The organism is Candidatus Binatus sp. (genome assembly GCF_030646925.1).
Classification (GTDB): domain Bacteria; phylum Desulfobacterota; class Binatia; order Binatales; family Binataceae; genus Binatus.
In genome coordinates this window covers 1-48,399 of sequence record NZ_JAUSKL010000090.1, presented here as the reverse complement: position 1 = coordinate 48,399, position 48,399 = coordinate 1, and the positions used below count along the sequence as shown (strand labels likewise).

Below are 48,399 nucleotides of genomic sequence, written 5' to 3'. Positions count from 1 at the left end.
GCCTGGAAGAGATCGGTGGTGAGATAGCGCTCGCCGGTATCGCAAAAAATCACGACCACGATTTTGCCTTTGCCGAGGCGCCGCGCGATCTGCAACGCGGCGAAGCAATTCGCGCCGGACGAGATGCCGACCAGGAGACCTTCCTCGCGCGCGAGGCGGCGCGAGTACATCGTCGCGTCTTCGTCGCTCACCGCGATAATTTCGTCGTACACCTTGGTGTCGAGATTGCTCGGCACGAAGCCCGCGCCTATGCCCTGGATCTTGTGGAAGCCCGCCTCGCCGCCGCTCAGGACCGGAGAATTTTTTGGCTCGACGGCGACGACCTGCAGGTGATGATTCAGATGCTCGCGCAGATAGTGGCCCGCGCCGGTGATCGTTCCGCCGGTGCCGACACCCGCGACGAACGCGTCCATCCGTGGGAATTGCTCGAGCAGTTCAGGGCCGGTGCTGCTGTAATGGATGTCGGGATTCGCCGCGTTGCTGAACTGCTGAGGCATGAAGTAGCTGGGGTTCTCGCGGCATAGTTCTTCGGCCTTGGCGATCGCACCGTGCATCCCGCGGGTATCGGGCGTGAGCACGAGTTGCGCGCCATACGCGACCAGCAGCGAGCGGCGCTCCTCGCTCATCGTATCGGGCATCGTGAGGATCAGCTTGTAACCCTTGACGGCGGAGACCAGCGCGAGGCCGATGCCGGTGTTGCCGGAAGTCGGCTCGACGATCGTATCGCCCGGCTTGATGCGGCCGGCCTTTTCGGCCGCGTCGATCATCGCGACGCAGATGCGGTCCTTGACGCTGCCGCCGGGGTTGAAATTTTCGAGTTTGGCCCAGACCTCGGCGTCGTTCGCGCCGGGAAGCCGATTCAGGCGGACGACTGGCGTGTTGCCGATAAGCTCGAGGGCCGAGTGGGCGACGCTGATTGGCATGGCGAGGATTCTATCCGGAAAAGATGGCAGTTGGCGAATGTCGCGGCGCGCGAAATGATACATTTTGGATGTGAGCGGTTGCGATACTGCCGAGCGGCGGATGCTGGTGGTTTTTCCGGGTGCGCTCGGCGATCTGATGCTGGCGATGCCGGCGATAGCGGCGATCGCACGGCAAAATCGGGGAGTCTCGATCGAGCTGATGGCGCGCGGCGAGTTGGCGCGGCTCGCACAGGGGCACAGCGTCGTCGCGCGAGGGCATTCGATCGATCGGCGCGAAGTGACGGCGCTGTTCCACGAATCGGGCAGTGAAGGATCGGCGTCGCGCGAATTTTTCGGCCGGTTCGGCAGAATCTATTCGTTCTTTGCGTTCGATGACGCGCGATTTCGGGCGGCGCTCGCGTCGAGTACCGACGGCACGGTGTCGTTTCATCGATTTCGGCCCGTCGGCGAGGGACATATCGCGGCGGCGTATCTGCGGGACATTGAGGAATCAGACGAATTTCTCGACGCGACCAACCTGCTCGAGCCGAGTCAGGAGGACATCGCCGAGGCGAAAGCGGCGCTCGAATCGGCCGGATGCGACGCATCGAAGACGATCGCGATATTTCCTGGCAGCGGCAGTCAAAAGAAAAATTGGCCGGCGGAAAATTTCGTCCAACTCGCGCGCAAGCTGAGCGGCGAAATCGATGCGCGAGCGGTCGTCGTGTTGGGGCCGGCCGAAGAAAATCTGAGCGAGATCTTTCACGAGGCGGGATTGCCGGCGATCGAGAATGCCGAGTTGGGCACGGTGGCGGCGATCGCAAAGATCGCGGCGTGCTTCGTCGGCAATGATTCGGGCGTATCGCATCTGGCGGCGACAGCGGGCGCTCGCGGAGTCGTGCTGTTCGGCCCGACCGATCCGGCGCGATGGCGGCCGCTCGGATGCGTGGAGATTATCCGAGGCGAGCCGATCGAATCGATCGCGGTGAATGAAGTCGAAGCGGCGGTGATGCGAACGTGCGCGGTCGCGTGACCGAAAGATTTGGAACCGCAGATGATTGCAGGCAGATTACGGGAATTGAAGAGATAAAGAGCGGGGATTCTTCAGCAGCGCATCGCGCGGCCCAAGACGATCCTGCACCCTCACCCGCCGATCCCTCACTGTGTTCGGTTTCGGCGACCTTTCCTGCAACGAAGCGGGCGAGGTATAGGAGGGAGCCTGCGCTCAAGATGACGGAATTGGCGGTCAGCTCAAGATGAAGGAATGGGCGGGCTCTGCAGGTAAGAGATTCGCCCAAGAATCGGGCGGTTTCGGGGGGGGGCGCGTTGACTGTAAAAATCGCGTGGCGTAGCTTCAAAATACGGTCGAGTTTCCGTTCGTCGAGCCGCAAGTAGCCGAAGCGCGAACGATTTACTCGTGCCAGGAAGGTGAAATGTCGAGCCTCTTCAAAACAACTCTGCTGCTCGGCGCGATGACGGGGCTGCTGATGGTAATCGGCGGACTGCTCGGCGGGCGGGGCGGCCTCGAGATCGCGTTCGTGCTCGCGGCCGTGATGAACTTCGTCAGCTACTGGTTTTCCGACAAGATTGTGCTGCGCGCTTACGGGGCGCAGGAACTCGACGCGCAATCGGCGCCGGAGTTGTATTCGGTCGTCAACGAGCTGGCGCATTCGGCGTCGATTCCGATGCCGCGCCTGTACATGATCGATTCGGACACGCCCAACGCATTCGCGACCGGGCGCAATCCGCATCATGCGGCCGTGGCCGTGACGCGGGGCATCATGCGCATCTGCGATCGCGAAGAATTGAAGGGCGTGATTGGGCACGAGCTGTCGCACGTGCTGAATCGCGACATCCTGACCAGTTCGATAGCGGCGACGCTGGCGGGCGCGATCATGATGGTCGGCACGATGATTCGCTGGGGCGCGTTCTTCGGGATGGGGAGCCGCGAGGACGACGAGCGGGGCGGAATCGGCGGCCTGCTGATCGCGGGGATTCTCGCGCCAATTGCGGCGTCGCTGATCCAGATGGCGATTTCGCGGACGCGCGAATACCAGGCCGACGCGAGCGGCGCGAAGCTGACGCACAACCCGCTCTATCTGGCGAGTGCGCTCCGCAAGCTCGAGGCGGCGAACGAGCGGATGCCGCTCGACGCGAGTCCGGCGACGGCGCATCTGTTTATCGTGAATCCGCTGAGCGCGGCGGGAATCGCGCGCCTGTTCTCAACTCATCCACCGATTGACGAGAGAATTCACCGGCTCGAGCAGATGGCGTCGCACGGCGAGGCCTGATCGCGAGCGCGCGATGGTAACGCGATGAAGGAAGAGGACGAAAAGGAGCGCGGTTTCAAGGTCCAGGATCGGCGTCGATTTTCGGCCGAGGGCGAGGCCAAGTCCGAAGCCGAAGATGTGCCGGAAAAACCCGCGGCGGAAAAGCCGGCGACGATAATCGGCGCGGAGGCTGGGTCGCACGCGGGCGAGCACATCGATGCAGGCGCGGGCGCAGCCGCGGCGAATCCGCAACCGAGCCGGAATCAATCGCCGGAGCCGGAGATCACGTTTGCGACGTTTTTGGTGGGGCTCTCGTCGGAGGCGCTCGGGGCGCTCGGCGAGTTGCCCGATCCTGCGAGCGGGCAGCCGCGGCGCGATTTGCAGGCGGCGCAGCAATTGATCGATATAATCGGGATGTTGCGCGACAAGACTCGCGGCAATCTGGATGCGACCGAGCAGAGTTTAATCGACGCGGTTCTATTTGATTTGCGAATGAAATACGTTGAACTGGCGAGACAGTCGGCCCATTAGGCGCACTGCCGCGATCTTTCGAATGCCGTACAAATTTTTTCGATCAGCCGCCATTGCGGGCGTTGTGTCGCTGACCCTGATGGCGGCGGCTCCGACCGTTATAGTTGCGAGCGAAGCACCAGCCGAACGTATCTGGACTGAGCTGGCCGATCCGGGTCGCGTCGCCAAGGTGCAGACGATGCCGGACTTCGTCGAGCTCGCCGCGAAGCTGAGTCCCGCCGTGGTAAATATTTCGACCGAGGAGCCTGAGCGCTCGGCGGAGGGAGAGGAGCCGCTTCCGGGTCCGCGCCGCAAGGGCAAGCCGCTCGAGGATTTCGGCGGCGGCAGCAATCGATCGCGCAGCCTCGGCTCGGGTTTCATCATCAGCAAGGACGGTTACGTGCTGACCAACGAGCACGTGGTCGAGAATCCGGGCAAGGTTACGGTGACGACGCAGGATGGCCGCAATTATACCGCGAAGGTGATCGGGCACGATGCGAAGAGCGACGTGGCGCTGCTGAAGATCGAGGCCAAGCGCGAGCTGCCGGTTGCGCCGCTCGGCAATTCCGACGGGCTCCGGGTGGGCGAATGGGTGATGGCGATCGGCAATCCGTTTGGCTTCGACCATTCGGTGACGGTGGGAATCGTAAGCGCGAAGGGACGGTTCATCCCCGGCAATTTCGACGATTTCATCCAGACCGACGCGTCGATCAATCCGGGCAACTCGGGCGGGCCGCTGATCGATCAGCGCGGGCAGGTGGTCGGCGTCAATTCGGCAATCTACACGGAGACCGGCCGCAGCATGGGGATCGGATTCGCGATTCCGGTCAACATGGTGAAAGAGGAACTGCCGCAGCTCAAGAACTCGGGCAAGGTCACGCGCGGATGGCTCGGCGTGTTGATCCAGCGGATGACGCCGGAGCTGGCGGAATCGCTCGGCTTGGAAGATACGCGCGGCGCGCTGGTGGCGGAGGTGCTGAAAGACGGGCCGGCGAAGCTGGCGGGGGTCAAGCAAGGCGACGTGATCGTGTCGTTCGACAACCAGCCGATTAACGACTCGCGCGAATTGCCGCTGGTGGTCGGGCGCACGCCGCTGGGGCATAGGGGAGTGCTGAAAGTAGTTCGCGACAAGCAGACGATCGAGCTGCCGGTAACGATCACCGAATCGAAAGAGGCGCAAGTGATCGAGGCGGCGAACAAGCCGAAGCCGGATATCGGTGCGCCGTCGCAGTTCGGACTCCGCGTGAAGGACCTGAGTCCGGACCTGGCGCGCGAGCTCGGGATCGAGCAGAAGGCAGGGGTGGTGATTTCGTCGGTGCAGCCGGGGAGCCGCGCCGATCAAGCGGGGTTGCGCGCGCGCGATGTCATCCTGGAGGTGAATCGCGAGACGGTGAAGAGCGTCGATTCATACCAGGGGGCGCTCAAGAGTGGCGGGAAGAGCAAGATCGTTTTGCTGCTGGTCAAACGCGGAGACAATACGCTTTACGTAGCTCTCAAGCCGGAAGTGTGATCAACCTATAGTCAATGGGCGCGGCTATCGCCGCCTTGCTCGCATCACCGGTGATGTCCTTCAAACGATTGTTCAAATTCGTGCTGCTCGGGGTGGCCGCGATCATCCTGTTCGCGGCGCCGCCGAGCCTGTGGCTATTTTCCAGCTACTACAATCAGCTCCAGAACGAAGTCGTCACGCGTTTTTCGGGCAAGCGCTGGAACATCCCGTCGCGAATTTATTCGGACTCGGTGGTGGTTTATCCGGGCCAGAATCTGAACGACCTGGGATTTTTGGAGCGCCTCGCGCGCCTTAACTATCATCCGAGTGAGCCCGGCAAGGTTAATACCCGGGGCGAATTCAGCTACGACAAAACGGGTGGCAAGCTCGAAATTTTCCTGCATAATTTTGCCTATCCGTATCGCAGTTTCTCCGGCGAGCTGATCGATATAACGCTCAAGGGCGATGCGATCGACTCGATCACCGACGTCGCGACTCATCAGCCGGTGTACTCGTTCGAGTTGGAGCCGGAGCTAATCAGCGGGATTTTCGAGGGCTCGTGGGAGCAGCGCCGGCTGGTGCGGCTGGGGCAGATTCCGCCACTGCTGATCGATGCGATCCTGGCCGCGGAGGACCATCGCTTTTACGAGCATCATGGGATCGATCTGATTCGCACCATCAAAGCCGCGTGGATCGATCTGACGACGCATCAGGTGCGGCAGGGCGGATCGACGCTGACGCAGCAGTTGATGAAGAACTTTTTTCTCACGCGCGAGCGCAGCTACAACCGCAAGATAAAAGAAGCGCTGATGGCGTACATCGCGGAGCGCAGCTACTCGAAGGATGAGATCCTCGAAAATTACATCAACGACATTTATCTCGGGCAGCGCGGGCAAGAAGGAATCTACGGCGTGTGGGAGGCCTCGGAGTACTACTTCTCGAAGGATCCGCGCGATTTGACGATCGCGGAGATGGCGACGATTGCGGGCATGATCAGCTCGCCGAACCGGATCAATCCATTGCGGCATCCTGAGGTGGCGCGCGCGCGGCGCGACGGAGTGCTCGGCGCCATGCTGCAGGACGGGTACATCAGCAAGGCGGCCTATGACGTCGCGCTAGCCGAGCCGCTGCACGCGCGCGAAGTTTATTCGGAGAGCAGCGATGCGCCGTATTTCGTCGATTACGTGAAGAAAGAACTCGCCGAGCGGTATCCGCCGCAGGTGCTGAATGGCGAGGGGCTGAGAATTTTCACGTCGCTCGACGTGCACATGGAGAAGCTCGGCGAGAAGGCGATCGTGCAGAATCTGGCCGAGCTGGAGCAAAAGCATCCGAAGCTGCTGCGGCGCGAGGCCACGCAGCGGCTCGAGTCGTGCCTGGTGGCGCTGGAGCCGCAGAGCGGGCGAATCCGCGCGATGGTGGGCGGACGCGATTATCGCGCGAGCCAGTTCAATCGAGTGAGCCAATCGAGGCGGCAGCCCGGGTCGGTGTTCAAGCCGGTCACGTATCTCGCAGCGTTTTCGGAAACGCTCGACGGCGGCGCGGAGAAATTTCTGCCCACGACGTATATCGAGGACGCGCCGTTCACGTGGCAATACGGCGATATGAGCTGGACGCCGAACAATTATCACGACCGCTTCTTCGGCCACGTCACGCTCGAGTTCGCACTCGGCGAATCGCTCAACTCGGCGACCGCGCGCCTCGCCAATGGCGTGGGACTCGATCGCGTGCGCGCGATGGCGTCGAAGCTGGGCTTCGGCGATTTGCCGGAGTATCCGTCGATCGTGCTCGGCGGAATCGAAGTCTCACCGATGCAGATAGCGCGCGCGTACGCGGTGATCGCGAACAACGGGATGGGAATTCAGCCCTACGCGGTCACCGCGGTGGTGGATGAGAGCGGCAAAGTGATCGAGGGCCACGACTTGAAGGCGGAGCAGGTAATCTCGCCGCAGCTCGCATACATGATGCAGTTCATGCTGGAGTTCGTGATCAATCACGGCACCGGCGCGGGCGCGCGCACGATGGGGTTCAAGCGGCCGGCGGCGGGCAAGACCGGCACCACCAACGATGCGAAGGACGCGTGGTTCGCGGGCTTTACGCCGAATCTGCTGACGGTGGTGTGGACTGGATTCGATCAGAAAGAGGACCTGGGACTGACGGGTGCGCAGGCGTCGTTGCCGGCGTGGACCGCGTTCATGAAAGCGGCGACGGCGTCACGGCCAGCGCTCGATTTCACACCGCCGCCGGGAATCGTCGAAGTGAAAGTCGATCCCACGACAGGTTGCAAGGCAACACCGGACTCCCCCGTAACAATGATGGGAGTTTTTCCGGAAGAGATGGCGCCAACGCAGGACTGCCTTTATCATGGGAGCGCGGCGGCGGTCCGGGCGTCCGATCACTCGATTCCCGAGGCGCCTGATCTGGCTGCCGATCCGAACGATTGATGTATCAATTGATACGGCCAGGCGCGCTCGCCTGTGGAGTTTGCCTGTTGGCGATCGGCGGCGTCGCATTTGGCGCGCGCGGCCGAGTCGAATCATCGAATTCAGAAAATTTGGGGCGCGTGATCGTCGCGCTCGAAGAGGAATCGATCGGCAGCCAGGACTTGGCGCCGCCGAGTCCGGCTGCGGTGCAAACGCCTGGCGCGACGGGTGCGGCGGGAGCCGAGGAGAATCCTAATCCACAGGGATGGGCGACGACGAAAGCGTCGGTATCGACGCCGGGCGCGTCGTCCACGCCCGGAGCAGCCGGCAGCATTGGCGCGCCGAGTGCGCCCACAGCCGCATCGACCGAAGGCACGAATGTTCCGGCTGGAACGCCGTCGCCGGGCGCGGGCGATACGGCGGGAGCGGAATCCCAGCCGGCTGCTGAAGCCACCGACGTCCCGCCCGCGATGGATATCGGCTCGCTGATGCCGACGCGCGCGGTGAGCGATTCGTCGCTTAAGCTGATGATCGAAAAAGCGCCGAATCCCGCGCTGGCGGCATCGCTCCGAATCACCGAGAAGGCGCGCGTCGAAATCGGCGAAGGTCACGTCGATGATGCGATTCGCGATCTCGCGTACGCGGTTTCGATCGATCCGAGCAATTCGTACGCATACTTTTACCTGGGGCGCGCGTACGCCGCGAAAAAAGACTACGCGCAGGCGATCACGTTTTTTAAGCGCGCGGAAACCGGCGTCCGCAAAAGTCCGGCGTGGCTCGGCGAGACGTACGCGTTCGAGGGGCTGAGCTACGAGGAATCGGGCAAACAGCTCGAGGCGGCGGCGGCGTATCAAAAGGCGCTCGCGGCGACGCCCGGCAATCTGACGGCTCGAGTCGGCTTCACGCGGCTCTCGGCCTACGTACCGTCTGCGCCCGGTGGGTCGCCGGAAACCGACGTTGCGCAACCGCCGCCGACCGGATCGGAGATTCCGCCACCGCCGAGCTTGCCGCCGCCTCCTGCGGCGCCGCCACCGCTCCCGAGCCCCGGCAATGACTGAACATTTCGGGACGCGCTCCCGCCCGATATGTTGAGGCTCTGCGGGCAACGATCGCACGAGCTGACGAACGATGCTGATACTCGGGATTGAATCATCATGCGACGACGCCGCGGCGGCGGTGATCGAGACGGTCGAAGCGGGCGTCGCGGAAGTTCGCGCGAGCACGGTCGTGAACCAGGACGATATTCATCGAGCGTACGGCGGAATCGTGCCGGAACTCGCGTCGCGCAATCACGTGATCACGATCATGCCGGTGATCGAACGCGCGCTCGCGACTGCGCGATGCTCACTCGGCGACGTCGGTGGAATCGCAGTGACGCGCGGGCCCGGGTTGGTCGGCTCGCTGCTGGTCGGGCTGATGTGCGCGAAGGGGCTGGCGCAAGGCAGTGGAATCCCGCTGGTCGGCGTGAATCATATCGAGGGGCATCTGCTCGCGCCGCTACTCGAGAATCGAATTGCGATGCCGTATCTCGCGCTGGTCGTTTCGGGCGGGCATACGGCGCTGTTCGCGGTCGAAGATTTCGGACGATACCGTCGGCTCGGCCGAACGCGCGACGACGCCGCGGGCGAGGCATTCGACAAGGTCGCGAAGCTGATGGGGCTGGGGTATCCCGGCGGGCGCGCGATAGACGAGATGTCGCGCACGGGCAATCGGAAGCGGGTGCGAATCCCGCGCGCGCACGTCAAAGGCGCGCCGCTCGATTTCAGTTTCAGCGGAGTGAAGACGGCGGTCGCGACACTGCTCGCGACGGAGAATGGCCGCGCGGAGCAAGCCTGTGATCTCGCGGCGAGCTTTCAGGAGGCGGTGGTCGATATGCTGGTGAAGCCGGCGATCGCGGCGGCGCGCGAGCTAGGCGCGGACACGATCGCGCTGACGGGCGGAGTCGCGGCCAACTCGAGACTGCGCGAAAAGCTGGCGGCGGCGGCGTCCGCCGATGGCCGCCGGCTGGTGGCGCCGGCGCTCAAATATTGCACCGACAACGCGGCGATGATCGCGCTCGCGGGGAGCTATCGATTGATGCGCGGCGAGCGCGACGCGCTGACGATCGACGCGGAGGCGAACCTGGCGCTGTGAAAGGGCCTCGATGACGACGGTGAAAAAATCGCGCCTCGAGGCGACGGATGCACCCTCACCCGGCATCGGCTGTTCGCCGCTGCCGACCTCTCCCGCAAAGAAGCGGGCGAGGTATCGGATGGCAGCGAGCGAATCGTCATCGCGTCCAAGGCCGGCGCTGGAAGCCGCAGGCGTGCGCCCGTCGAAATCGCGCGGACAGAATTTTCTGACGAGCGCGGCGGTGGCGGAGCGAATCGTCGCGGCGGCGGAACTCGAAGCAAGCGACGACGTAATCGAAATTGGGCCCGGGCTCGGAATCCTTACGGAGAGGATCGCCGCGAGGCCGCATCGCCAGCTCACATTGATCGAACTCGATGCGCGGCTCGCATCGCGGCTGCGAGACAAGTTTGCCGGCGACGGCAGCGTGCGCGTGATCAACGCTGATTTCCTCGAAGCTGACGCCGCGGAAATTTTCGCAACGCCGATGACCAAGGTGATCGGCAATCTACCGTTCAACGTAGCAGCGGCGATTCTGCGCCGGCTGTCGGAGACTTCGAATCGGATTTCGCGGATGGTGCTGATGTTCCAGCGCGAGGTTGCGGCGCGGATTCGCGCGCGCGCGGGCGACGATCAATATTCGGCGCTCAGCGTGTACACCGCGATGTATTGGGAGATCGACCTTCACTTTGTCGTCGCGGCGGGCAGCTTTCATCCGCGGCCGAAGGTGAACGCCGAAGTGCTGCGCTTCAGGCCTCGTCGAGCTGAATCGAAACTGTTCGCGGCGGATGAGGAGCAGGCGGTGCTGAGCGTGGTGCGCGCGTCCTTTTCGGCGCCGCGCAAAACGATCCGCAATTCACTCGCACACGGGCTTGCACTGGACGCAGAGAAGATCGCGTCTGCGCTTGGAGCCGCGGGAATCAAGCCGGATGCGCGGGCGGAAACGCTCGGTGTCGGCGATTTCGTCAGGCTTGCGAGGGCGCTAGGAAGTGAACTACGCAGTAGGTTCCTGATTCAGGGCGCGTGAGTCTTTCAAAAATCAAAGTCTGAAAAACCGAGATGCCGGAACTACCTGAAGTCGAATCGCTGCGGCAAATATTGGCGCGATCGGCGGTCGGCAGAACGATTGTCAGCGCGCGAATCGGAGAGGCGCGGCTGAGAAGGCGAATCGTCGCGGACTTTGCGGCCGCGGTCGCAGGACGGCAAATCATCAAGCTGTCGCGGCGCGCGAAATATCTGATTATCGAGCTCGACGGCGACCACGTGATGCTGGTGCATCTCGGGATGAGCGGCAGCTTGATCCATCGCGGGGAAGATTTCAGCGATGCGGAGTTCGATCCCAAACACGATCACGTTGAATTTGCGCTCGACGATTCGTCGCGCCTGGTTTACAACGATCCGCGGCGTTTCGGCATGATGCGACTGGTCGCGCGCGCGGCGCTGGAGAATTCGCCGGAGTTGAAGGGACTTGGGCCCGAGCCGTTGTCGCGCGACTTCAACGCCGATTACCTGGCAGGGAAGGCGCGCGGCAAGCAGGTCGCGATCAAGAATCTGATCATGGATCAGAAGATCATCGCCGGGATTGGAAATATCTATGCGTCGGAAATTTTGTATCGCGCGGGAGTGCGGCCGACGCGGCGCGCGGGGCGGGTGACGCGCAAGGAAATCGAAAAGATCGCGGGCGCAGTGCCGGTGATCCTGCGCGCGGCGATCGGCAGCCGCGGCACTACGTTTCGGAGCTATCGCGATTCGCGCGGGCAGCCGGGACGCTTCGCGGAGCAGCTTCGGGTGTACGGCCGCGAGAACGAGCCGTGCTATGCATGCTCGACCCCGATCAAGAATGTAGTAGTTGGGCAGCGCGCGAGTTTCTATTGTCCGAAATGCCAGGTCTGACTATTTCGGCGGAGCGATTTGACTATCCGGCTCGAATCGATGTGAGTATTAGAAATCGAATGCGTAGTTTAGTTAATTTAGTATTGCGTTTTCGATTCGGCGGGATCGTGTTCGCGGCGGCGGCGCTGGCAATTGCGATTTCGACTGCGGGCCAAGCTGAAACGACGGCGCCGATCGATTGGGACAAGCTCAATTCCGAAGCGCTGGGATATTTTCGCGACTTCGCGAAGTTCGATACGACCAATCCGCCGAGCAACACCGCGGTGGCGATCGACTATCTGAAAAAGCTGCTCGACCATGAAGGAATCGCGACGGAGACCTTCGAAAGCAAGCCGGGCATGGTGTCTCTGGTGGCGAAAATTCCGGGGCCGGCGGGCGTAAAACCCATGCTGCTGATGTCGCACGCCGACGTGGTGCCGGCGGTCGGCGCCAACTGGACGCATCCGCCATTCGGCGCGGATCTTAGCGACGGTTACGTCTGGGCGCGGGGCGCGATCGACGACAAGGCGCATGGGATCATGGCGCTGATGACGATGATCGCGCTCAAGCGCGGCAACGTTCCGCTGCGGCGCGGAATCGAGTTGATGGTGAATCCGGACGAGGAAGCGGGCGGCGCGAACGGCGCCGAGTGGATGGTGAAAACCCATTGGGACGCAATCGATCCGGCGTTCGCGTTCAACGAAGGCGGCGGCGGCGCGCCTGATTGGCTCGGGCTCCGGGGCACGTCGTTTCAGATCGCGGTGTCGGAGAAGCGCGTGATGTGGCTGCATCTGACGCTGCGCGGGAAGGGCGGCCACGGCTCGGTGCCGAAGCCCGACAATCCGAACCTGGTCCTGGTCAACGCGTTGCATCGGCTGCTCGAGAATCAGCCGCCGATTCGAATCACGCCGATCATCGCGCAAGCGATGGATACGATCGCGCCGCTCGAGCCGTTCCCGGCGTCGTTCGAACTGTCGCATCTCGAGTTGTCCGAAATGAACAAGCTCGCGATTGCGGGCGTGCTGAGTCCGTATAATATCCAGGCGCTGCTGCGCGATACGATTTCGCTGACGATGCTGAACGCGGGCGTCAAGGTGAATGTCGTGCCGACGGTGGCGGAGGCGAGTCTCGATTGCCGGCTGCTGCCGGGCACCGACGCGGACGCGTTTCTGAAGCGGATGCGCGATTTGCTCGGCGATGAGCGGTTCACGATCGACTATTTGCAGCATCCGGATGAGGCGCCGCCGTCGCCGAGCTCGGGCGAGGCGTGGGACGCGATCAAGCGGGCGGTCGAGAAGAATTTCAAGGGCGCGCTCGTGGTGCCGTGGATGACGACCGGCGGGACGGATTCGCGGTTCCTGCGCGAGCGCGGAGTGCCGTCGTACGGATTCGTGCCGACGATTCTTGCGTCGGGCGAGATAGCGCGCGTGCACGGGGACGATGAACGGCTCTCGGTCGAGAATCTGAATCGCGGAATCAGGACGACCTACGATTTGGCGATCGATCTGTGCGCAGCGAAGGATTAGGCGATCGTGTACGATCGAGGCGGCGCGTAGATGAAAGCGCGGAGGCGGTGAGACGATGGTGCTGGATTTGCCGACCGGAATCGGCGGCGCAATGGCGTTCCTGATTGGCGCGAGCGTCGGCAGTTTCGTCAACGTGGTGGCGTGGCGGATGCCGCGCGATTTGTCGATCGTCGCGCCGCGCTCGTTTTGCGAGAGCTGCGAGCGCACGCTGCCGTTGTGGGCGAACATCCCGATTCTCGCGTATATCGGGCTGCGCGGACGATGCGTGATGTGCGGCGGCGCGATTCCGTTCCGGCATTTTCTGTCAGAAGCGGGGCTCGCGGTCACCGCACTATTCTTATTTCTGTCGTTTCCGCTGCCGAGCGCGATTGCGCGCTTCGCATTCTGCGCGGCGCTGTGGATCGTCGCGGTCATCGATTACGACTGGCGGCTGATTCCGAACCTGATCACGTGGCCGGGAACTATCATCGGATTTCTCGCGGCATCGCTGCTGATGCCCGAAATCGGCTGGAAAAATTCCGTGCTCGGAATCCTCATGGGCGGCGGCGTCCTGTATCTGACCGGCTACTTCTATCAACTGGTGCGCGGGCAAGAGGGCGTCGGCATGGGCGACGTGTGGCTGCTCGCGATGGTGGGCGGATTTATCGGCTGGGTGGGCGTTTTCTTCACGCTGTTTTTCGGCTCGATGCTCGGTGCGATTGGCGGGATCGCGGCGGCGGTTACGGGTGCGGAAACGCCGACGCCGCCCGCGGATCCGGCCAACGAGCCGCAGCAGGCCGACGTTTCGATTCTTCGCACCGAAGTTCCATTCGGTCCATTCCTCGCGCTGGCGGCGGGAATTTTCACGCTGTTCCAGACGCAGCTCACGCATTGGTATCTTCGCGGCTGATGGCGAAGGGACTTTTCATCACGCTCGAAGGGGTCGAGGGATCGGGCAAGACGACGCAGGCCGCAATCCTCGGCGACATGCTGCGGCAAACCGGCCGGCGAGTTACCGTCACGCATGAACCGGGCGGAACCCGAGCGGGTGAAACGATCCGCGCGATCTTTCTCGATCCGGCGGTGTCGCTCGACGTCGCGGCGGAACTGCTGCTGGTGCTGGCGGATCGGGCGCAGCACGTGCGCGAAAAATTGCGCCCCGCGATCGCGCGCGGCGAGATCGTAATCTCGGATCGATACTCGGATTCAACCACGGCGTATCAAGGATACGGGCGCGGCTTCGACCTTAAATTGCTCGGCGAACTGAACCGGCTCGCGAGCGATGGAATGACGCCCGACTTGACGATCGTGCTCGACCTGCAGGTCGAGAAGGGACTCGAACGCACGCGTGCTCGCGCGCGCGGGACGGGCCGCGGCTCGGATCGATTCGAGGGCGAGCGGGCGGAATTTCATCGCAAGGTGCGCGACGGATTTCTCGCGATCGCGAAAGCAGAGCCGGAGCGAGTGATTGTGCTCGACGCCGATCGCCCAATCGAAATTGTCAGCGCGGAAATCCGGCGCGCGGTCGATGACTTGATCAAACGACTATGCCCCTGAACGGACTGCGCGCTCATCGCGGGATCGCGGAGAATCTGCTGGCGGAGCTGCGCAGCCGGCCGTCGCACGCATACCTCTTTTCCGGGCCGCGCGGGGTCGGCAAGGCGCTGGTCGCGACTGGAATTGCGCATAGCGTGATGTGCGAACGATCGCCGGGCGAGAATTTCTGCTGCACGCCCGAGCGATGTCCCGTGCGCGAGTCGCCGCAAACTGAACGTACGCGCACGCGCGCGGCGGACGCGGAAGCGCAACGCTGCGAATGCTGTTCGGCGTGCGTGCAGATGGCGACCGGGGTGCATCCTGATTTCAGCTACGTGACGCGTCCGCCGAATCGGGTGGACGTGCTGATCGAGCAGGTGCGCGAGCTGATCGTCGAGCTGGGTATCCGGCCGTCGCGAGCGGAAAGGCGCATCGCGATTATCGACGACGCCGAAACGCTGAATATCCCGGCGCAGAACGCGTTGCTAAAAACGCTCGAGGAACCGCCCGGGCACGCGATCATTTTTCTCGTCACGTCGAGCGAACGTGCGCTGCTCGATACGGTGCGATCGCGGATGCGGCCGGTGCGCTTTCCGGCGCTCGGGGTGGCGGATATCGAAGCGATACTCGTGGCGCGCGGAATTGCGGACAAGACAAGGGCGGGTGCGCTGGCACGGCTCGCGCGCGGCAGTGCGAAGCGCGCGATCGCGCTGGCGGCGGGCGTCGAGCCGCCGGTCAAGGAACTGCTTGGCGCGCTCAGCAATGCGAAGTCGATCGATTTTGCGAAGGCGAGCGCGATCGCGCAGGGATTTTTCGGCAATCGCGACGAGGCCGCCGACAACTTCGAGCTACTCGCCAGACTGCTAGAAGATATTCTATGCTACAAGCTGCTCAAGTCCGAATTCGCGGCATTTTCCTCCGAATCAGCGAAAAAAATGAAGGAGCTGGCGGACGGTATCGAAGTCGAAGCGGTGGTCAAATGTATCGACGCCGCGGTGCGCGCCGCGCAGGCGGTGGACGAGATGGCGAATTCGCGCTTGCAAGCCGAGAATTGGTGGACGCTCGCCGGAGAGGCGATGCGGGGTGAATAGTGGCGCAAATCGATCCATTTGAAGGCGGGCAAACGCTGCCGAAAATCGTCGCGGTGAGCCTGCAGCAAACCGGGCATCTGTGCAATTTTCTCGCGGGCGAAGAGCGCTTGCAGCGCGGCGATCGCGTGCTGGTGGATACCGAGGCGGGCGTCAGAATCGGCACGATCGAAATCGAGCCGCACGAACCGGCGCAGACGCTCGACCTGTCGTCGATGCGTCCGATTATCCGCGCCGCCACCGACAGCGACTATGGCGCCGAGCAGGAAAATATCGCGCGGGAGGCGCGCGCGCGGCGGCTGTGCGTCGAGCGGATTCGCGAACGGCGGCTGCAGATGAAACTGGTAAATGCCGACTATACATTCGACGGGCGCAAGGCGGTTTTCTATTTCGTCGCGGAAGGACGCGTCGATTTTCGCGACCTGGTGCGCGACCTCGCCAACGCGCTGCGGGTGCGAGTCGAGATGAAACAGATCGGCGCGCGCGATGAAACCAAGGTGACCGGCGGGCTCGGGCCGTGCGGGCGGGAGCTTTGCTGCTCGTCGTGGCTCCGCGATTTCGAAGCGGTCACGGTCAAGATGGCGCGCGACCAGGGGCTCGCGCTGAATCCGTCGCGGCTCGCGGGGATGTGCGGACGCCTCAAATGCTGCCTGCGCTATGAGTATGCGACTTACGTCGAACTGAAACGCGCGCTGCCGAACCTCGGCAAACGCGTGCAATGCGTCAAGGGCGACGGCAAAGTCATCCGGCAGAACATTCTCAAGCAGACGGTGTTGATCCAGCGCGAAGAAGACGGCGGCGTGATCGAGGCGACGCTCGAAGATCTGGTGACGTCGCGTCCGCAGTAGTTCGCCTGAATCGCAACGGCCCGCTATCCTCGTAAATCAGATGGCCGACCGCATCCATATCACCACGGCGATTTTCTACAGCAATGGACCGCCGCATATCGGGCACGCGTGGGAGTTCCTCGCGACGGATACTTTCGCCCGATATCAAAAGCGAAAGCTGGGCCGCGCGAATGTGACGTTCGTCACCGGCACCGACGAGCACGGGCAGAAAAATCGCGACGCGGCGGCGGCGCAGAACCTCAGCCCGAAGGCGTTTGCCGACAAGATCAGTTCGTTGTTTCGCGACGCCGACGCCAAGCTTTCGATCGAGTACGACTATTTCGTGCGGACGACGGATCCGGCGCATGAGACGTTCGTACAGGAGATGCTGCGGCGCACATATGAGCGCGGCGACATCTACTTCAAGGATTACGAAGGGCTCTACTGCGTCGGCTGCGAGCGCTTCTACACCGAGAAGGAACTTATCGACGGGAAGATTTGTCCTGCGCACAATCGGCCAGTCGAACTGGTCAAAGAGGGCAACTATTTTCTCAAGCTCGAAAAGTATCGCGAAGCCATTCGTGCGCACATCGAGCAGAATGCGGACTTCATCCGGCCGGACCGCTATCGCAACGAGGCGCTCAGGATGCTCGACGAGCCGCTGAGCGATCTCAGTATCTCGCGGCCGAAAGCGCGCCTGGACTGGGGAATCGACCTGCCGTTCGATGCCAATTTCGTCACCTACGTCTGGTATGACGCATTCTGGGCGTATCTAAGTCCGCTCTCCCCAACGGGCGATGAGGCATTGCTCAAACAGATTCTTCCGGCGACGGAGCATTTCATCGGCAAGGACATCCTGAAGACGCACGCGGTGTACTGGCCGGCGATGCTGCTCGCGCTGGGGCTGCCGCTCTTTCGGCATCTCAACGTTCATGGATTTTTGAATTATGGCGGCGAGCGGTTCTCGAAAAGTTCCGGCAACATCATTGACCCGGTTGAACTTGCTGAGAAGTACGGCGCGGACGTTCTGCGCTATTTCGTGCTGCGCGAATTCGTGTACGGACTCGACGGCGATTTTTCAGAAGACCGGTTGATCGATCGATTCAACGCGGACCTCGCCAACGATCTCGGCAATTTGACGAGCCGCGTGCTTTCGATGGCGGCGCGCTATTTCAACGGAGATATCACGGCGACGCCGGGTGCGGGTGGCGACGCGCAAGATGCCGCGCTAGCCGGGACGTTCGCGTCGCTCGGCGCGCGCGTCGCGCCGCAAGTCGAAGAGCTGGCGTTCAATCGCGCGCTCGAAACGATCTGGCAGGCGCTTGATGTCGCGAACAAGTATATCGTGGCGACTTCGCCGTTCACGCTGGCGAAGGAATCGTCGAGCCTGCCGCGCGTCGCGCAGATATTGGCGAACCTGGTCGAAGGGTTGCGCGTGATCGCAGATACGCTCGAGCCGTTCATGCCGGCGACGTCGAAGAAAATTCTCGAGCTGCTGAATGTCGATGAGCAGATGGCGCGCGCGCCGTATGGAAAAGGCATCCCGCGCGGGCATCGCGTGAAGGCGACGACGCCGCTATTCCCGCGAATCGACAAGAAAGCGCGCGCTTAGACATCGGCACAATCGAAGAACGCGGATTCAATAATGACGACCGTGATCGATACGCATTGTCATCTTGCGGATGCGAAGTTCTGCGGCGACGTGGAGGCGGCGATCGAGCGGGCTCACGAGGCGGGCGTCGCGCAGATCGTCACGGTCGGTGCGATCGGAGCAATCGAAAACGATCGGCTGACGGTCGAGATCGCGGAGCGGCACGCAAACGTGTATGCGGCAGTGGGAGTGCATCCGCACGACGCGAAGGACTGCACACGTGAGCGAATCGCGGCGCTGCGAGAGCTCGCATCGTCGAAAACAATCGTCGCGATCGGCGAGAGCGGACTCGATTTTCATTACATGCACTCGCCGGCGGAAGCGCAGGAAGCGTCGCTGCGGCGGCATCTGGAATTGGCGGCCGAACTCGAACTGCCGATCGTGATTCATTGCCGCGACGCGGAGGCGCGAATAGTCGAGATCGTGCGCGAGGTCGGGATGCCGCGCCGCGGCGGCGTGATTCATTGCTTCACCGGCGACACGAACGCTGCGCGAGATTTTGTCGCGCTCGGGTTCCACATTTCGTTTTCGGGGATTCTCACGTTCAAAAATGCGCGCGCGATTCGCGCCGCTGCGCCGACGATTCCCGACGATCGCGTGATGGTTGAGACCGACGCACCGTATCTTGCGCCGGAGCCGTATCGCGGCCAGCGCAACGAGCCGGCGTATGTGATGAGAACGCTCGAAGTGCTCGCGCAGCTGAGGAAGGTCGAGGTGGCGGCGATGGGTGCGCAAGTGATCGCGAATGCGTCGTTGCTGTTCGGACTCGGCGCGTTTCCGGAAAATCAGTAAGCGGCGGGATTGCCACCGAAGATAAACGGGTGGAGGAAAACGATCGCGAGTCCGAGTGCCAAGCCAATCGCGATCGCGACCCAGGGTAGATCGCCGCGATTCCAATGTTGGCGGCCGGTGGCGAGCGCGCCGAACGGAATGAACGAAGTCTTCGCCACGAACTGGCGATAGCTGTCGCCGATTTCGCGCAGCTTGCGGCGATCCTGATGGAGTCCGCCGGCGATCGAAATCACCGGAAACATCCCGAAGAAAATCACATCGCCGGCCCATCCGTTCATCGGCAGATGCGCGAGGCCGAACAGGCTAAACGCGACGAAGCCCGGATGACGCGTGATTTTGAGCACGCCGTGCGGCTCGACGTTGGTGGTCGGAGCGCCGAGGCCGCCAGGATTTGGGTTGATCAGGCTCGCGGCAAAAAGAATCAGCGCGATGAACATCAGGATCCACGTGAGCGTGCGCATCGATGCGCTGTCGCGAAAATACCAGAGCATCGGGCCCGCGTGCTTGTGATACGAGAATTCGTAAATGAGCGGCCCCAGCGTGCCGAATGCGATCAGCGAATAAATTCCGCGATACGGCTGCTCGCCGACGGCGGCGACGAGTCGCGGGCGCACGCGGCTCGACGAAATCACTAGATGGCTTAAGACGAACAGTATCGCCCAGAGTGCAATCCACGCGCTGGCGGTCATTGCCTGGAATCCTCCTTCGCGACATAAACGGCGCCGCTGAATTCACGAACTCGACTGCCTGGGGTTATAGATATTGTGATGGGTGCTGTCGAGAAGCTCAATCTTCCGCCGCCATTCGACGACGCGGTGCGATCGATGGAGCGCGAGATTATGCGATTCCTGGTGCGCTCGACCGGCAATCGCGACGACGCGCTGGATCTGTTCCAGGAGACGTGGCTGCGGGCGTATCGGGCGTATCCGACGCTGCAGTCGGAAGACGGATTGCGGCCATGGATTTTTCGAATCGCGTCGAATCTCTGCCGCAATCGCGTGCGCGACAAAACACGGCGCAAGCGCGTGATCGACGACGAACTGGCCGACGCGGATGCGTTCGCGGAGCTGGCGTCGTTCGAGGCGCGCGGCGGACCGGACGGCGTCCTGCACCTGAAGCGAGCGATCGCGAAATTGCCGGGCAATCAGGGCAAAGCGCTGGTGATGCGAAAATTCGCGGGGCTCGCATACGAGGAAATCGGCGCGGCGCTGGATTGCTCGGCGGATAGTGCGCGCGCCAGCGTCTATCTCGCACTGAAAAAACTGAAGACCGACGGGTGACGAGGATGAGTACTAATCAAGCAACCAACAAATCCGCATCGGCGCCGGCGATCGACGCTCGCGCGCTCGACGACATGATCAGCACGGCGCATCGCGGAATCGCGCGCGCGATGAAGGATATCCGGCGGCCCGCGGCGCGCGTCGGCGTGGTGCCGTCGCCGCTCGGCAAGCTGCTGATCGCGGAGAGCGATCGCGGTTTGGCAACTATTCATTACTTGTTCATCAGCGACGCGGATCGTCCGCTCGCGATGCTCCGCAAGCGTTTCGACCTGATCGAAAATCAAGCCAGCACTGAGCGAATTGGCGCCGAGATCAAGCGCTACTTCGACGGCGATGCGAGCGTGATGTCACGCCGCGTGGATTTGAGCGTGGTCGAGAGCGAGTTTCAGCGCCGCGCGCTGACGGCGTTACAAAAGGTGCCGGCCGGTTCGGTGATCACGTACCAGGGCCTGGCCGCGGCGGTGGGCAAGCCCGACAGCCAGCGCGCGATCGGCAACACGATGGCGTCGAATCCGCTTCCGATCGTGGTGCCGTGTCATCGGGTGGTGAAGTCCGACGGATCGATCGGCAACTACGGCGGCGGCGTCGACAATAAAATCAAGTTGCTGCGCGCGGAAGGGTTCAAAGTCGGGCGCGATCTGAGATTGCCGCAGCAGGCTGTGCTGGGGCATTCGCAGACGCACATTTTCTGCCGGCCGGATTGCTCGGCGGCGAAGCGCGCGAATCCGTCGCGGATGCTGATCTTCGCCGATCCGGACTGCGCGTCGCACGCGGGGCTTCGGCCGTGCAAGCTTTGCCGTCCGGCGTGAGCGAAAAGAAAGGAGGCGCCGCGATCGGCGCCTCCCCAATTGTGCCCATCGCCGCGAGCGTCGACTATTCGGTTTCCTGCTGCGACTTCAATTGCCGGATCTGCTGGCGCTGGCGTTCGATCTCGCGCTGCTGCTCGGACACTTGTGTCTGAGTTTGCGCGTTGACGTTCTCCTGGTTCTGCATCGAGTTGCCGACCGCGTAGCCCGTCACGCCGCCGAGCGCACCGCCGATCGCGGCGCCCGCGCCGGGAGAGCCGACCGCCGCACCGATGATCGCGCCAGTGCCCGCGCCGATCGCCGCGCCGCCGAGAGTGCCCTTTTCACGCGTTGAAAGCGGAGTCCCGGAGCATCCGGCGATCATCACGGCGCCCGCCAGCGCCATCGCTGCGATAATCCGATCGAATTTGTGCATAAAAGAATCCCCTCCCAAGGATACGAAATTCCGTTACTCGGTCTCCTGCTGCGACTTTAGCTGCTGAATCTGCTGTCGCTGCTGCTCGAGTTGCTGCTGCTGCTGCTGGACCTGCGACTGCGTCTGCGCGTTGGCGTTCTCGGTATTCTGCATCGAGCTGCCGACTGCGTAGCCCGTCACGCCGCCGAGGCCCGCGCCGATCGCCGCGCCTGCGCCGGGCGATCCGACCGCCGCGCCGACGATTGCGCCCGCGCCTGCGCCGAGAGCCGCGCCGCCGAGCGTGCCTTTTTCACGAGTCGAGAGCGGCTGACCTGAACATCCTGTAATGAAAAGAGCGGCCGCCAGCGCAATGCTCGCGATCATTCCTTTGGTTGTGTACATGCTGCCTCCTGCGTTCTTACTAAAAGTACGAGTCAATGTGTTATTCGGTTTCCTGCTGCGATTTGAGTTGTTGAATCTGCTGTTGCTGCTGCTGGATCTCACGCTGCTGGGAACTGAGCTGAGACTGAGTTTGCGCCTGCTGCTGTTCCCGATTCTGCATCTCGTTGCCGACTGCAAATCCGGTGACGCCGCCGAGGCCCGCGCCGATCGCCGCGCCCGCGCCGGGAGCGCCCACCGCAGCGCCGATGATCGCGCCGGTCGCCGCGCCGAGGCCCGCGCCGCCGAGCGTGCCTTTCTCGCGCGTCGAAAGCGGAGAGCCCGAGCATCCTGCGATCACAAACACGGCGGCAAGCGCGAAGGATGCCGTCACAATTTTGTGTCTCAGCATGATCGTTAACTCCGGGCTATTGGGTCTCCTGCTGCGATTTGAGTTGTTGAATCTGCTGTTGCTGCTGCTGGATCTCACGCTGCTGGGAACTGAGCTGAGACTGAGTTTGCGCCTGCTGCTTTTCCCGATTCTGCATCTCGTTGCCGACAGCGTATCCGCCAAGCGCGCCGACGCCCGCTCCGATTGCTGCGCCCGCGCCCGGAGCGCCGACCGCTGCTCCGATTATAGCGCCAGTTGCAGCGCCAATGCCCGTCCCAAGGAAGGTGCCTTTTTCCCGCGTCGACAGCGGCTCCCCTGAACATCCCACGGCGGTGACAATTGCCGCTGCCACGAAAAGGATCCTGGTTAGCGACGCTGCGCGATTTAGCACAGGCTTCTCCTCCGAATATGAGCAGTTTCCATGCCCGCACAGATGAGCTGAATGTGATCGCATCCAGGCGGACGTTCCTGTTATCGAGTCCGTAGTTTTCTACCTTCTGCGAACACGATCAACCCATTTAGTGTAGACGTTCGGCATCCGCGCGCGATTTTGATCGCAGCCTGATTTTCGCCGCGGCGCATCGTCACGGAAGCACCGCGAAAATGCGGGTCGGACCGCCGGTGCCTTTGCCGATTTTCATCGGGATGCAGAAAATCGTCGCGCCCTTGGGTGGCAATCGATCCGCATTCGCGACGTTTTCGAAGCCTGGCTTGTTGGCGCCGAGCCAAATGCGATGAACCGGGAAATCAGCGGCCGTGCCGGGATCGATACTCGCGGTGTCGATCGCGATCGCCGCAACCTTACGATTCGTTAGTAGATAATTCGCCGCTTCCGGCGAAAAGCCCGGAAAGTGCAAGCCCGCGACATCATCGGGGATGTCGGTACCCATGTAGCGCTTGCGATCGGGCCAGTACTTGCCCCATCCGGAGCGCGCGACGACGATCGCGCCGTCGGGAATCGCGCCGTTCGCGCTCTCGTATGCCTTAATGTCATCGACGCTCAGAGTTGCGTCGGGATTGCTGGCGGCGCGCGCGGAGAAATCGATCACCGCGGCGGGACCAATACAGTCGGCGAGCGGAACCTGATCGAGCGTGATGCCGTGTTCGTTGAAATGAATCGGCGCGTCGGTGTGAGTGCCGCCGTGCTCGGGCGCGACGTACTTTGCGGACGAGTAAAAATAGTGCTCGGCGGTCTCGCCGTATTTTTCGAATTCGTGCACGAAGCCCTTCTCAGTCGGCCAGTAAATCGTTTTGTCGTCGAACGTGTAGGTTAGGTCCACGATTTTCGAGGAATGGATCGACTCCGCCGAATAGCCGAGCCGGGTCGCGCCGAGGGCGATCAAACCGATCGCGAGTGCGGCTAATCTCACGCGTGGATTCCTCCATATTGCCCTCGCCTCCGCGTTCGCTCGGACTCGGGGCTTTCATTCACTTGCGACTCGGCGGTCTCAATTCAAATGCGATTCGGCCCTGCGGCCCGAATCAGCTCCGCGGCGTTCACCAGCCGATCACCTGCGCCGGCATCACGGGTATCGCCTGTCCGCGCGGATCGGCGCCGCCGGACAGCACGCCGGTCGTGCGATCGAACTGCACCGCGAGGACGTGGCCCTCGGACCACGGCGGCCGCACTTCGACACGATGTCCGCGCGCGGCGAGCGACTCGCGCACCTTGGCGTCGATCCGATCTTCGATCCGCACCAAACCCGGAAAATTGTTGTGCGGATAGAACGTGCTGGGGGCGTGCGCGGTGGAAAATTTGGGCGCTTCGATCGCCCGCTGCAAATCCATCCCGAACTCGACGACGTTCAGAAAGAACTGCAGCGTCCATTGATCCTGCTGATCGCCGCCGGGCGTGCCGAATGCGAGATACGGCTCGTCAGCGCGCATCGCAAGCGACGGCGACAGCGTCGTGCGCGGACGCTTGCCGGGCTTGAGCGCGTTGGCGTGGCGCTCGTCGAGGTAGAACGTTTGCATCCGGCTGCCGAGCGGAAAGCCGAGCGCATCGATCACGGGTGAGCTGGGAATCCATCCGCCGCTGGCGGTCACCGCGATCATGTTGCCGTCGCGATCTGCGGCAGTGACGTGAATCGTGCCGCCGCCCCACGGACGCGCGTCCTGCGCGGGCGTATCGCGCAGCGCGCGCATCGCAGCCGGATCGCCGGGCCTTTGCTCGATCGAGGCGCGCTCGCGATCGATCAAGTTGCGGCGGATCGCAGCGTATCGATCGCTCACCAGCGCTGCGATCGGCACGTCGGTGAACTTGGGATCGCCGTAATATGCTTCGCGGTCGGCAAAGGAAAGTTTGGCGGCCTCGACGATTGTATGGACGTAGTCGGCGGAGTTGTGGCCCATCGCGGCGAGGTCGAATCCCTCGAGCAATTTCAGTTGCTGAATGAATACCGGACCCTGCGACCATGGCCCGCACTTGAACATCGTGACACCGCGATAGTTCGCGTGCACCGGCGTTTCGATCGCGGTGGTGAAGCCGGCGAGATCGGTATCGGCGAGCAGACCGCCCTGCGCGTCGGACCATGCAACGATCTCGCGCGCGATATCGCCGCGATAAAATCGATCGCGAGCGGCGTCGAGTCCCGCCTCGCGACCGCTCTTGTTCGCGCCAGCCTCGGCTTCGAGCAACCGAATGTAGAAATTCGCGAGCGCCGGATTTTTGATAACTGCGCCGGGGCGCGGCACTTTTCCGTCGGGCACGTAAACGCGCGCCGTCGAGGGCCAGTTCCTGAGATAGCGCGCGGCGTTTTGTGCGATCGAGGCGCCTGCTCCGCCGACTGGAACGTCGCTTCCGTCCGCGATTTCGCCCGACAGCCCGACGTGCATCGGGAAGCCGTCGCTGGCGAGCGCCAGGGCCGGCTCGAGGACGTCGGCCAACGACTTGGTGCCAAAAGTTTTGAGCGCGGTGAGGAGCGCGTCGAGCGCGGCTGGAACACCGGCGGCCAGCAGGCCCGACGCGGGGATCAGATCGATTCCGAGCGACTTGAAGTGCTCGATCGTGGCGCGCGCCGGCGCCATCATGTTGCCGTTGATGGAGACTACCCGCCCAGCAGATGCCGAATAAATCAGCATCGGCGCCTCGCCGCCGATCGTGTGCATATGCGGATTCACGACGCCTTCGACGAAGGTAGCGGCGACCGCGGCGTCGATAGCGTTGCCGTGATGAGCGAATATCTGGGCGCCGGCGGCGGCCGAGAGGTAGTGCTCGGTCGCGATCATCGCGCGACGCCCCATCAGGAGCGGATAGACCGTGGACATAGGCGAACCTTCCTGAATTGCGTGTTGTTCGCGATCTGCGTACCTCAACCAGCCACTGCAGTGTACTTAATGCGAGACGAGTGACGCTATTCGGTTACCACAGCATGGCATCGCATCGGAAGCGCGGGCGAGCGACGGCGCTGGAAGATTTTGCGATTTCGATGGCGAAACGGACGAAAAAACTTTTTTCCACATCCTCTGGACAAATCTTTTTGATTGTTCCGCAGGGGTCTAAACAAGTGGCCCGATGCTTGCTAATATCCGCAATGGGTTGCTGATGACCGGTTGGCCGGAAATAGAGGGGTTGGAAAATTAGAAGATGATCAGCGAAAACAATGAGGCGGTGGTGGGACGGGTGTGCCGACTGCAAAAACCAGTGCGCGACCACGAAGGCCGCATTCGCTTTAGCGAACAACCGCGCATCCTGCGCGAGATGAATAATCTCGATCGGCGTATGTTCCTGGTTCAGTTCGACGACGGAGCCACCACATTCCTCTTCCCCGACGAAGTCGTCGTCGAGTAGAGGTCGGGTTCCCGCGCCTGCAAACCGTCGTGCCTGACGGTGCGCTGGACGTGTGCGCTGAAGTTGCGCTACGCGAGCACGCCGAGCCTTCGCGCCGATTAAGCCGCTCGTATCTCGCTAAATCCTCGCAGTCTCACTGATTACGATATCCACTGTTGCGTCGGCTGCCTGTTGGCCGCGCAAGGGGAGCGTTTTCTTAAACTGGATTATGGTCTCAAGCAAACGCTACAATCGCTCAATCGTAATCGTTTCGGCGATGAGGATGGTCGGGGAAATTATGATCGGAAATATGAATCGTTCGGGCATAGTCGCGGCAGTGGCTGTAATCGTGCTGTTGTTCGCTTCCAGCGCGTTTGCAAAGCCGCCGAAATCGGGTGGGACGGCGACGGCGCCCTGCGGCGACGGCGTGATCACTTACACTCCGACTACGCTGTGGCCGCCGAATCACAAGATGAAGAGCATCAGCATCAAGTTTGCTGAAAGCGAGGCCACGAGTGATGGGGATACGCTGGGATTGCAGGTCACCGACATCAGTTCGAATCAGCAGAGTGACGACGACGAAGGCGGCCACGGATGCGGCGCGCGGACCAGCAAGCAAGGTCCGGACTTTAGCTTCAGCAAAGCGGTGATCTCGGGGCCTCCTGGAGATGACACGGTGACGCTGACGACCTCGGTGGACGTTCGCGCTGAGCGATGCGCCCGCGACGGCGCCCGCGTGTACACGATCGACGTGACCTGCAGCGACGGCGACGATTCGACGGGCACGGACGACGCTGTGCTGACGGTGACCGTCCCGAAGAGCAGGGGCCGGCGGCACTAATACTTTCGAATAGCCGAAGGGCGCGCTGATACGGCTACAAAGAACCGAGCGGGACGGTCATCGCCCGGCGAGTCAAATCGACACGGCTGACTGGCGACGGAGCAGGAAGCGGCGGACCGCGGGGTCGCGCTCGAGGCCGATCGCGATTTCATACGCGTCGCGCGCCTCGTCGTGAGCGGTCCGGACCAGCAGCTCCGCGCGCGCGGCCCAGTATGGCTGGTATTCGACCAGCCGTGAATCGTCGGCAATTTTCTGCAGAGCTTCGAGCGCGGCGCTGGCACCTTGCGTTTCCGCGATCGCCAAACTGCGATTGATCGCGACCACGGGCGGTCGCGGAGCTCTTCGCGGTCCGGGACGCGAAACGGGATGCGCGCAGTCGTTCCCCTCGTGTCAGTCGAGCAGCCGAGACTGATTCCCCAGATCGTCCAGATGGAAACGACGATCACGCAGGACGTTGGCACCACGCAGTCTGGTCGTCATCGAAGTTACTCTCGCTTTCGGACGCGCGCCCGCGCTATCCAACCTGCATCCCCGCGACGATCCGAACTCAAGCCACATACGATGACTCCATCGAGATTTGGCTAGCCGATTCGTATTTCGAGGCGTTGGTCACGGTCGTTCCATTTCGCGAACGTGTTCAGCTTCGTGCAAAGATCCTGCATCTTGGCCGCGATGCTTCGCGCGCGGACTCCCGCCATTCGCGCCTGCCGGTCCCCGATTATCGTCGGCGAAAGACGAATGCTTCGCGGGAGCACGCGATCGTCGAGGTCGATCGCGTAAATGAACGACTCGTCATTGCGCTCGAATTCGTCGATCGCGTAGTCGTCTATGAAATTTCCCGCGCAGTAGATAATCGGCCGCTCGCGATAGAGTTCGATTCCGCGGAAGACATGACCCGAGTGGCCGAAGATGATGTCGGCTCCTTCATCGATCATACGATGTGCGAAACGGATATGATCTTTTGGGGGCTCGTAACCCCAGTTCGGTCCCCAATGTGCCGAAATGATAACGACTGCGTCCCGCTGTTTGGCGGCTCCGATCATCGCGAAGAGTTCCTGCGCACGTTGGTCTGCGACATCGATCGGAACGTAGGCGAGCCCTGCCCTATCGGCCGTCGCTTCCCATTGCGGCTCATTGTCGGTAAGAGCGATGAGCGCGATTGTCATTCCTCCGACGTTCGAGAGCGCCGGCTCGAAAGCTCTCGAATGATTGAGTCCCGCGCCTGCGTGCTTGATGTGGTTGGCGTCTAGCAGTTCCAGCATCTCGCGCATCGCGTCGTAGCCGAAATCCAGGATGTGGTTGTTTGCCAACGATACCGCATCGATGCCGGCCGCCGTCAGTACGGCGATGTTCCTGGCGTCTGAACGGAAGTGAAACACCTTCGGAGTGGAGCGCCAGGGAACTCCTCGGTCCGATATCACACATTCGAGATTGCACAACCGCCAGTCCGCTTCATGAAAGTGTCGCAAGGTGTCGCCCCATGGATATTCGGGACAGACTTGCCTGAGTGCCTCATTGACACCCCGTCCCAGCATCACATCGCCGACCATCACCAGTTGCACCTGGCTTTATCTCCTGTCGCCGAAACGACACAGCTTCGGCGGTAAGCCGCCGCACAAAACCGCTAAGCCGAACTAGGTGTGCTTGATGATCAATGCACTTCTGCCTCGATCACTACGAACATCCGGTTGATGCCTGCAATTCCGCCACGCGCCCCGCTGATCTTCGTGACCTGATAGGAAACGGTTATCTCCGCACGGAGCTCTGACTGTCTGGCCTTCTCCACAGCATCATCAATGGCTTCCTGGAAGCTGCCGATTTCGGATCTCCCCTCGAATTCAGGCATTTGGTTTCACTCCCGATTTTGATTGTTGCGATGAGGAGGGCCGCCAACTTCAGAGTTTGCTAGCGGCCTCACCCTTCCAGGTCGCGAACAAGCTGCCATCGTCGTCCGACCAATGGTACTTCGCGCGTCCGCCGAAGACCTTCTCAAGCTCCCGGGCTATGCGATGAGCGAGTTTTTGCGAGGTTGTCAGTATCTCGAGCGTCTCCCCATCCCAATCCGCGGATAGTATCCGTCGCTCCGGTTGATTAGCCCTCGCACGACTGTCGACGTTGGCAATGCGGCGGCGAATCTGATCCAGATGGTCGCGTGCGAAGTCGCCGCTTACCAGGATCTTCCCGTAGGCGATGCCACTTTTTGCTTCCGCGCACGCAGGGCATATGACCCAGGCGGCGCCGGAAAGCTTATCGGTGGTAATGCGGCCCGCCCGATGCCAACTTTTGCGCTCATAGACAGCCCCGCACCGCTCGCATACCGAGGGGTCTTTGAAAGGCCCTCGCCGGCGGGCCACAGGAGGGCTCTTGTCGAAGCTCGTACCTTTGCGACTCAGACTGCGAATCAGGCCTTTGCCTTTCGGTCTATCGGTGCCTTTCATTGCACGAAGTCCCCGCTAACTTGCTTTGCCACTAAGCGCGATGAACGCTTTGAGAATATCGGCGCGAGTAATGATTCCCACTAGTTTCTTCCCATCCACGACCGGAATTCCGCCGATCCGCTCCCGGCGCATCAGACGAGCGGCTCGCTCAATAGCGTCCTGCGGCTTCAACTTCATCACCTTGGCCGACATCACCGTTTCGACCGTAATATTTTCCGGAATCACATCTTCTTGAATCAAGTTTGCCCTTGCAGCCATCCCACTCTCGCGCATGCCGTCCGAAGCACTGCGCAAGTCGCGATCGGTGACGATTCCCACCAACCTTCCATTAACCACCACCGGAAGCTGATTTACCCTGTGCTGCTCCAGCGTCCTCCTCGCATCCGCCACGCTATCGTGGGGACGGACAGTGATTACCGGCTTGGCCATCCAGTTCTCGATACGCATACTGCCTTTGGGGCTGCGCTGCGCTGTCGCCTTGGGACGAGCTACGGTAAGCGTACGACGGGCTTTGGGTTTTTCAATCATTTTTGATGTCCTCGACAAGGTAGCCGAGCGCATGACGATCCAGAGTTCACGCGAAGCCCGTTACTTCAGCGTCTTTGCAAGCGCGGCGAAACGATCCCACGGCGTTGCGATCCATGTCTCGGTGGTTGCATGCCCGACGCTGCGGACCAGGAGCGAGACCTTGGTTGCGGTCTCGGCATCATCGGCCTCGAAGACATCGACGTAATCCGCGGGTCCGAGAACCGCGTAGTTGGCTATCCATTTTACGTCGGGGCATTCGCGTTTGATTCGCTCTGCAACTTGCTTGTTGAGTTCAACTACAGATTCCGGCCTTTTGAGCGCCTCTGGTGAGAGTCTCGTAAGCATTATGTACGTCGCCATTGCGATGTCTCCCGTTGGATTTGGCAACAAGTAGAGCATCAGGTGTGCCGAAGCCGGGGCCCGCTATTCCCCATAGAGATCGTCGATAGTCCTGAGCCCCTGATTGGCACATGCGATGCTCAGGTGAGAGCAGGACGTGAGACAGCCACTTCTGCCGCGTGAGTTCAAAATTGCCGGCTCCCGATCGAGCCAACAAACATTTTTGGCTGTCACATTCGGATACAGAAGAGGACAGTGCCGGCCACGCGCCGGATGGTTCTTGAGATTAGAAGCAGAAGGTAGTCTACAATGCCACAGTCATTTCGAATTGTTCTCAGCCCGATCGATTTCGATGAAAACTCGCTGAAGGCTCTGCTAACGGCCGGCGAATTGGCTCGGCTCGCGGGTGCCACGGTGTACGTTCTGCACGTACTCCCGTCCGTAAGTTCGAGCCTGACCCAGGCCGGGGTCGACGCAGCCGTCGCTCAGGAGCAAGTCGCCAAAGAACGACTGATGGGAATTTGCCACGATCATCTCGGCGACCTCCGCTATGAGGTTCTTACCCGAACCGGCGACCCGGCGATTGCCATTGTCCGTGTCGAGGAGGAACTCAACGCCGACCTCGTCGTTATCGCGACTCACGTCAGCCGCAGCAAGCCGAAAGCATTTCCCGGCAGTGTGGCCGAACGGGTTGTCCGCGAATCGATCTGCCCCGTCGTGACCGTAAGGCCGAGCGCGAGCGGCGACCCAGACGCGGTCGGCACGCATATGACAGTGGCGCCGCTGACAACCTCAGCAGATACGACCGTCGCTGGTGTGCGCCAGGTGATGGCTCGGAATCGCGTTCGATGGGTTCCCGTGGTGGACGGTAGCGAAGTCATAGGTATCGTGACCGATCGCGATATCGCCTTCAACGACGCGACGCCTGACACCACGATCGGACTGCTGATGACTCGCGAGGTGATTGCGGCTTCTCCGAGGACCTCTCTTCAGGAAGCTGCACGTCTATTATTAGAATGCGAAGTGGACGGACTACCGGTGGTCGACAATCGAAAACTCGTCGGCGTCATCACGACTTCCGACATCCTCAAGGTTTTTGCCGACGTGGCCAATCGCGGCGCATCGCCTTAGAACGGTCGCGAGCAGATCGCGTACGGACGTCAGAGGTGGCCCGCGATGGATTTTGGCAAATTTACTTTTGGCTCGATTGAAATCGACGGCGAAGCATACGAACATGATGTGGTAATCGACCGTGGAAGGATTCGCAAGCGCAAGAAAAAAGTCTCGCGGAAATTCCGCGAGCAGTTCGGGCATACTCCTCTTTCGCTGGAAGAGGAAATACCCTGGAAATGCCGGCGGCTGATAGTCGGCTCGGGAAAATACGACGCGCTCCCGGTGATGGACGAAGTGAAACTCGAGGCACGCCGGCGCGACGTAGATATTATGATTCTGCCGACGAGCGCGGCGATTAAGGAGCTTGGCAAGAATCCGGCGAACACGAATGCGATCCTCCACGTGACGTGCTGAATGGTCCACGCTTTGTCTCGGGCAGGGTCCGCTGACGCGGTTGGCAACGCCGTTGGCCGGTTGTCGTTGTTTCCAGACGCGCCGCGATTAGTCGTCCGAGGACTTTTCTCGCAATGGCACTGAAGCTGATCTCTCCTGCCTTTAAGAATCAGGGCGAGATACCTGCCGTTCACACCTGCGACGGAAAGGATCTCTCTCCCGCACTGGCCTGGTCGAACGTTCCTGAAGGAACGCGAAGCCTCGCCCTAATCGCGGATGACCCGGACGCCCCCGATCCGGCTGCGCCAAAAATGACCTGGGTGCACTGGGTACTTTACAATCTTCCGCCCACGCTCGATGGCCTGCCGGAGGCGGCCGGTTCCGCCAAATTGCCAGCCGGTACTCTGGCTGGTGTGAATGACTGGAAGCGCACCGGTTATGGCGGGCCATGCCCCCCAATCGGACGTCACCGGTATCTTTTCAAGCTCTATGCGTTGGACAAAATACTGCCTGACCTCAATCGGCCAACGAAGGCAAAACTTGAAACCGCGATGAAAGGTCATATCCTGGCCCAGGCGACGCTGATCGGAACCTATCAGCGCAAGCGTTGAGGTGTCGGCATCAGGCGGGCCAGCGTTCCCTCCGAAAAGTCTCACCAGCAGATCTCGATTTGTAGCAAGCAGAGCTAAACAGCTCATATTGGATTTGCCGACTGTCGGGTTGTGCAAATCGCTGTAAGTCCCTAAGAAACAAGGGCTGGAGGAGGAAGGGGCCCGGTGGCCCCACCGGTCTTCAAAACCGGCTTGGCGGCTAATACTGTCGCCGGAGGGTTCGACTCCCTCCCCCCTCCGCCATCAACTGTGAGACGGGTTCGACGAACTGCCGAACCCGTACGAGCGCCGGCGGCACTATTTCCCGCGTCGGAGGAGACGCGCTACATCACCGGTGCGGAGTCTCGTCGTCGATGGCGGCCTGACGCTGTAACGATCTACCGGTAGTCGAGCGCGTTCAGCGCTTTTCGAATTGCTTGTTGCCATAGAGGATCGAGCGCGCTTCTTCGTCGAGCGGTTCCGGCGGCAAGTCGGCCATCACCGCGAGGCCGCGCTTGACCGCAGGCCGTTCGGAGATCGCGTCGAGCCAGCGCTTGAAGTTGGGCCGAGCTTGCAGTTCCTCGGGCTCGCGACGAGTGCCTACAACCCACGGATAGGTCGCCATATCGGCGATCGAATAATCGCCGGCCAGGTATTCGGCCTCGGCGAGGCGCTTCTCCATCACGTTCAGCAGGCGGCGCGATTCGTTGGTGTAGCGATCGATCGCATACGGAATCTTCTCCGGCGCGGCGCGCAGGAAATGTCCGCGCTGTCCGAACATCGGGCCGATTCCACCCATCTGGAACATCACCCATTGAATCGTCGTGTACTTTGCGTGCGGCTCGGACGACAGGAACTTGCCGGTCTTCTCGCCGAGATAGATCAGGATCGCGCCCGACTCGAACAGCGCGAGCGGCTTTCCGCCGGGACCGTTGTGATCGACAATCGCGGGCATCCGGTTGTTCGGGCTGATCTTCAGAAACTCGGGCGCGAATTGCTCGCCCTTGCGGATATTGACCGGCACGATTTTGTATTCGAGCCCGGTTTCTTCGAGAAAGATCGTAATTTTGTGCCCATTGGGCGTCGGCCAATAGTAGAGATCGATCATTAAAAAAATCCTCCGCTTGCGATTCGTATTTCGCTCCCTTTTGCGCGCGCGAGCAAGCGATCGGAATTCGGATCGTGACGCGCGCAGCCTCCTCGTGTCATCCTGAACGAAGGCTGCCGTAGTGAAGGAACCCGGAAGACGCCCGACGAAGAAACAGATCCGGGATTCTTCGGCTGCGCAGCCTTCGCCTCAGAATGACAACAGTGGTGGTGCTCACGCTACAGCGGCGGCTCAGGGTGACAAAAAGTGGGTCAGCCTCTGAACATCCGATGTGCTCTCCACAGGCTAAAGCCTGTGCCACGGAGAAACGAAACCGTCAGAGTGTCGCAAAAAATGAAAGGGGCGGTCGTGCGGACCGCCCCTTCATTGCCGATTCAGATTGCTCGCGCGATCAGGCGTGGCCGTGACGCAACAGCTTGCCCGGCGTCTCGCCTGTGCATTTACCCTCGTCGAAGGTTTCCACCCCGTTCACGATGATCGAGCGGTACCCCTGCGGGCGCTGCACGCGACGCCATTCGTCGCCCGGCAGGTCATGTACGATCTCGCCGACCCAATCCGGCTCGATCCCCAGACGGTTGAGGTCGTAGACCACGACGTCTGCGGCTGCGCCTTCGCGCAGCACGCCGCGATCACGGAAACCCGCCGCATGCGCTGGCAACGCCGACAAGCGGTAATGAGCCTCTTCCAGCGTGATCTTTTGCTCGTCGCGCACCAGCCAGCGCAGGAAGTCGGTCGTGAAAGCGCCGCCAGTGAAGAACTTGGTGTGCGCGCCGCCGTCCGACACGCCGGGGAAGGTGAACTGCGAGTTGTTGATGATCTCAGCCATGTAATCCGAATTGAAACCACGGTTGGGGCCAAGGAACTCCGCCTTGAGGCCGCTCGCTACGGCGATATCGAGCATCGCTTCGATCGGATGCTTACCCTCTTCCATGCCGATCTGGCCGAGCGATTTGCCGACGTATTTCTCGAGCGGCTCGATATTCTCGACCCACGTCACGATCAAATGCTTGGGGTTGCCGCCGACGCCCGCCTGAATCGCTTTGAAGTTCATGTCGCAATTATCGTTGGCGTGGATTACCGCCGCGCGCAGCGCCGGATCCTTCATCTTGGCGAGCTTCTCTTCCGTGGTACCGGTGGTCAATACGCGCCATTCGGGCAGCGTGTCGTAGAGGTTCCAGTTCTCGAGGCTGAAGGCAAAGCCGCTGCGGACCGTGCCCGCCTGGCCGAAGATCTGACGCCCTTTCGCGCGATTGCGTTCGACGAACCTCAAGCTGCGGCGGTGGATTTCAGGATTGTTGCGGGTCGGAACGATTACCTGCCACAGGATCGGGCGCTGCGATTCATCGGCGAGCGTTTCAACGAATGTCAGGTCGATTCGAGGGTCGCCGGTGCCCTGCGTGATTTCCATGAAGCCTTCGTCGCGCCTACGGAGCACGCGCGCGAGGTTCAGGATGTCCTCGTCGCACATCGTATCCGTAACCATCGGCGAGCCGTCAAAGTCAGCCTGCGCGGAGTTCGGTCCCAGGCGTTGAATCGAAAAGCCACATAGGCCCGCGTCCATGCCTTCATCCAGCAGCCGCGCCATCTCGGCCCGTTCGGACTCGGTCGCGGGTCGCGTTTTGGCCGCTTCGAGACCCATCACGTAGGTCATCAGCGACGCGGTCGGCATGTACTGGATACAATTGACGCCCTTCGGGGCGCGGTCGAGCGAATCCAGGTACTGCGGGATCGTCTCCCAGTCCCAGTTGATACCGGCCTTCATGGAGGCGTACGGGATCGCTTCGGTGCGCGTCATCGTCAGCATCGAGCGGTCGCGGAAGTCCGGTTTGCACGGGGCAAAGCCGAAGCCGCAGTTGCCGAGCACCACCGAAGTTACGCCGTGCCATCCGGAGATCGTGCAATAGGGATCCCAGCGAATCTGCGCATCGTAGTGTGTATGCAGATCGACGAAGCCCGGCGCGACGATCAGGCCGTCCGCGTCGATCACCTTTTTGGCAAAGCCGGGAGCGCGGCCGCCCAGTTGTGCAACTTTCCCGTCCTTGATCCAGACGTCGCCGCGGTAGCGCGGAACCCGCGTACCATCGACGATCGTGCCGCCTTTGATTTGAATGTCGAAATCGGCCATGAGCTTTCCTCCAAGCGCCAAGTTGGAAGCGGCGCGCTCGATGCGCGCGCGGGTATCCTTTTCTCTTACAGCATTGCTAATGCGCACTGCAAACCATTCTGATGACCGCGCATCGCGGCGCGGTCATTGCCAAAGTCACAGCGACGTTTCCTGATCCGAAGTCGAGGCGACCTTGCGCTCGATCAACCTATCGATCGCGGCGTCGCTGTAGCCGAGTTCGCGGAGAGTCTCGCGCGTATTTGCGCCCACGTCCGGCGCAGCTTGCGGCTTGCGCTTTTCGCTCCCGCGAACAAATAGCGGACTGGTAATCGTTTCGAGATTGCCGTGGCCGGGATAATCCATGTCCACGACCGCGCCCGACGCGCGCATCTGCGGATCTTTCACCACGTCGTCGAGGGTCGGGAACGGCGCCCACTTGATGTCGTAATTTTTGAACAGCCCGCGCAACTCGGAAAGGTCGCGCGACTCGAATTGCGATTGCAGGATCGCGTGTAGCGCGGCGGCATTTTCCTTCTTGCCGTCGTTGTCCTTGAACATCGGATCGGTTGCGAGATCGGGATACCCCAGCGCATTCGCGAGCCGCGGAAACTCGACGTCGGGGTCGAGCAGCGCGATCATGAACGGCTTGCCGTCGCGGCTGAGATAGCCGGCGCCGAGCGGATTCGGCGGATGCGCCCCCGGCTCGCTGCGCTGCGGAAATTCGGCGTTGCAAAATTTCGCCTGGAGATCGCATCCGTTGGCCCACGCGCCGCTCGCGAGCAACGAGGTGCCTACCTTCGAGCCGCGGCCGGTGCGTTCGCGATTGTAGAGGCCCAGCATGATCGCGCCGAACATCGACATCGCGGTCGGATGATCGCCGATACCGGGGCGCGGGCCGCCCGGTTTGCCGTCGACGCTGACCACGCCCATCATCAGGCCCGAGCGCGCCCAGTATGCCAGCGCGTCGAACGCGGGCGCATCGACGTCGTCGCCCGCGTCGCCGTAGCCGGTGAGATGCGCATAGATGAGTCGCGGATTTTCGGCGTTCAGATCCTCGTACGCGAGATGAAATTTTTCGAGCAGTTGCGGTTGATAGTTGGTGACGAAGACGTCGGCGCTCTTGACCAATCGAATCAGCACTTCGCGGCCTTCGGCTTTCGAGAGATCGAGCGCGACGCTTTTTTTGTTGCGGCCGGTGAGCACCCAGCCCCAGTTGATTTTCGATTTGGCGGTGCCGGGCAGATGCGGGAACAGGCGCCATAAATCGCCGCCGCCGGGCCGTTCGATTTTGAAAACCTCGGCGCCGAAGTCCGACATGATGGTCGTGGAGGCCGGCCCCGCGATATAAGTGCCGCAATCGATTACGCGCAGACCCGCCAGAATTCCGCCATTTTGCATAGTCATTCTCCCGAGAACGATTCGACACTTTGTCGCTAATACAGCTTTCGATTATCCGCAAGCGGTTGATAGCTGGCGACTCGTGCGAAAAATTGCGCGCGCGAACGCGCTGCAAAAGATTTTGCCAAGCGGCGCGCTGGTCGCGTAGGCTGTCGTCATGGATAAGGCATCGATTCGCAGTCACGTCGAACAGCTCTGGGATAGCTCGATCGTTTCCGAGCTGATTGAGTACATCCGCATCCCGAACAAGTCGGTCGCGTTCGACAAGGAATGGATGGCGCACGGGCACATGGAGCGCGTCGTCGCGCGCTTCGAGAATTGGGTGCGGCGCCAGCCGATCGCGGGGATGAAGGTCGAAGTCGCGCGCCTCGAAGGACGCACGCCGCTGCTGTTCATCGACATCCCCGGTAAATCCGACGACTGCGTTTTGCTCTACGGGCATATGGATAAACAGCCCGAGATGGCGGGATGGCGCGACGGCCTTGGGCCGTGGGAACCGGTGCTCGAGGGCGATCGATTGTACGGGCGCGGCGCGGCCGACGACGGTTACGCGACGTTCGCGTGCATGGCGGCAATCGGCGCGCTGCAAGCGAACAGCATCACGCATGCGCGATGCGTCGTCGTGATCGAGGCGTGCGAAGAAAGCGGCAGCTTCGACCTGCCGCATTACATCGAGCATCTCGCGGCGCGCATCGGCCAGCCGAGCCTGGTGATCGCGCTCGATTCGGGATGCGGCAATTACGAGCAGCTTTGGTGCACCACTTCGCTGCGCGGACTGGTCGGCGGCCGGCTAACGGTCGAGGTGCTGACGGAGGGGATGCATTCCGGCGATGCGGGCGGCGTCGTGCCGGACAGTTTTCGAATCGTCAGGCAACTGCTGAGTCGCGTCGAGGATGAGGCGAGCGGAGAAGTGCTCGCGCGCGAGTTTCACGTCGAGATTCCCGCGGCGCGCCTCAAGCAGGCGTCGGCGACGGCGTCGGTGCTGGGCGACGACATCTACAAGAAATTTCCGTTCGCAGGGGCGACGCAGCCAGTCAGCCGCGATCTCACTGAACTCGTGCTGAATCGCACCTGGCGTCCCGCGCTGTCGATTATCGGCGCCGACGGACTGCCGCCGACCGCCAATTCCGGCAACGTGCTGCGCCCGCAAACCGCGGTGACGCTGTCGCTGCGATTGCCGCCGACCTGCGATCCTAAAATCGCGACGCAGAAGCTCAAATCATTGCTCGAAGAAAATCCGCCGCACGATGCGAGGGTCAGTTTCGCGCCGAACTGGGGCGCCAGCGGATGGAACGCGCCGGAACTTTCGCCGTGGCTCGAGCGCAGCCTCGACGCCGCGTCGAATGACTACTTCGGCAAGCCGACTGCGTACATGGGCGAGGGCGGCACGATTCCGTTCATGGCGATGCTCGGCGAGCGCTTTCCGGAAGCGCAGTTCCTGATCACCGGCGTGCTTGGACCGCACGCGAACGCGCACGGCCCCAACGAATTTCTGCATATCCCGACTGCGAAGAAACTGACCTGCTGCGTCGCCAACGTACTGGCCGATCACTTCAAACGACGCGGCAGCGGTTCGTGATTCGAGCAACTATCGGACTGTTGGATCAATTGAGGGTGCCTTTGTTCGCCAGGATACTTACAATTTCGGCTACCCCTGAAAAATGCAGAAACGCTTCGCTCTCGCTAAATCCAACTCCGGCAGCGTGGAGGACTGTGTTGCTGTCGAATTTAAGCCTGATAGCTTTTTGCTTATCTCGAGTCTGTAGTAGACTTTCCGGAAGTCTGTACACCATTTGAACAAAGGAAGATCCGTCTTCCAAGTCCCCGGAGGCGCGCTTGACAACATCCTCCAGGATTACACGGCTCATTCCCACCGTCCCGACGAAAAGGCCGTTTCGGTAACACTCCCTTACCTGATGAAACGCTGTCGAGAGTGGCTCGGGCAGAAGCTTTGACAATACCAGCATGGGCTCCCGGCTTTTGCGAAGCTCATAGTCCTTTAACTCCTGAAAGAACCCTTCTTGTGACCATCTCATGAGGTCGTCATCGGAGTACCAGGCATCATCGCCTGTCCACATGCCCTTCCGGTATTCGTCGAGTAATTCAGCTGCCAGTTCCCGCAAGCTCTGATCTTCGATCGGAGGGAGGTTGTTATTCGATCGGTTCAATAGTCTCCGAAACCTCCTTTTCGCGGCCTTTAAATTCCATTGTATTTTCTTTGCAGACAAGAGATCGACTGTCTTGCCGGGCCCGAGACGTTGCCTCTCCAAGTCAAGAATGCTCTGCAGGAGAGTGTCGGCAATTTTCCAAGGTCCGCCATAGCGACAGATGACCCGCCCATCCTTTCCGGCTTCCTGCGTAACTTCATAGCCATCCGCCGCTTTTTCGGTGGTCAGGAGCAACCCGTCTTCAGTAACCTCGCCATGACCGTTGGCGCATCTGGCCGACCAGTCGACTTCATCCCCGTCCGCGACCAAACCCCTGTGCGCGTCTGCACCACACTGCGGACATACAAGGCTTTTGTCGTTCATTGTTTACGCCCACTCGGCCAGTTGGGCTTCCAGTTGCGCGACGGATTGACCAGTAGTCACCTCGCCAGAAACGAGGCCGAGAGTTCCTCTCCAGCTAAGGCTACGACTATCGCGCGAGAAAGTGATCGTCACGCTAATCTCCCTTCCCCCGGAAACTTTCGAAAACTCCCATCTCTCCGAGTTATCCGCATAGGTTCCCGCGACATTCATCGCGCACCCATGCCTGCGCAGTACGTCGAAATATCTATCCAGGTCGTCCGGATAGTTAGCCTTTTGGAGTAATTCGCGCACTTCTTTTACGAGCTCTTCATCGTCTTCGCTCTGCCATCCAGCTTCTCGAAGAATCGAATCGAGAGCGTCGTCATTCTCTTCAGGTTGCACTTCCTTCTTCTGCACCATTTCCAACTGGCGTTCGACCAACAGGCGCGCTGGCTCGTCAAGAAGCTTCCACCACTCAATTTGCCTGTTCGTTAAGCCTGGAAAGAGAGGGACAAACAAAGCCGATTCTTTCTCGGCACCAGTCAAGTTTCTAATCGTCTGATTTATCTGCTCCTTCAACCAACGAATCCGCGCCTGCGTGGGGTATTCCTTCATAGCCGCGTACTCCGCAACCGCCTCTACGGCGTCACTCTGATCCATCATAAGAAAGGGAGCTAAGTCCGACATGAGTTCGACCTCCGTCCAGTCCTGACTTAGTGCTCGATACCTCGAAGCAAGAGAGCCGTATAGCGCCACTTCATGGGGCGTAGTTCCCTCCGGGACTGGTATACGGCCTGCTTTAGCCAACCGGAGGTGCTTGGCGTACGAGATTCGCATCGCCTCTCTAACGCCTTCGGCATTGGGCGAAAACGAATTAAGTAAAAGCTTTAGGAAGCCCATCGACCGAGTGTTCCCCTTGTTCCTGCGTGTTGGCGAATCATAGCGGTCGCGGCAGTTCGTGATCGACTGAACTGAACCTACGGTCTAATCCTTGCGCGGCACAAGAGAAAGCGATGATGCCGATAGGGTTGTCGGACGGTGCGGCCTTCGACCAACTGTAGTTTTGTTGTTCGATTCGCTCAACAGTTGCCGAAACCTTCTTTGCGCGGCTTTCGAATTCCAGGGCATCTTCCTTGCTGACGTAATGTCGACCGTGTTGCGAGATATTCGTCGAACCTCCCCGTCAAATTCCGCTAGTAGTATCCCGTTTCCCTGGTCCGATTTTCTCAAGCCGGGCGCTTTGCAAAGAGTGTAGCTCGATCCCTCCTCTGGTTCATCCAGCGCATAGCTATACTTTTTCGGCGTATCTTCAGTGTTGATGAGCAATCCGTCTTCGGTGATCTCGCCAAATCCGTTGGGACACAGGATTGATCGAATAAATGGGAAACCGGTGCCCTCGGTCTCGACCGGTACCGATATGTAGACCTCCAAGGCTGTTTCACCGCAATGCGTACACACTGCTCTCTTCTTTACCATGAAAAGTACCTAGACAGACTGTCCCGTGGCGTTGTTCAAGAGATCAAATAGGGCCGATCTCAAGTGTGACCGACGCAGGCCGAAGATTCAATCTAGAACAGGAAGCGGCGGGCGTTGATGTTGATCAGGATTCCGATCGCCGCCATCATCGCGATCAGCGACGATCTGCCGTCACTCGCCAGCGGCAGCGTGATTCCCACCACCGGCGGCGCCGCGAGCATCGCAGCCAGCGCGAGCATCGCTATCTTGCTCGCCGATCACTTCAATCGCGGCGGCTCGTGATCGAGTGGCTGCCGACTGGACGCATCAATCTATCAGTCAGTCAGGATTATCGGACAGATTCGGACTAAAGCCGGGCGAGTCTTGCGCCACGTGACGCCGCCGATGGCGCCGGATCGTCACGTTGCTGGACCACCGAGATCTTAGCGTTGATGGGGGTCCATTTGGGCGGGGGCGCGGCTAGCGTTCTTGGGCGTCGATCCGTACCGCGACGGGGTTGTTGGCGGCGGCTTCGACCGCGACGCGCGAGCGCTCGCGCACTGGCTTGCCCAGCGGAGACAGATTCAGCTCGGTCGCGCATTCCTCGATTGCCCGATACGCGATGCGCCCTGCTTCGATCATCGCGCCGCCTACGCAGATCGCGCCCGCGATCGTCAGTGCGCCGAGGCCCAGTGCGATTTCCGGCAGTCCCGCGAGCGCCGCGATCGCCGCGCTGAGTGCGCCGGCTGCGAGCGCCAGCTCGGTCAGGCGTGTCGTCCTGATGCGCGCGACTACGATGTTCTTGAGCTTCATCCCGCCGTGCTCTTCGTCAGCAGTCTTGAGCTCGATGCGAGTCCAGGGGCTCGGATGCACTTCGAGGTCGAAGTCGTTCCATCCCGCGTCGACGATCGCGGGATGGCCGGTGCGCGCGAACAGCTTGACGACGCGATCGAGCAGGGTGTCGCGCGTGACGTATTGCTCGTTCCAGTACGCGAGGTTGACCGAGCGGCGCGCCCAATCGATCGACGGCTTCTGCCGAATCGTCTCCGCGGCGCCGAGTCCGGTACTGGCTTTCGCGCGCGTCTTGTAGCGTGTGATGGTTCGAATCATCGGCCCCGTATAAGCGAGATAAGCGATCAGCAGGCGCGCCCGGAAGCTCTCGTGAGATTTTTCGAGCGGCGCGTGCCATCCATAGTAGAGCGCCCAAATGGGTCCCAACGCCAGCATCGCGGCGGCCGGAATCACGCTCCATCCCAAGATGATCGAGATGACCAGCGCGATCGCCGCGAAGACCGTGTATTCGAGCGTCTGCGGTATCACGCCGGCGAGCGTCAGGCTCGGGTCGAACAGCGCCTGCGAGCCGGCGGCCGTATTCCACATCACGCGTTGGCGATTCCCGCCCGGCAGCGTGCGCGCGATTCCGGGGATGGTGCCGCGCCATGCAATTTGGCGCATCACGTTGAAGCGCTCGGGATAGCGCGGATAGAGCATCGCTTCGGCGCGACCGTAGCCGCGTTGCTGGCCGTAGTAGGCCTTGATGGTGTTGCGGCGGAAATGCCAGACGAACGCGGCGGGACAAAAGCCGAGCTTGTAGCCCGCGTCGATTAGCCGCCAGCAGATATCGACGTCGTCGCCAGCCGCGGTGTACTGCGGATCGAAAGCGCCAATCTTGAGCAGCGCCGCCTTGCTGAAAACCATGTTGCATCCGGCGAGATGCTCGGCGCGATCCTGGCCGACGAGCACATGGCATGGAGCGCCGGGCGACGCGGCGCAGCACGCCTCGATCCAGCCGTCTTCATGCGGCGCGTAGTTCGGTCCGCCGCATCCGTCGAAATCGTTTTCGACCATCGAGCGCATCATGAGCGTGAGCCAGTGCGGATCGACGACGCAGTCGGAATCGGTGTAGGCGATTAGCTCGCCGCGCGCGGCGTGCAGGCCGACATTGCGCGCGACGCTGAGTCCCTTATTCGATTGTCGAATCAGGCGGAACTCGGGAAAATCCATCGAGATTTCGGCGGTGCTGTCGCGCGAGCCGTCATCGACGATGACGACTTCGTAGTTTGGATAATCGAGCTTGCGCAGCGATTCGAGGCACCGGCGCATCGTGCGCTCGGCGTTGTAGGCGCAGATGACGACCGACACCATCGGCATCCGCGCGGCGGGCGGCGGGCAGGTGCCGTTGAGCGTAACGAACGGCATCAGGTCGGACGCGCGCATCAGCTTCACGCCGAGCCAATCTTTGGAAACCGGAGCAGGAACCGGCGGCGCCACAACCCCAGCCGCCCCCGTACCAAACGCCACCGCAACCGCTTCGTCCTGCCCCGGCGATGCATCCGCGAATTCGATAATCACCGGACGGGCCTCTGCGAGATTGTGCAGGGCAACGACGAAATCCCGAATTTCGATTGGCTCGAGAGCCGGGATTTCGCCGTAGAGAAAATCTTCTTCGAGCACGGTCAGCGCGCGAGTCTCGGGGCGCAGCTTGATTCCTGCGATCGCGGCGGGCGCGCGGTCCTTGATGATCCTGATGATGCTGCGGAGACGCGCGCGAGCATTCGCGAGGCCGCCGGCGCGCAACTGATCCTGGCGCACGGGACAATCGAGGATGTATCCGATCAGTGCTGGATGCTGGCTGAAGACGTGCGCGGTATGCGCGATCCGCGAAACGATCGACTTCCATCCGCGCGCGCGGAGCAATTCTTCGGGGGCGATCGAAAGTTCGAGCATCGCGGACAGACCGGATTGCGCGGCGAGATCGAGTAGCGGCTGCGCCTGCGATTCGGTGAGCACGAGGCCGGTGGTGTGCGCGGCCTTGAGATCGTCGAGGCGTTTGCGAACTTTGAGTTTCTGTCCGAAATCGAGGGTGGCGCTGACGTCGGGCAGGCGCATCGCCTTGAAAAAGAACTTCTGGCCTCTGCAAGAAAAGAATTTTCCATGGGCTTGGATGTTCTGCGGCGGTTCCTGAGTGGTGGTCATCGGTGTCAGCATCCTCGATGTAGGAGAGCAGAGAGCCAAAGCCATGCCATCGGAAAATCGCAATGATTTGCAGGGTTTTTACCTCATTGGCTCGATGCGACAGACCAATTGGGTTGAGCGCTCGACGATTTGCGCGGGCGGGCCCAGCAGTCGAAAAGATTCGCAGGCTGCAAATTTAGGCATCTGCGAATCAAACCGGCTCGCTAGATTGACTATTTTGCGAATGTTATAGGTCGATCAGGATGAAGGTGATTCAGACGCCATTTGCATGGCTGCTGTCCATTAATTAAGAAGTCAGATGGTTGGCCAAAACCTAATCTCTTCGAGTCGGTTCTAGCCATGAAACTATCGCTTGCCTGCGGATGCTGCCGATCGTCTAAAGCCAAGAAACGCCATAACGCGACTGACACGCCAATCAATGCGACGGCCGAGGAGTTGGCGCTGATCAAGGCGCAGTTGCTCGAGATCGAGGAATCGCTCTCGCGCTTGTGGGGAGCCCCGATCTGGAGCCGCACGCCGGAAGGGCTGGAACTGCGCGCGGAAGCGGCCGACCTGATCGATCGGCACTTCGCGGGTATCGTCGAGCAATGGACCGATACCATCCTGATGATGTTCCCGGCCTGGTATTCGAGCGAGGAACAAGTCGCAAAGCTCAAAATCAACATGTTCAATGCGCTGATCCGCATGGTCGATCATCTGCGCGATCCCGAGGACCTTGGCACCTACGTTCATCTGCGCCGCCATTGTCAGGAGGGAATGATCGCGCGCGCGAAGCCGTCGCAATTCAACACGATCCATATCGCGCTCAAGCAAGTCATCCTGAAGCACGTCAAATCGACGATGACCGGCCGCAGGATGGAACAGGTGCGCGACGCCGTGGTCGCAGCAATCGACGAACGGCGCCTGATGGTCTCGCAGTTCTATATCGAGTGGCGCGAGCGGATGCTGCGCGAGTCGGAAGAAAAGTACCGCAACTCGGTCAATCACGCGCCCGATCCGATGTACGAGATCGAGCCGCACACGTGGGCGGTGCTCGGCGCAAATTCGGCGGCCGAAAAGATGCATCTGATGATGCCGGGCGAGGAGCAGATGCCGCTGGTCGGCCGGCCACTTACCGATTTTGTACCGCAGCACATGCGTCCCGACACGGCGAAGTCGCTCGAGCAGGTGCTGCGCGATGGCACCGCGCAGGCGATCGACCTGCCGCTGGGACCGTATTTTTACGACGTCAATATGGCGTTGATTTCCTACGGCAATAAGCAATTCATCCAGATGATCCTGCGCGACGTGACGCAGCGCCACGAGATGCTCGATTCGCTGCTGAAGGCGGAGCGGCTGGCGGCGGCGGGCACGTTCGCGGCGGGCGTCGCGCACGAGGTGAACAATCCGCTCGCGTCGATTTCATCGCTAGTGCAGTCGCTGCTGAGCGGCGAACAGGACGAGCAGCGACGCACCGTGATGCATACGATCCTGTCGCAGATCACGCGCATCTCGAGCACGCTGAAAGACCTGGTCAATTTCGCGCGTCCGACGACCGCGCAGCGCAAGCACGTCGATGTCAACGCGCTGGTGTCCGAGACTTTGCGGCTGGTTACCTACAATAAGCGCTTCAGCGGGATTCGCGTCGAACCGATCCTCGCGCCCGACCTGCGGCCGGCTTTCGCCGACGACAACGAGATCCAGCAGGTGCTGCTGAACCTGGTCTTCAACGCGGCGGACGCGTCGCCGGCGGAAGGCGGAGTGATCAAGGTGATCACGGAGAATCACAAAGTCGGGCAGGGCTCCGACAGATCGCATCGCATCAAAATCAGAGTGGTCGATAATGGCATCGGCATCCCGAAGGAGCATCTCGAGCGGGTCTTCGATCCGTTTTTCACCACCAAGCCGGCCGGCGCGGGCGTCGGCCTTGGACTGTCGCTCTGCCAGCGCATGATCCTCGCGAATCACGGCACCATCCGCGTCGATAGCGAGGTCGGGCGCGGCACTTCGGTTGCGATCACGCTGCCAGTGCACGAGGAAGCGGTTCAGACGCAAAGCGCCGCCTGACGATGAACACCAACGACGCATCGTGGACCGCGCAGGAGCGCGGACCGTACCGGATCCTGGTCGTCGAAGACGAGCCGTTGATGCGCTCGATTATCGTGCAACTCGCGCGCAGCGAGGGCTACGAAGTGATGGAAGCGCCGGCGGCTGAAGTCGGCTTTCGGATCTTCGAAAAAGAGAAAATCGATCTCGCGATTCTGGATCTGAATCTCACCAGCGGCGGCAGCGGCCTCGATTTGCTGCGCCGGATGCGCGAGCTCGATCCCGAAGTGATGGGTATCATCGTGACGGCCTACGCGAGCGTCGAATCGGCGGTCGAGGCGCTGCATCAAGGCGCGTACGATTACATCACCAAGCCGTTCGCCAACGATCATCTGAAAAAGGTGATGCGCAACGCGCTCGAGGGCAAGGCGCTGTTTCGCGAGAATCGGTTTCTGCGCCAGGAACTGCGCGAGAAATATCGCTTCGAGAGCATCATCGGGAAAAGCGACGCGATCGAAAGCACGTTCCGCGTGATGGAAAAAGTTGCACGCACCGATTCGAGCGTGCTGATCACGGGTGAATCGGGCACCGGCAAGGAGCTGGTCGCGCGCGCGATTCATTTTTCGTCGGAGCGCGCCAACAATCGCTTCCTGCCGATCAATTGCGGCGCGCTGCCTGAGAATCTGCTCGAGAGCGAACTGTTCGGTTACAAGCGCGGCGCCTTCACCGGCGCGGGCCAGGACAAAGTCGGATTGCTCAAAGCCGCCGACAAGGGCACGATCTTCTTCGACGAGATCGGCGAGTTGCCACTCGCGCTGCAAGTCAAACTGCTGCGCACGCTGCAGGAGCGCGAGGCCTATCCGCTCGGCTCGAACGATCCGGTGGCGTTCGACGTGCGAGTGCTGTGCGCGACCAATCGCAATCTCGAGGTCGAGGTCAAGGCCGGGCGCTTCCGCGAGGAACTGCTCTATCGAATCAACGTCATCAACATCAATTTGCCGGCGCTGCGCGAACGCAAGGACGACATCCCGCTGCTGGCGAATCATTTTCTGCGCAAGTATGAGAAATCGCTCGCGCGAACGGGCGGGATGCGATTTTCAAAGGGCGCGATGCGCGTGCTGATCAATTATCCGTGGCCGGGCAACGTCCGCGAACTCGAGAATACGATCGAGCGCGCCGCGATTCTCGCCGAGACTGACGTGATCCATTCGCACGATCTGCCCGACAAGCTGCGCACGACGTCGCCGGTGATGGCGAGTATCGAGAATCCCGGGCTGACGCTCGAGGAACTCGAACGCGAACATATCAAGCGCGTGCTGGATAAGGTCGAAAACGACAAGGTGAAGGCGGCGCAGGTGTTGGGAATCCATCTCTCGACGCTCTATCGCAAGGTGCAGCGGTATCATCTCGACGGCGGCGCGCCAGTTGAAGCGCAGCCCGCCCGTAGCGCCTGAGCGGCGGGAATAAAAGCGCGAAGCCGAATCGGGCCGGCGGGCCGAATCGCAAAGAATACGCGAAGCCGAGTCGGGCCGGAGGGCCGAATCGCAAAAAATAAAGATGGCAATCCCCGAATCCACGAGATAGACTTTTGAGCGCACGGCCGCGCGGCCGCGCCGGAGACAAATATGGACCTCTTTGCGCCAAGCCATCTGTTGATCATTTTGCTGATCATCCTGGTCGTCTTCGGGCCGAGCAAACTCGGCGACGTCGGCGGCGCGTTGGGCAAGGCCATCCGCGACTTCAAGAAGGCCATGAGCGACGACGACACGAAGACGGTCGCCGGAACCGACGAAGCCAAGACTCCCGAAGTCGTCAAGCCCGACAAGATCGCGTAGCTCGCCCGTACAACTCGCCCTCACCCGACGCGACCGCGCATGCGAGTCGCTCGTTCACCGCACCATCTTGGCGAGGCCGCCTTATTTCACTGATACCTCCGTTCCGTCATCCCGAGCGAAGGCCGCCGCAGCCAAGGGATCCGTCCCTGTTCCTCGCCCGCTTTTTTGCGGGAGAGGTAAATAAGGAGTGGGCGAGGCATTGGGAACTGCGGCCGCGGTGCACGGGTGACGGGATAGACCGGCCGGCCTGGCCGCGTCTGACCGCTTAGGGTCGGCGCGTCTTTGTGATAAATCCGTTGGCCGTGAAGCCGCTTCGCGTCCCGCCATTCATTCGAATCGTGCTCTGGATCGGAGTCGGCGTGCTGGGAGCGTCGGCGCTCGGCGTGCTCGCGATCGCGCGCGGCGAGGACCGGCCGAGCGTGCTGTGGTTTATCGTTGCGGCCGTGTGCGTTTACGCGATCGGCTACCGCTTCTACTCGAAATTCATCGCCGACCGCGTGCTTGAACTCGACGACTCGCACGTCACGCCGGCGGTGCGCCTGAACAATGGCCGCGACTACGTGCCGACGCAAAAGTGGATCACGTTCGGCCATCATTTCGCCGCGATCGCCGGCCCCGGTCCGCTGGTCGGAACAGTGCTGGCCGCGCAATTCGGCTACCTGCCCTCGACCATCTGGATCATCCTCGGCGCGGTGCTCGGCGGATGCGTGCAGGACTTCGTGATTCTCGGCTACTCGCTGAAGCGTGACGGACGCTC

The 48,399-nt window shown here is 61.3% G+C and carries 48 protein-coding genes, 1 tRNA gene and 1 pseudogene; 29 read left to right on the top strand and 21 right to left on the bottom strand.

Features of this window, described 5'->3' with window-relative positions; genetic code table 11:
- A partial coding sequence (gene cysK / locus Q7S58_RS16530) for a cysteine synthase A (RefSeq protein ID WP_304828252.1) occupies positions 1-923 on the bottom strand: 923 nt, incomplete at its 3' end.
- 70 nt (positions 924-993) lie between these two features.
- Here cysK and Q7S58_RS16525 point away from each other — a divergent pair.
- The 16 genes from Q7S58_RS16525 (at position 994) to Q7S58_RS16450 (ending at position 18,971) form a co-directional block, all read left to right on the top strand.
- A complete protein-coding gene (locus tag Q7S58_RS16525) occupies positions 994-1,935 on the top strand; it encodes a glycosyltransferase family 9 protein (RefSeq protein WP_304828249.1) in 942 nt (313 codons plus the stop codon).
- 400 nt (positions 1,936-2,335) lie between these two features.
- On the top strand, positions 2,336-3,193 hold the full coding sequence (gene htpX / locus Q7S58_RS16520) for a zinc metalloprotease HtpX (protein WP_304828245.1): 858 nt from the start codon (positions 2,336-2,338) through the stop codon (positions 3,191-3,193).
- Between the two features lie 24 nt (positions 3,194-3,217).
- Complete coding sequence (locus tag Q7S58_RS16515; protein ID WP_304828242.1) at positions 3,218-3,703, top strand: DUF1844 domain-containing protein; 486 nt, start codon at positions 3,218-3,220, stop codon at positions 3,701-3,703.
- A 22-nt stretch (positions 3,704-3,725) separates the two neighbouring features.
- A complete protein-coding gene (locus Q7S58_RS16510) occupies positions 3,726-5,192 on the top strand; it encodes a DegQ family serine endoprotease (RefSeq protein ID WP_304828239.1) in 1,467 nt (488 codons plus the stop codon).
- A gap of 14 nt (positions 5,193-5,206) precedes the next feature.
- The gene (locus tag Q7S58_RS16505) at positions 5,207-7,612 is read left to right on the top strand and encodes a PBP1A family penicillin-binding protein (RefSeq protein ID WP_304828236.1); all 2,406 of its coding nucleotides are present in this window, start codon (positions 5,207-5,209) and stop codon (positions 7,610-7,612) included.
- Between the two features lie 47 nt (positions 7,613-7,659).
- On the top strand, positions 7,660-8,649 hold the full coding sequence (locus Q7S58_RS16500) for a tetratricopeptide repeat protein (protein ID WP_304828233.1): 990 nt from the start codon (positions 7,660-7,662) through the stop codon (positions 8,647-8,649).
- Between the two features lie 70 nt (positions 8,650-8,719).
- Entirely contained in the window at positions 8,720-9,724 is a 1,005-nt protein-coding gene (gene tsaD, locus Q7S58_RS16495; protein ID WP_304828230.1) for a tRNA (adenosine(37)-N6)-threonylcarbamoyltransferase complex transferase subunit TsaD, read from the top strand.
- A 118-nt stretch (positions 9,725-9,842) separates the two neighbouring features.
- Positions 9,843-10,727, top strand: coding sequence for a 16S rRNA (adenine(1518)-N(6)/adenine(1519)-N(6))-dimethyltransferase RsmA (rsmA, locus tag Q7S58_RS16490; RefSeq protein WP_304828227.1), 885 nt, complete (start codon positions 9,843-9,845; stop codon positions 10,725-10,727).
- 32 nt (positions 10,728-10,759) lie between these two features.
- Positions 10,760-11,593, top strand: coding sequence for a bifunctional DNA-formamidopyrimidine glycosylase/DNA-(apurinic or apyrimidinic site) lyase (gene mutM / locus Q7S58_RS16485; protein ID WP_304828224.1), 834 nt, complete (start codon positions 10,760-10,762; stop codon positions 11,591-11,593).
- 59 nt (positions 11,594-11,652) lie between these two features.
- Positions 11,653-13,098, top strand: coding sequence for a M20/M25/M40 family metallo-hydrolase (locus Q7S58_RS16480; protein ID WP_304828221.1), 1,446 nt, complete (start codon positions 11,653-11,655; stop codon positions 13,096-13,098).
- A 55-nt stretch (positions 13,099-13,153) separates the two neighbouring features.
- Positions 13,154-13,987, top strand: a complete 834-nt coding sequence (locus tag Q7S58_RS16475; protein WP_304828219.1) for an A24 family peptidase — start codon at positions 13,154-13,156, stop codon at positions 13,985-13,987.
- Positions 13,987-14,634 (top strand): dTMP kinase, encoded by a 648-nt coding sequence (gene tmk, locus Q7S58_RS16470; RefSeq protein WP_304828216.1) that lies wholly within the window; start codon positions 13,987-13,989, stop codon positions 14,632-14,634. Before Q7S58_RS16475 ends, tmk begins: the two co-directional genes overlap by 1 nt.
- Positions 14,625-15,704, top strand: a complete 1,080-nt coding sequence (locus Q7S58_RS16465) for a DNA polymerase III subunit delta' (protein ID WP_304828213.1) — start codon at positions 14,625-14,627, stop codon at positions 15,702-15,704. Before tmk ends, Q7S58_RS16465 begins: the two co-directional genes overlap by 10 nt.
- A complete protein-coding gene (locus Q7S58_RS16460) occupies positions 15,704-16,549 on the top strand; it encodes a regulatory iron-sulfur-containing complex subunit RicT (protein WP_304828211.1) in 846 nt (281 codons plus the stop codon). The genes Q7S58_RS16465 and Q7S58_RS16460 overlap by 1 nt, the downstream gene beginning before the upstream one ends.
- Before the next feature lie 40 nt (positions 16,550-16,589).
- Positions 16,590-18,140 (top strand): methionine--tRNA ligase, encoded by a 1,551-nt coding sequence (gene metG, locus Q7S58_RS16455; protein WP_304828209.1) that lies wholly within the window; start codon positions 16,590-16,592, stop codon positions 18,138-18,140.
- Positions 18,141-18,173: 33 nt separating this feature from the next.
- A complete protein-coding gene (locus tag Q7S58_RS16450) occupies positions 18,174-18,971 on the top strand; it encodes a TatD family hydrolase (protein ID WP_304828206.1) in 798 nt (265 codons plus the stop codon).
- Here the strand turns inward: Q7S58_RS16450 and Q7S58_RS16445 are convergent.
- On the bottom strand, positions 18,965-19,660 hold the full coding sequence (locus tag Q7S58_RS16445) for an NnrU family protein (protein ID WP_304828203.1): 696 nt from the start codon (positions 19,658-19,660) through the stop codon (positions 18,965-18,967). The genes Q7S58_RS16450 and Q7S58_RS16445 overlap by 7 nt on opposite strands.
- Positions 19,661-19,738: 78 nt before the next feature.
- Between Q7S58_RS16445 and Q7S58_RS16440 the strand changes: the two genes are divergently transcribed.
- Both Q7S58_RS16440 and Q7S58_RS16435 read left to right on the top strand, forming a co-directional pair.
- Complete coding sequence (locus Q7S58_RS16440; RefSeq protein WP_304828200.1) at positions 19,739-20,251, top strand: RNA polymerase sigma factor; 513 nt, start codon at positions 19,739-19,741, stop codon at positions 20,249-20,251.
- A 5-nt stretch (positions 20,252-20,256) separates the two neighbouring features.
- Complete coding sequence (locus Q7S58_RS16435) at positions 20,257-21,060, top strand: methylated-DNA--[protein]-cysteine S-methyltransferase (protein WP_304828197.1); 804 nt, start codon at positions 20,257-20,259, stop codon at positions 21,058-21,060.
- A 64-nt stretch (positions 21,061-21,124) separates the two neighbouring features.
- On the opposite strand, the gene Q7S58_RS16430 is transcribed toward Q7S58_RS16435, so the two are convergent.
- From Q7S58_RS16430 to Q7S58_RS16405, 6 genes are all read right to left on the bottom strand, one after another.
- A complete protein-coding gene (locus Q7S58_RS16430; protein WP_304828194.1) occupies positions 21,125-21,472 on the bottom strand; it encodes a glycine zipper domain-containing protein in 348 nt (115 codons plus the stop codon).
- A gap of 33 nt (positions 21,473-21,505) precedes the next feature.
- The gene (locus Q7S58_RS16425) at positions 21,506-21,853 is read right to left on the bottom strand and encodes a glycine zipper domain-containing protein (protein ID WP_304828191.1); all 348 of its coding nucleotides are present in this window, start codon (positions 21,851-21,853) and stop codon (positions 21,506-21,508) included.
- A gap of 40 nt (positions 21,854-21,893) precedes the next feature.
- Complete coding sequence (locus Q7S58_RS16420) at positions 21,894-22,241, bottom strand: glycine zipper domain-containing protein (RefSeq protein WP_304828188.1); 348 nt, start codon at positions 22,239-22,241, stop codon at positions 21,894-21,896.
- A gap of 16 nt (positions 22,242-22,257) precedes the next feature.
- The gene (locus tag Q7S58_RS16415) at positions 22,258-22,572 is read right to left on the bottom strand and encodes a glycine zipper domain-containing protein (protein ID WP_304828185.1); all 315 of its coding nucleotides are present in this window, start codon (positions 22,570-22,572) and stop codon (positions 22,258-22,260) included.
- A 232-nt stretch (positions 22,573-22,804) separates the two neighbouring features.
- The gene (locus Q7S58_RS16410; protein WP_304828182.1) at positions 22,805-23,590 is read right to left on the bottom strand and encodes a cyclase family protein; all 786 of its coding nucleotides are present in this window, start codon (positions 23,588-23,590) and stop codon (positions 22,805-22,807) included.
- 127 nt (positions 23,591-23,717) lie between these two features.
- Positions 23,718-25,487 carry a gamma-glutamyltransferase family protein gene (locus Q7S58_RS16405; RefSeq protein WP_304828179.1) on the bottom strand — a complete coding sequence of 590 codons (1,770 nt, stop codon included), beginning with the start codon at positions 25,485-25,487 and terminating at the stop codon, positions 23,718-23,720.
- A 319-nt stretch (positions 25,488-25,806) separates the two neighbouring features.
- On the opposite strand from Q7S58_RS16405, the gene Q7S58_RS16400 reads away from it, so the two are divergent.
- Positions 25,807-26,010, top strand: a complete 204-nt coding sequence (locus Q7S58_RS16400; protein WP_304828176.1) for a hypothetical protein — start codon at positions 25,807-25,809, stop codon at positions 26,008-26,010.
- 289 nt (positions 26,011-26,299) lie between these two features.
- Positions 26,300-26,830, top strand: a complete 531-nt coding sequence (locus Q7S58_RS16395; protein ID WP_304828173.1) for a hypothetical protein — start codon at positions 26,300-26,302, stop codon at positions 26,828-26,830.
- Positions 26,831-26,902: 72 nt separating this feature from the next.
- Here the strand turns inward: Q7S58_RS16395 and Q7S58_RS16390 are convergent.
- The 6 genes and pseudogenes from Q7S58_RS16390 to Q7S58_RS16365 all read right to left on the bottom strand — a co-directional run.
- Positions 26,903-27,157, bottom strand: a pseudogene (locus tag Q7S58_RS16390) (RNA polymerase subunit sigma-70); the annotation flags it as partial.
- A gap of 254 nt (positions 27,158-27,411) precedes the next feature.
- Positions 27,412-28,380: a CapA family protein gene (locus Q7S58_RS16385; protein WP_304828258.1), complete on the bottom strand. Its 969-nt coding sequence runs from the start codon at positions 28,378-28,380 to the stop codon at positions 27,412-27,414.
- Positions 28,381-28,481: 101 nt separating this feature from the next.
- Complete coding sequence (locus Q7S58_RS16380; RefSeq protein WP_304828167.1) at positions 28,482-28,676, bottom strand: hypothetical protein; 195 nt, start codon at positions 28,674-28,676, stop codon at positions 28,482-28,484.
- 49 nt (positions 28,677-28,725) lie between these two features.
- Positions 28,726-29,268: a hypothetical protein gene (locus Q7S58_RS16375; protein ID WP_304828164.1), complete on the bottom strand. Its 543-nt coding sequence runs from the start codon at positions 29,266-29,268 to the stop codon at positions 28,726-28,728.
- Between the two features lie 15 nt (positions 29,269-29,283).
- Complete coding sequence (locus Q7S58_RS16370) at positions 29,284-29,796, bottom strand: CBS domain-containing protein (protein ID WP_304828161.1); 513 nt, start codon at positions 29,794-29,796, stop codon at positions 29,284-29,286.
- Between the two features lie 60 nt (positions 29,797-29,856).
- Entirely contained in the window at positions 29,857-30,156 is a 300-nt protein-coding gene (locus Q7S58_RS16365) for a GYD domain-containing protein (RefSeq protein ID WP_304828158.1), read from the bottom strand.
- Between the two features lie 288 nt (positions 30,157-30,444).
- Between Q7S58_RS16365 and Q7S58_RS16360 the strand changes: the two genes are divergently transcribed.
- The 4 genes from Q7S58_RS16360 to Q7S58_RS16345 all read left to right on the top strand — a co-directional run bounded on the left by Q7S58_RS16360 (position 30,445) and on the right by Q7S58_RS16345 (position 32,495).
- Entirely contained in the window at positions 30,445-31,266 is an 822-nt protein-coding gene (locus Q7S58_RS16360; protein WP_304828155.1) for a universal stress protein, read from the top strand.
- Positions 31,267-31,311: 45 nt separating this feature from the next.
- On the top strand, positions 31,312-31,662 hold the full coding sequence (locus Q7S58_RS16355) for a hypothetical protein (protein WP_304828153.1): 351 nt from the start codon (positions 31,312-31,314) through the stop codon (positions 31,660-31,662).
- Positions 31,663-31,775: 113 nt separating this feature from the next.
- Entirely contained in the window at positions 31,776-32,252 is a 477-nt protein-coding gene (locus tag Q7S58_RS16350; protein WP_304828150.1) for a YbhB/YbcL family Raf kinase inhibitor-like protein, read from the top strand.
- A 147-nt stretch (positions 32,253-32,399) separates the two neighbouring features.
- Positions 32,400-32,495, top strand: a tRNA-Sec gene (locus Q7S58_RS16345).
- 154 nt (positions 32,496-32,649) lie between these two features.
- Here Q7S58_RS16345 and Q7S58_RS16340 read toward each other — a convergent pair.
- From Q7S58_RS16340 to Q7S58_RS16330, 3 genes are all read right to left on the bottom strand, one after another.
- Positions 32,650-33,339, bottom strand: coding sequence for a glutathione S-transferase N-terminal domain-containing protein (locus Q7S58_RS16340; RefSeq protein ID WP_304828147.1), 690 nt, complete (start codon positions 33,337-33,339; stop codon positions 32,650-32,652).
- Positions 33,340-33,730: 391 nt separating this feature from the next.
- Positions 33,731-35,464 (bottom strand): amidohydrolase family protein, encoded by a 1,734-nt coding sequence (locus Q7S58_RS16335; RefSeq protein ID WP_304828145.1) that lies wholly within the window; start codon positions 35,462-35,464, stop codon positions 33,731-33,733.
- A 135-nt stretch (positions 35,465-35,599) separates the two neighbouring features.
- Positions 35,600-36,841, bottom strand: a complete 1,242-nt coding sequence (locus tag Q7S58_RS16330) for a CaiB/BaiF CoA-transferase family protein (RefSeq protein WP_304828143.1) — start codon at positions 36,839-36,841, stop codon at positions 35,600-35,602.
- 157 nt (positions 36,842-36,998) lie between these two features.
- Between Q7S58_RS16330 and Q7S58_RS16325 the strand changes: the two genes are divergently transcribed.
- Positions 36,999-38,420, top strand: coding sequence for a M20 family metallopeptidase (locus Q7S58_RS16325; protein WP_304828140.1), 1,422 nt, complete (start codon positions 36,999-37,001; stop codon positions 38,418-38,420).
- Between the two features lie 25 nt (positions 38,421-38,445).
- Here the strand turns inward: Q7S58_RS16325 and Q7S58_RS16320 are convergent, their stop codons facing one another.
- From Q7S58_RS16320 to Q7S58_RS16305, 4 genes are all read right to left on the bottom strand, one after another.
- On the bottom strand, positions 38,446-39,372 hold the full coding sequence (locus Q7S58_RS16320; protein ID WP_304828138.1) for a hypothetical protein: 927 nt from the start codon (positions 39,370-39,372) through the stop codon (positions 38,446-38,448).
- Between the two features lie 3 nt (positions 39,373-39,375).
- Positions 39,376-39,966 carry a hypothetical protein gene (locus Q7S58_RS16315; protein ID WP_304828136.1) on the bottom strand — a complete coding sequence of 197 codons (591 nt, stop codon included), beginning with the start codon at positions 39,964-39,966 and terminating at the stop codon, positions 39,376-39,378.
- Positions 39,967-40,919: 953 nt separating this feature from the next.
- Positions 40,920-41,066, bottom strand: a complete 147-nt coding sequence (locus Q7S58_RS16310; protein WP_304828133.1) for an FtsW/RodA/SpoVE family cell cycle protein — start codon at positions 41,064-41,066, stop codon at positions 40,920-40,922.
- Between the two features lie 220 nt (positions 41,067-41,286).
- Positions 41,287-43,782, bottom strand: a complete 2,496-nt coding sequence (locus Q7S58_RS16305; RefSeq protein ID WP_304828130.1) for a glycosyltransferase family 2 protein — start codon at positions 43,780-43,782, stop codon at positions 41,287-41,289.
- Between the two features lie 339 nt (positions 43,783-44,121).
- Here Q7S58_RS16305 and Q7S58_RS16300 point away from each other — a divergent pair, with 339 nt between their 5' ends.
- From Q7S58_RS16300 to Q7S58_RS16285, 4 genes are all read left to right on the top strand, one after another.
- The gene (locus Q7S58_RS16300) at positions 44,122-45,828 is read left to right on the top strand and encodes a nitrogen regulation protein NR(II) (RefSeq protein ID WP_304828127.1); all 1,707 of its coding nucleotides are present in this window, start codon (positions 44,122-44,124) and stop codon (positions 45,826-45,828) included.
- Between the two features lie 2 nt (positions 45,829-45,830).
- Positions 45,831-47,261 (top strand): sigma-54 dependent transcriptional regulator, encoded by a 1,431-nt coding sequence (locus tag Q7S58_RS16295; protein ID WP_304828125.1) that lies wholly within the window; start codon positions 45,831-45,833, stop codon positions 47,259-47,261.
- A gap of 171 nt (positions 47,262-47,432) precedes the next feature.
- Positions 47,433-47,642, top strand: a complete 210-nt coding sequence (gene tatA, locus Q7S58_RS16290) for a twin-arginine translocase TatA/TatE family subunit (RefSeq protein ID WP_304828122.1) — start codon at positions 47,433-47,435, stop codon at positions 47,640-47,642.
- A 302-nt stretch (positions 47,643-47,944) separates the two neighbouring features.
- The coding region (locus tag Q7S58_RS16285; RefSeq protein WP_304828255.1) for a carbon starvation CstA family protein at positions 47,945-48,399 on the top strand (455 nt) is incomplete at its 3' end.

Bases quoted from the DNA above. Each gene is read 5' to 3' on its own strand.
- htpX (WP_304828245.1), top strand. From the start codon at position 2,336: ATGTCGAGCCTCTTCAAAACAACTCTGCTGCTCGGCGCGATGACGGGG.
- Q7S58_RS16515 (WP_304828242.1), top strand. From the start codon at position 3,218: ATGAAGGAAGAGGACGAAAAGGAGCGCGGTTTCAAGGTCCAGGATCGG.
- Q7S58_RS16510 (WP_304828239.1), top strand. From the start codon at position 3,726: ATGCCGTACAAATTTTTTCGATCAGCCGCCATTGCGGGCGTTGTGTCG.
- Q7S58_RS16505 (WP_304828236.1), top strand. From the start codon at position 5,207: ATGGGCGCGGCTATCGCCGCCTTGCTCGCATCACCGGTGATGTCCTTC.
- tsaD (WP_304828230.1), top strand. From the start codon at position 8,720: ATGCTGATACTCGGGATTGAATCATCATGCGACGACGCCGCGGCGGCG.
- rsmA (WP_304828227.1), top strand. From the start codon at position 9,843: ATGGCAGCGAGCGAATCGTCATCGCGTCCAAGGCCGGCGCTGGAAGCC.
- mutM (WP_304828224.1), top strand. From the start codon at position 10,760: ATGCCGGAACTACCTGAAGTCGAATCGCTGCGGCAAATATTGGCGCGA.
- Q7S58_RS16480 (WP_304828221.1), top strand. From the start codon at position 11,653: ATGCGTAGTTTAGTTAATTTAGTATTGCGTTTTCGATTCGGCGGGATC.
- Q7S58_RS16475 (WP_304828219.1), top strand. From the start codon at position 13,154: ATGGTGCTGGATTTGCCGACCGGAATCGGCGGCGCAATGGCGTTCCTG.
- tmk (WP_304828216.1), top strand. From the start codon at position 13,987: ATGGCGAAGGGACTTTTCATCACGCTCGAAGGGGTCGAGGGATCGGGC.
- Q7S58_RS16465 (WP_304828213.1), top strand. From the start codon at position 14,625: ATGCCCCTGAACGGACTGCGCGCTCATCGCGGGATCGCGGAGAATCTG.
- metG (WP_304828209.1), top strand. From the start codon at position 16,590: ATGGCCGACCGCATCCATATCACCACGGCGATTTTCTACAGCAATGGA.
- Q7S58_RS16450 (WP_304828206.1), top strand. From the start codon at position 18,174: ATGACGACCGTGATCGATACGCATTGTCATCTTGCGGATGCGAAGTTC.
- Q7S58_RS16445 (WP_304828203.1), bottom strand. From the start codon at position 19,660: ATGACCGCCAGCGCGTGGATTGCACTCTGGGCGATACTGTTCGTCTTA.
- Q7S58_RS16440 (WP_304828200.1), top strand. From the start codon at position 19,739: ATGGGTGCTGTCGAGAAGCTCAATCTTCCGCCGCCATTCGACGACGCG.
- Q7S58_RS16435 (WP_304828197.1), top strand. From the start codon at position 20,257: ATGAGTACTAATCAAGCAACCAACAAATCCGCATCGGCGCCGGCGATC.
- Q7S58_RS16430 (WP_304828194.1), bottom strand. From the start codon at position 21,472: ATGCACAAATTCGATCGGATTATCGCAGCGATGGCGCTGGCGGGCGCC.
- Q7S58_RS16425 (WP_304828191.1), bottom strand. From the start codon at position 21,853: ATGTACACAACCAAAGGAATGATCGCGAGCATTGCGCTGGCGGCCGCT.
- Q7S58_RS16420 (WP_304828188.1), bottom strand. From the start codon at position 22,241: ATGCTGAGACACAAAATTGTGACGGCATCCTTCGCGCTTGCCGCCGTG.
- Q7S58_RS16405 (WP_304828179.1), bottom strand. From the start codon at position 25,487: ATGTCCACGGTCTATCCGCTCCTGATGGGGCGTCGCGCGATGATCGCG.
- Q7S58_RS16400 (WP_304828176.1), top strand. From the start codon at position 25,807: ATGATCAGCGAAAACAATGAGGCGGTGGTGGGACGGGTGTGCCGACTG.
- Q7S58_RS16395 (WP_304828173.1), top strand. From the start codon at position 26,300: ATGAATCGTTCGGGCATAGTCGCGGCAGTGGCTGTAATCGTGCTGTTG.
- Q7S58_RS16385 (WP_304828258.1), bottom strand. From the start codon at position 28,380: ATGGTCGGCGATGTGATGCTGGGACGGGGTGTCAATGAGGCACTCAGG.
- Q7S58_RS16380 (WP_304828167.1), bottom strand. From the start codon at position 28,676: ATGCCTGAATTCGAGGGGAGATCCGAAATCGGCAGCTTCCAGGAAGCC.
- Q7S58_RS16375 (WP_304828164.1), bottom strand. From the start codon at position 29,268: ATGAAAGGCACCGATAGACCGAAAGGCAAAGGCCTGATTCGCAGTCTG.
- Q7S58_RS16370 (WP_304828161.1), bottom strand. From the start codon at position 29,796: ATGATTGAAAAACCCAAAGCCCGTCGTACGCTTACCGTAGCTCGTCCC.
- Q7S58_RS16365 (WP_304828158.1), bottom strand. From the start codon at position 30,156: ATGGCGACGTACATAATGCTTACGAGACTCTCACCAGAGGCGCTCAAA.
- Q7S58_RS16360 (WP_304828155.1), top strand. From the start codon at position 30,445: ATGCCACAGTCATTTCGAATTGTTCTCAGCCCGATCGATTTCGATGAA.
- Q7S58_RS16355 (WP_304828153.1), top strand. From the start codon at position 31,312: ATGGATTTTGGCAAATTTACTTTTGGCTCGATTGAAATCGACGGCGAA.
- Q7S58_RS16350 (WP_304828150.1), top strand. From the start codon at position 31,776: ATGGCACTGAAGCTGATCTCTCCTGCCTTTAAGAATCAGGGCGAGATA.
- Q7S58_RS16340 (WP_304828147.1), bottom strand. From the start codon at position 33,339: ATGATCGATCTCTACTATTGGCCGACGCCCAATGGGCACAAAATTACG.
- Q7S58_RS16335 (WP_304828145.1), bottom strand. From the start codon at position 35,464: ATGGCCGATTTCGACATTCAAATCAAAGGCGGCACGATCGTCGATGGT.
- Q7S58_RS16330 (WP_304828143.1), bottom strand. From the start codon at position 36,841: ATGCAAAATGGCGGAATTCTGGCGGGTCTGCGCGTAATCGATTGCGGC.
- Q7S58_RS16325 (WP_304828140.1), top strand. From the start codon at position 36,999: ATGGATAAGGCATCGATTCGCAGTCACGTCGAACAGCTCTGGGATAGC.
- Q7S58_RS16320 (WP_304828138.1), bottom strand. From the start codon at position 39,372: ATGAACGACAAAAGCCTTGTATGTCCGCAGTGTGGTGCAGACGCGCAC.
- Q7S58_RS16315 (WP_304828136.1), bottom strand. From the start codon at position 39,966: ATGAAGGAATACCCCACGCAGGCGCGGATTCGTTGGTTGAAGGAGCAG.
- Q7S58_RS16310 (WP_304828133.1), bottom strand. From the start codon at position 41,066: ATGCTCGCGCTGGCTGCGATGCTCGCGGCGCCGCCGGTGGTGGGAATC.
- Q7S58_RS16305 (WP_304828130.1), bottom strand. From the start codon at position 43,782: ATGACCACCACTCAGGAACCGCCGCAGAACATCCAAGCCCATGGAAAA.
- Q7S58_RS16300 (WP_304828127.1), top strand. From the start codon at position 44,122: ATGAAACTATCGCTTGCCTGCGGATGCTGCCGATCGTCTAAAGCCAAG.
- Q7S58_RS16295 (WP_304828125.1), top strand. From the start codon at position 45,831: ATGAACACCAACGACGCATCGTGGACCGCGCAGGAGCGCGGACCGTAC.
- tatA (WP_304828122.1), top strand. From the start codon at position 47,433: ATGGACCTCTTTGCGCCAAGCCATCTGTTGATCATTTTGCTGATCATC.